Source organism: Thermodesulfovibrio aggregans, assembly GCF_001514535.1.
Lineage (GTDB): Bacteria > Nitrospirota > Thermodesulfovibrionia > Thermodesulfovibrionales > Thermodesulfovibrionaceae > Thermodesulfovibrio > Thermodesulfovibrio aggregans.
Genome location: NZ_BCNO01000001.1, coordinates 1 through 57,671, shown reverse-complemented (window position 1 = coordinate 57,671; position 57,671 = coordinate 1). Strand labels below are relative to the sequence as shown.

General features: G+C 34.7%; 59 protein-coding genes (1 of these 59 running past the window's edge). 17 read left to right on the top strand and 42 right to left on the bottom strand.

The window, feature by feature from the left end; genetic code table 11:
- The 7 genes in view from mraY to mraZ are tightly spaced (at most 3 nt apart) and all read right to left on the bottom strand, a layout consistent with a single transcriptional unit that may run on beyond the window.
- A protein-coding gene (gene mraY / locus TAGGR_RS00290; protein WP_059175385.1) for a phospho-N-acetylmuramoyl-pentapeptide-transferase crosses the window boundary here: on the bottom strand, window positions 1–854 show its 5' portion. Its footprint begins 232 nt before the window's first position; only the first 854 of its 1,086 coding nucleotides appear in the window; its start codon is at window positions 852–854; its stop codon lies off the left edge, out of view.
- The gene (locus TAGGR_RS00285) at window positions 844–2,193 is read right to left on the bottom strand and encodes a UDP-N-acetylmuramoyl-tripeptide--D-alanyl-D-alanine ligase (RefSeq protein WP_059175384.1); all 1,350 of its coding nucleotides are present in this window, start codon (window positions 2,191–2,193) and stop codon (window positions 844–846) included. Before TAGGR_RS00285 ends, mraY begins: the two co-directional genes overlap by 11 nt.
- 3 nt (window positions 2,194–2,196) lie before the next feature.
- Window positions 2,197–3,666, bottom strand: coding sequence for a UDP-N-acetylmuramoyl-L-alanyl-D-glutamate--2,6-diaminopimelate ligase (locus TAGGR_RS00280; RefSeq protein ID WP_059175383.1), 1,470 nt, complete (start codon window positions 3,664–3,666; stop codon window positions 2,197–2,199).
- Complete coding sequence (locus tag TAGGR_RS00275; protein ID WP_153000400.1) at window positions 3,663–5,393, bottom strand: peptidoglycan D,D-transpeptidase FtsI family protein; 1,731 nt, start codon at window positions 5,391–5,393, stop codon at window positions 3,663–3,665. Before TAGGR_RS00275 ends, TAGGR_RS00280 begins: the two co-directional genes overlap by 4 nt.
- Window positions 5,393–5,686: a hypothetical protein gene (locus TAGGR_RS00270; protein ID WP_059175381.1), complete on the bottom strand. Its 294-nt coding sequence runs from the start codon at window positions 5,684–5,686 to the stop codon at window positions 5,393–5,395. The genes TAGGR_RS00275 and TAGGR_RS00270 overlap by 1 nt, the downstream gene beginning before the upstream one ends.
- Window positions 5,683–6,576 carry a 16S rRNA (cytosine(1402)-N(4))-methyltransferase RsmH gene (gene rsmH, locus TAGGR_RS00265; protein WP_059175380.1) on the bottom strand — a complete coding sequence of 298 codons (894 nt, stop codon included), beginning with the start codon at window positions 6,574–6,576 and terminating at the stop codon, window positions 5,683–5,685. Before rsmH ends, TAGGR_RS00270 begins: the two co-directional genes overlap by 4 nt.
- Entirely contained in the window at window positions 6,551–7,033 is a 483-nt protein-coding gene (gene mraZ / locus TAGGR_RS00260) for a division/cell wall cluster transcriptional repressor MraZ (RefSeq protein WP_161936148.1), read from the bottom strand. The genes rsmH and mraZ overlap by 26 nt, the downstream gene beginning before the upstream one ends.
- A 43-nt stretch (window positions 7,034–7,076) precedes the next feature.
- Here mraZ and bioF point away from each other — a divergent pair, with 43 nt between their 5' ends.
- Window positions 7,077–8,252, top strand: coding sequence for an 8-amino-7-oxononanoate synthase (gene bioF / locus TAGGR_RS00255; protein ID WP_059175378.1), 1,176 nt, complete (start codon window positions 7,077–7,079; stop codon window positions 8,250–8,252).
- On the opposite strand, the gene TAGGR_RS00250 is transcribed toward bioF, so the two are convergent.
- From TAGGR_RS00250 to sdhA, 5 genes are read right to left on the bottom strand one after another with little or no spacing between them, the layout of a single operon-like run.
- Entirely contained in the window at window positions 8,218–9,429 is a 1,212-nt protein-coding gene (locus tag TAGGR_RS00250) for a type II secretion system F family protein (protein ID WP_059175377.1), read from the bottom strand. The two genes, bioF and TAGGR_RS00250, sit on opposite strands and share 35 nt — an antisense overlap.
- A 20-nt stretch (window positions 9,430–9,449) precedes the next feature.
- A complete protein-coding gene (sdhD, locus tag TAGGR_RS00245; protein ID WP_059175376.1) occupies window positions 9,450–9,767 on the bottom strand; it encodes a succinate dehydrogenase, hydrophobic membrane anchor protein in 318 nt (105 codons plus the stop codon).
- Window positions 9,767–10,111 carry a succinate dehydrogenase, cytochrome b556 subunit gene (gene sdhC, locus TAGGR_RS00240; RefSeq protein ID WP_059175375.1) on the bottom strand — a complete coding sequence of 115 codons (345 nt, stop codon included), beginning with the start codon at window positions 10,109–10,111 and terminating at the stop codon, window positions 9,767–9,769. The genes sdhD and sdhC overlap by 1 nt, the downstream gene beginning before the upstream one ends.
- Entirely contained in the window at window positions 10,108–10,827 is a 720-nt protein-coding gene (locus tag TAGGR_RS00235; RefSeq protein WP_059175374.1) for a succinate dehydrogenase iron-sulfur subunit, read from the bottom strand. The genes sdhC and TAGGR_RS00235 overlap by 4 nt, the downstream gene beginning before the upstream one ends.
- Entirely contained in the window at window positions 10,827–12,560 is a 1,734-nt protein-coding gene (gene sdhA / locus TAGGR_RS00230) for a succinate dehydrogenase flavoprotein subunit (protein ID WP_082673495.1), read from the bottom strand. Before sdhA ends, TAGGR_RS00235 begins: the two co-directional genes overlap by 1 nt.
- Window positions 12,561–12,637: 77 nt before the next feature.
- On the opposite strand from sdhA, the gene TAGGR_RS00225 reads away from it, so the two are divergent.
- The 6 genes from TAGGR_RS00225 to TAGGR_RS00200 are packed head-to-tail and all read left to right on the top strand — an operon-like array spanning window position 12,638 to window position 18,655.
- Window positions 12,638–14,041: an NAD-dependent malic enzyme gene (locus TAGGR_RS00225; protein WP_059175373.1), complete on the top strand. Its 1,404-nt coding sequence runs from the start codon at window positions 12,638–12,640 to the stop codon at window positions 14,039–14,041.
- A 59-nt stretch (window positions 14,042–14,100) separates the two neighbouring features.
- Entirely contained in the window at window positions 14,101–15,303 is a 1,203-nt protein-coding gene (locus TAGGR_RS00220) for an amino acid ABC transporter substrate-binding protein (protein ID WP_153000399.1), read from the top strand.
- Between the two features lie 56 nt (window positions 15,304–15,359).
- Window positions 15,360–16,238: a branched-chain amino acid ABC transporter permease gene (locus tag TAGGR_RS00215; RefSeq protein WP_059175372.1), complete on the top strand. Its 879-nt coding sequence runs from the start codon at window positions 15,360–15,362 to the stop codon at window positions 16,236–16,238.
- A gap of 1 nt (window position 16,239) precedes the next feature.
- Window positions 16,240–17,196: a branched-chain amino acid ABC transporter permease gene (locus TAGGR_RS00210; RefSeq protein ID WP_059175371.1), complete on the top strand. Its 957-nt coding sequence runs from the start codon at window positions 16,240–16,242 to the stop codon at window positions 17,194–17,196.
- An 11-nt stretch (window positions 17,197–17,207) separates the two neighbouring features.
- Complete coding sequence (locus TAGGR_RS00205; RefSeq protein WP_059175370.1) at window positions 17,208–17,951, top strand: ABC transporter ATP-binding protein; 744 nt, start codon at window positions 17,208–17,210, stop codon at window positions 17,949–17,951.
- Window positions 17,951–18,655, top strand: coding sequence for an ABC transporter ATP-binding protein (locus TAGGR_RS00200; RefSeq protein WP_059175369.1), 705 nt, complete (start codon window positions 17,951–17,953; stop codon window positions 18,653–18,655). Before TAGGR_RS00205 ends, TAGGR_RS00200 begins: the two co-directional genes overlap by 1 nt.
- Here TAGGR_RS00200 and TAGGR_RS00195 read toward each other — a convergent pair.
- The 5 genes from TAGGR_RS00195 to TAGGR_RS00175 form a co-directional block, all read right to left on the bottom strand.
- Entirely contained in the window at window positions 18,640–19,230 is a 591-nt protein-coding gene (locus TAGGR_RS00195; RefSeq protein WP_059175368.1) for a hypothetical protein, read from the bottom strand. The two genes, TAGGR_RS00200 and TAGGR_RS00195, sit on opposite strands and share 16 nt — an antisense overlap.
- Window positions 19,231–20,085, bottom strand: a complete 855-nt coding sequence (locus TAGGR_RS00190) for a universal stress protein (protein WP_059175367.1) — start codon at window positions 20,083–20,085, stop codon at window positions 19,231–19,233.
- A gap of 97 nt (window positions 20,086–20,182) precedes the next feature.
- The gene (locus TAGGR_RS00185) at window positions 20,183–21,268 is read right to left on the bottom strand and encodes a sulfite exporter TauE/SafE family protein (RefSeq protein ID WP_059175366.1); all 1,086 of its coding nucleotides are present in this window, start codon (window positions 21,266–21,268) and stop codon (window positions 20,183–20,185) included.
- 29 nt (window positions 21,269–21,297) lie between these two features.
- A complete protein-coding gene (locus tag TAGGR_RS00180) occupies window positions 21,298–21,591 on the bottom strand; it encodes a hypothetical protein (protein ID WP_059175365.1) in 294 nt (97 codons plus the stop codon).
- 1 nt (window position 21,592) lies between these two features.
- Window positions 21,593–22,024, bottom strand: a complete 432-nt coding sequence (locus tag TAGGR_RS00175; protein ID WP_059175364.1) for a hypothetical protein — start codon at window positions 22,022–22,024, stop codon at window positions 21,593–21,595.
- 153 nt (window positions 22,025–22,177) lie between these two features.
- On the opposite strand from TAGGR_RS00175, the gene lon reads away from it, so the two are divergent.
- Window positions 22,178–24,181 carry an endopeptidase La gene (gene lon, locus TAGGR_RS00170; protein ID WP_059175363.1) on the top strand — a complete coding sequence of 668 codons (2,004 nt, stop codon included), beginning with the start codon at window positions 22,178–22,180 and terminating at the stop codon, window positions 24,179–24,181.
- Window positions 24,182–24,216: 35 nt separating this feature from the next.
- Here the strand turns inward: lon and TAGGR_RS10360 are convergent, their stop codons facing one another.
- Window positions 24,217–24,384 carry a hypothetical protein gene (locus tag TAGGR_RS10360; protein WP_161936147.1) on the bottom strand — a complete coding sequence of 56 codons (168 nt, stop codon included), beginning with the start codon at window positions 24,382–24,384 and terminating at the stop codon, window positions 24,217–24,219.
- A gap of 250 nt (window positions 24,385–24,634) precedes the next feature.
- Between TAGGR_RS10360 and TAGGR_RS00165 the strand changes: the two genes are divergently transcribed.
- The 5 genes from TAGGR_RS00165 to TAGGR_RS00145 are packed head-to-tail and all read left to right on the top strand — an operon-like array spanning window position 24,635 to window position 30,106.
- The gene (locus tag TAGGR_RS00165; RefSeq protein ID WP_161936146.1) at window positions 24,635–26,011 is read left to right on the top strand and encodes a sensor histidine kinase; all 1,377 of its coding nucleotides are present in this window, start codon (window positions 24,635–24,637) and stop codon (window positions 26,009–26,011) included.
- Between the two features lie 4 nt (window positions 26,012–26,015).
- The gene (locus TAGGR_RS00160) at window positions 26,016–27,362 is read left to right on the top strand and encodes a sigma-54-dependent transcriptional regulator (protein WP_059175361.1); all 1,347 of its coding nucleotides are present in this window, start codon (window positions 26,016–26,018) and stop codon (window positions 27,360–27,362) included.
- A gap of 43 nt (window positions 27,363–27,405) precedes the next feature.
- The gene (locus TAGGR_RS00155) at window positions 27,406–29,106 is read left to right on the top strand and encodes a sensor histidine kinase (RefSeq protein ID WP_082673494.1); all 1,701 of its coding nucleotides are present in this window, start codon (window positions 27,406–27,408) and stop codon (window positions 29,104–29,106) included.
- Complete coding sequence (locus TAGGR_RS00150) at window positions 29,103–29,480, top strand: response regulator (RefSeq protein WP_059175359.1); 378 nt, start codon at window positions 29,103–29,105, stop codon at window positions 29,478–29,480. The genes TAGGR_RS00155 and TAGGR_RS00150 overlap by 4 nt, the downstream gene beginning before the upstream one ends.
- A complete protein-coding gene (locus TAGGR_RS00145; RefSeq protein WP_059175358.1) occupies window positions 29,477–30,106 on the top strand; it encodes a sensor histidine kinase in 630 nt (209 codons plus the stop codon). Before TAGGR_RS00150 ends, TAGGR_RS00145 begins: the two co-directional genes overlap by 4 nt.
- A 3-nt stretch (window positions 30,107–30,109) precedes the next feature.
- Here TAGGR_RS00145 and TAGGR_RS00140 read toward each other — a convergent pair whose 3' ends face one another.
- Entirely contained in the window at window positions 30,110–30,568 is a 459-nt protein-coding gene (locus TAGGR_RS00140; protein WP_059175357.1) for a response regulator, read from the bottom strand.
- Window positions 30,569–30,734: 166 nt separating this feature from the next.
- Between TAGGR_RS00140 and TAGGR_RS00135 the strand changes: the two genes are divergently transcribed.
- A complete protein-coding gene (locus TAGGR_RS00135; protein WP_059175356.1) occupies window positions 30,735–31,679 on the top strand; it encodes a sulfite exporter TauE/SafE family protein in 945 nt (314 codons plus the stop codon).
- A gap of 12 nt (window positions 31,680–31,691) precedes the next feature.
- Window positions 31,692–32,102, top strand: a complete 411-nt coding sequence (locus TAGGR_RS00130) for a hypothetical protein (protein WP_059175355.1) — start codon at window positions 31,692–31,694, stop codon at window positions 32,100–32,102.
- A gap of 33 nt (window positions 32,103–32,135) precedes the next feature.
- Here TAGGR_RS00130 and TAGGR_RS00125 read toward each other — a convergent pair whose 3' ends face one another.
- The 8 genes from TAGGR_RS00125 to TAGGR_RS00090 are packed head-to-tail and all read right to left on the bottom strand — an operon-like array spanning window position 32,136 to window position 39,194.
- Window positions 32,136–32,579 (bottom strand): response regulator, encoded by a 444-nt coding sequence (locus tag TAGGR_RS00125; RefSeq protein ID WP_059175354.1) that lies wholly within the window; start codon window positions 32,577–32,579, stop codon window positions 32,136–32,138.
- Complete coding sequence (locus TAGGR_RS00120; RefSeq protein WP_059175353.1) at window positions 32,569–32,967, bottom strand: response regulator; 399 nt, start codon at window positions 32,965–32,967, stop codon at window positions 32,569–32,571. Before TAGGR_RS00120 ends, TAGGR_RS00125 begins: the two co-directional genes overlap by 11 nt.
- A gap of 10 nt (window positions 32,968–32,977) precedes the next feature.
- Complete coding sequence (locus TAGGR_RS00115) at window positions 32,978–33,910, bottom strand: universal stress protein (RefSeq protein WP_059175352.1); 933 nt, start codon at window positions 33,908–33,910, stop codon at window positions 32,978–32,980.
- Window positions 33,911–33,927: 17 nt separating this feature from the next.
- Window positions 33,928–35,664, bottom strand: coding sequence for an ArsB/NhaD family transporter (locus TAGGR_RS00110; RefSeq protein ID WP_059175351.1), 1,737 nt, complete (start codon window positions 35,662–35,664; stop codon window positions 33,928–33,930).
- Between the two features lie 9 nt (window positions 35,665–35,673).
- Entirely contained in the window at window positions 35,674–36,384 is a 711-nt protein-coding gene (locus tag TAGGR_RS00105) for an LCIB family protein (protein ID WP_059175350.1), read from the bottom strand.
- Between the two features lie 9 nt (window positions 36,385–36,393).
- Entirely contained in the window at window positions 36,394–37,905 is a 1,512-nt protein-coding gene (locus TAGGR_RS00100; RefSeq protein WP_059175349.1) for an SLC13 family permease, read from the bottom strand.
- Window positions 37,906–37,914: 9 nt separating this feature from the next.
- The gene (locus tag TAGGR_RS00095) at window positions 37,915–38,436 is read right to left on the bottom strand and encodes a CBS domain-containing protein (RefSeq protein ID WP_059175348.1); all 522 of its coding nucleotides are present in this window, start codon (window positions 38,434–38,436) and stop codon (window positions 37,915–37,917) included.
- 17 nt (window positions 38,437–38,453) lie between these two features.
- Complete coding sequence (locus TAGGR_RS00090; protein ID WP_059175347.1) at window positions 38,454–39,194, bottom strand: GntR family transcriptional regulator; 741 nt, start codon at window positions 39,192–39,194, stop codon at window positions 38,454–38,456.
- Between the two features lie 139 nt (window positions 39,195–39,333).
- Here TAGGR_RS00090 and TAGGR_RS00085 point away from each other — a divergent pair, with 139 nt between their 5' ends.
- The gene (locus TAGGR_RS00085; RefSeq protein WP_059175346.1) at window positions 39,334–41,883 is read left to right on the top strand and encodes a PEP/pyruvate-binding domain-containing protein; all 2,550 of its coding nucleotides are present in this window, start codon (window positions 39,334–39,336) and stop codon (window positions 41,881–41,883) included.
- Between the two features lie 3 nt (window positions 41,884–41,886).
- Here TAGGR_RS00085 and TAGGR_RS00080 read toward each other — a convergent pair whose 3' ends face one another.
- From TAGGR_RS00080 to TAGGR_RS00010, 15 genes are all read right to left on the bottom strand, one after another.
- A complete protein-coding gene (locus TAGGR_RS00080) occupies window positions 41,887–42,306 on the bottom strand; it encodes a sigma-54-dependent transcriptional regulator (RefSeq protein WP_059175345.1) in 420 nt (139 codons plus the stop codon).
- Between the two features lie 11 nt (window positions 42,307–42,317).
- The gene (locus TAGGR_RS00075; protein ID WP_059175344.1) at window positions 42,318–44,537 is read right to left on the bottom strand and encodes a sensor histidine kinase; all 2,220 of its coding nucleotides are present in this window, start codon (window positions 44,535–44,537) and stop codon (window positions 42,318–42,320) included.
- A gap of 36 nt (window positions 44,538–44,573) precedes the next feature.
- On the bottom strand, window positions 44,574–45,497 hold the full coding sequence (locus tag TAGGR_RS00070; RefSeq protein WP_059175343.1) for an AEC family transporter: 924 nt from the start codon (window positions 45,495–45,497) through the stop codon (window positions 44,574–44,576).
- A 21-nt stretch (window positions 45,498–45,518) separates the two neighbouring features.
- Window positions 45,519–45,938: a type VII toxin-antitoxin system HepT family RNase toxin gene (hepT, locus tag TAGGR_RS00065; RefSeq protein WP_059175342.1), complete on the bottom strand. Its 420-nt coding sequence runs from the start codon at window positions 45,936–45,938 to the stop codon at window positions 45,519–45,521.
- Window positions 45,931–46,362, bottom strand: a complete 432-nt coding sequence (mntA, locus tag TAGGR_RS00060) for a type VII toxin-antitoxin system MntA family adenylyltransferase antitoxin (protein WP_059175341.1) — start codon at window positions 46,360–46,362, stop codon at window positions 45,931–45,933. Before mntA ends, hepT begins: the two co-directional genes overlap by 8 nt.
- 6 nt (window positions 46,363–46,368) lie before the next feature.
- The gene (gene hemG, locus TAGGR_RS00055) at window positions 46,369–47,721 is read right to left on the bottom strand and encodes a protoporphyrinogen oxidase (RefSeq protein WP_059175340.1); all 1,353 of its coding nucleotides are present in this window, start codon (window positions 47,719–47,721) and stop codon (window positions 46,369–46,371) included.
- Window positions 47,697–49,229, bottom strand: coding sequence for a uroporphyrinogen-III C-methyltransferase (gene cobA / locus TAGGR_RS00050; RefSeq protein ID WP_059175339.1), 1,533 nt, complete (start codon window positions 49,227–49,229; stop codon window positions 47,697–47,699). Before cobA ends, hemG begins: the two co-directional genes overlap by 25 nt.
- Before the next feature lie 28 nt (window positions 49,230–49,257).
- Window positions 49,258–49,719: a ribonuclease toxin HepT-like protein gene (locus tag TAGGR_RS00045; RefSeq protein ID WP_059175338.1), complete on the bottom strand. Its 462-nt coding sequence runs from the start codon at window positions 49,717–49,719 to the stop codon at window positions 49,258–49,260.
- Complete coding sequence (locus tag TAGGR_RS00040) at window positions 49,716–50,060, bottom strand: nucleotidyltransferase family protein (RefSeq protein ID WP_059175337.1); 345 nt, start codon at window positions 50,058–50,060, stop codon at window positions 49,716–49,718. The genes TAGGR_RS00045 and TAGGR_RS00040 overlap by 4 nt, the downstream gene beginning before the upstream one ends.
- A gap of 83 nt (window positions 50,061–50,143) precedes the next feature.
- Window positions 50,144–51,094, bottom strand: coding sequence for a hydroxymethylbilane synthase (hemC, locus tag TAGGR_RS00035; protein ID WP_059176514.1), 951 nt, complete (start codon window positions 51,092–51,094; stop codon window positions 50,144–50,146).
- Entirely contained in the window at window positions 51,081–52,355 is a 1,275-nt protein-coding gene (gene hemA, locus TAGGR_RS00030; RefSeq protein ID WP_059175336.1) for a glutamyl-tRNA reductase, read from the bottom strand. Before hemA ends, hemC begins: the two co-directional genes overlap by 14 nt.
- Window positions 52,352–53,158 (bottom strand): cytochrome C assembly family protein, encoded by an 807-nt coding sequence (locus TAGGR_RS00025; protein WP_059175335.1) that lies wholly within the window; start codon window positions 53,156–53,158, stop codon window positions 52,352–52,354. Before TAGGR_RS00025 ends, hemA begins: the two co-directional genes overlap by 4 nt.
- Complete coding sequence (locus tag TAGGR_RS10355) at window positions 53,158–53,853, bottom strand: molybdopterin-guanine dinucleotide biosynthesis protein MobB (protein WP_153000398.1); 696 nt, start codon at window positions 53,851–53,853, stop codon at window positions 53,158–53,160. Before TAGGR_RS10355 ends, TAGGR_RS00025 begins: the two co-directional genes overlap by 1 nt.
- Window positions 53,854–53,931: 78 nt before the next feature.
- On the bottom strand, window positions 53,932–54,285 hold the full coding sequence (locus TAGGR_RS00015) for a CCDC90 family protein (protein ID WP_059175334.1): 354 nt from the start codon (window positions 54,283–54,285) through the stop codon (window positions 53,932–53,934).
- Window positions 54,282–55,709: a PAS domain-containing sensor histidine kinase gene (locus tag TAGGR_RS00010; protein WP_059175333.1), complete on the bottom strand. Its 1,428-nt coding sequence runs from the start codon at window positions 55,707–55,709 to the stop codon at window positions 54,282–54,284. The genes TAGGR_RS00015 and TAGGR_RS00010 overlap by 4 nt, the downstream gene beginning before the upstream one ends.
- A 211-nt stretch (window positions 55,710–55,920) precedes the next feature.
- Here TAGGR_RS00010 and TAGGR_RS00005 point away from each other — a divergent pair, with 211 nt between their 5' ends.
- Window positions 55,921–57,492, top strand: a complete 1,572-nt coding sequence (locus tag TAGGR_RS00005; protein WP_059175332.1) for an IS1634 family transposase — start codon at window positions 55,921–55,923, stop codon at window positions 57,490–57,492.
- Window positions 57,493–57,671: the final 179 nt, after the last annotated feature.

Below are 57,671 nucleotides of genomic sequence, written 5' to 3'. Positions count from 1 at the left end.
TTTGTTATTACCGCCAGCGTTCCAAGAGCTCCTCCAAGACTTAAAGAACCTACATCACCCATGAAAACTTCAGCAGGATATGAATTATACCATAAAAATCCAAGACAGGCTCCAAGCATTGCACCGCAGAAAACAGATAGTTCTCCTGTACCTGGTATGTAAAGTACATAAAGATACTTGGCAAATACAGCATGACCTGATACATAAAGAAGAACAGCATTTACTATAGCGGCTATCCCGACAAGACCTGCAGCAAGTCCATCCATTCCATCAGTAAGATTAACGGCATTGGAAGTACCGACAATTACAAATATTGCAAAGGGTAGATAAAATAATCCAAGATCTATGAGCCACTGCTTAAAAAATGGAATACTCAAAACAGTTGTATATGGGTCTTTTGGATTTAGATACAGAAAAACAGTTACAGATGAAGCAATTAAAAACTGAGCAAGCAATTTATATCTACCTGGTAAACCTTTGTAGTTTTTCCTCGTAATTTTTAAATAATCATCTAAGAATCCTATCAATCCAAAACCCAGGAAACATATAATCATTATCCACATGTAGTGATTCCTTAAATTCCCCCATAAAAGTACTGAGACAAGAATTGATGCAATTATTATTATTCCACCCATTGTAGGAGTTCCTGCTTTTTTAAGATGTGTTTTTGGACCATCATCTCTAATGTGCTGAGTAAAACTCAAACTTTTAAGCCATCTTATGCATGAAGGAGCAATAATAAATGTGAAAAAGAAAGATGTAAGTATAGCAAGCATTGTACGGAAAGTAATATATTTAAATACATTAAATACTGAAATCTGGTCACTCAAACTGTATAAAATTTCATAAAGCATTGCGTTTCTCCTTCAGTAAAATATCGAGAATAATTTCCATCTTCATTGCTCTTGAGCCTTTTATCAAAATAATCTCATTACCCTTAAGTTGACTACTCAAAAACTCACCTGCTCTCTGGGGATTATCAAAAACCTCTCCATCAACATATCTTAAAGCATTCCTGATAAAACTGCCAACTCCAATGAAAACATCAATTCCCATCTCTTTAATCCATTTACCGACTTCTTCATGAGCTAATTGAGTGAACTCACCAAGTTCAAGCATATCACCAAGTACAGCAATAGCTTTTCGTTCCTTTTTTCTCCTTGCCAGTTCCTGTAAAGCTGCTTTCATAGAAGATGGATTGGCATTGTAAGCATCAAAAAATACTTCAATTCCGTTGATTTTTATTATTTCTCCACGCATCTTTACAGGACTGAAAAGTTCTGCAACATTCTTGATCATACACTTAGAAATACCTAAGAAAGTAGCAACAGCTATTGCTCCTGTTAAGTTATAAACATTGTAAAAACCTGTTAAAGAAGTTTTCACAGTAAAACTTGCAATGTCAGTACAAAAATCAAACTCTAAGTAATCATCATAAAAGTTAATATTTTCAGCTCTATAGTCACAATCACTGTTCAATCCGAATGTGAGAATCTCTCCTTTAAAATCTCTAAGTCCTTCAATAAGAAAACTGTCATCACCATTTGCAAAAACTTTTTTAACAAAGGGAAGTATCTCAAGTTCTCCTTTTCTTACTCCTTCAAGAGAGCCAAATCCTTCAATGTGCTCATATCCAATATTGGTTATTAATGCATAATCGGGATACACAATTTCACAAAGTTCTTTTATGTCTCCATACCTGTTTGTACCCAGCTCAAGAACCATTATTTCAGTGTCACTTTCAATTTTACTTAAACAAAGCGGTACTCCTATGTTATTATTGAAATTTCCCTCTGTCTTGAGAATCTTATATTTTGTCGCCAGAAAACTGGCAATTAATTCCTTTGTTGTTGTTTTTCCATTGCTTCCAATAACTGCAATAACTTTTCCTCTAAATTTTTTCCTTAAGTATCTTGCCAAATCCTGTAATGCTTTAAGTGTATCATCAACCATAACAACTGTTTTATCCTGAAAATTCAAATCTATTTTTTTAGAAATGACCGCACCACGAGCTTTTTGTAATGCTTCATTGAGAAAATCATGACCATCTCTTTTAGAGCCTTTCAAAGCAAAAAATAAATCATTCTCACTTATCGTTCTTGTATCAATTGATGCTGCCTGAAATATCTCTTCTTTCCCTCGGGAAATTAACTTACCTCCTGTAGCTTTTATTAAATCTTCAATCGTAAACATGGCTTATTTCAATCCTTTTAAAGCTTTTATTAAAACTTCTTTATCACTGAAATGATGTCTCTGTCCTTTTATTTCCTGATAGTCTTCATGACCTTTACCCGCTACAACTAAAATATCTCCTCTTTTGCATATTTTAGTTGCAATCCACAGGCTCATCTCTCTGTCAGGTACAACAATATAGTTATCTTTAACAATACCTTCCTCAATATCTTTAATAATCTCTCTTGGTTCTTCCCATCTTGGATTATCTGAAGTAAGAATAACCAGATCACTAAGCTCAGTGGCGATTCTTCCCATCTGAGGTCTTTTACCTCTATCTCTATTACCACCACAGCCAAAAACTGTTATTATTCTACCTGCCTTTGAAAGTTCCTCTTTTAGTTTTCTAACACTCAAAAGCAATCTTTCAAGAGCATCTGGAGTATGAGCATAATCGACAAAAACAAGAAAGTCCTGTCCTTCATCAATACATTCAAATCTTCCCTCTGGAGATTTTGCCTCTTGAATAGCAGAAACAATAGTATCAATGGGTACATTTAAAGCATATGCAACAGAAATAGCAGATGCGATGTTATAAATATTTGGAATGCCTAAAAGAGAAGTTTTTATGCAGATTTCATTCCCTTGAATAGAGAGAGTTATCTCAGTTCCCTTAAAGTTCAACCGGTACCCTTTTACATAAACATCTGCCTGAGGATTTTTCAGAGAATATGAAATTTTTTTATTGTTTACTTCCTGAGCAATTCTTCTTCCGTATTCATCATCTATGTTTATAACAGCTATCCCTTCTTTTTTAAGTAAATCTGTAAAAAGCCTTTTTTTGGCTTGAAAATAATCTTCCATGTTTTTATGAAAGTCAAGATGATCTCTTGAAAGATTTGTAAATACAGCCACATCAAATTCAGTATAGTCAACTCTTTTTAAGGAAAGGGCATGGGAAGAAACTTCTGAAATCACATATTCTACACCTTTTTGAAACATCTCATAGAGAAGTCCATGAAACTCAGGAGCTTCTGGAGTTGTATGAGGTGCTGCTTTTTCTTCATCTTCAATCAAATATTTGATTGTTCCTATAACTCCTGTTTTTTTACCATATTTTCTTAATATCTGCCTGATTAAATAGGAAGTTGTAGTTTTTCCATTTGTTCCTGTTATTCCAATAATTTTAAGTTTTCCACATACTCCATAAAATCTTGAACTGATCCAGGCAAGAGCATCTCTGCTGTCATTTACTCTTATCCATGTAACAGATTCATCATCAGATTTGAAGTCCTCTTTTTCATACACAACCGCAATGCTACCTTTTTTTATTGCTTCTTCAATAAATAAATGACCGTCAGTTTTTTCACCTGATATGGCTACAAAAAGACTTGCTTCTTTTATATCCTTTGAATTATAGCTTATGTGGGTAATTTCCTTGTCTATATTTCCAGTGACATGAAAATCTTCTCTTAAAAGTTCTCTCAATATCATTGTCTTGCTACCGTTAACCTTGTAGTTGTCTGCGTATCAAAGGTAACTACAAGCCCTTTTTGTTTTGCATCATCTCTTGGAACATTAAGATAAGATAATGCCTCATCAGCTATTGCTTTAAATACAGGAGCTGCTACAACACCTCCATAATGTGCACCTTTTGGATCATGAATTACAACTATCATGGCAATTCGTGGATTGTCTGCAGGAATAAAACCTACAAAGGAGCTTACAAATCTGTCTCTTGAGTATCTGCGAGTTTTAGGATCATATTTTTGAGCTGTTCCAGTCTTTCCTGCTACATCGTTACCATCAAGCTTTGCCTGGGTAGCAGTTCCGCCCTCTTGAGTAACTTTTTTGAGAATTTCTCTCATTATTTTAGCTGTTTTATCAGAGATAATTTTTTCTCTATGAATGACACTTTTATATAAAATATTTCCGTCAGGTGAGTGTACTTCAGAAACCACAAATGGTTTGACAAGATAACCTCCATTTGCAATTGCCGAATAGGCTCTAAGAATTTGCAATGCTGTAACCCCTACCTCCTGTCCAATTGGAATAGCTCCTATTGATGTACCAGACCATTTTTGAATGGGTCTTACATAACCAGAGATTTCTCCAGGAAGATCTATACCTGTTTTTTCTCCGAATCCAAATTTTTTTATAAACTGATAAAGTTTTTCCCTTCCAAGCATCATTGCTATCTTTATTGTTCCAACATTCGAAGACTTCTGAATAACTTCTTCAAAAGTAAGAACTCCGTTTCTATGAACATCTTTTATTTTTTTACCCCCTACTTCTATGTATCCCTGAGAACAATCAAACTTTGTATAGGGCTTTACAATACCTTCTTCAAGTGCTGCAGTTGCTGTAACTATCTTAAATGTTGAACCTGGTTCGTACAGGTCTGTTATGGCACGATTTCTTATTATACCAATATTTTTTATGGATTTTAAATTATTTGGATCATAAGTCGGTCTGTTTGCTAGAGCAAGAATCTCTCCTGTAAAGGGATCCATCATTATTACAGTAGCAGAGGAAGCCTGCCATTTTTTGACAGCCTCATCGATATGTTTTTCAACTATGTATTGCAGTCCTTCATCAATTGTTAAAAAGAGATCATTTCCTTTTACATCTCCAACACTTCCATCAGAGAGTTTCTTTCCCTTTGCATCTACTGAAACTGTTTTCAAAGTCCTTTCTGCTCTTAGATATTTATCATACTGCCTTTCCAATCCCTCCATACCCTGTTCATCAACATTCACAAAACCAAGCACATGAGAAGCTAAAAAACCTTTTGGATAAAATCTTGCTCCCTCTGTGATGACACCGACCCCTTCAACTTTCAAAGATTTTATCTTTTCCGACAGGTCAGAATCTATCTTTCTTTTAAGCCATAAAAATCTTATTCTCTTTTCTGCCAGCTTTTCTATCTGCTCTTCATCAACGTTCACATAGTGTTTTAAAAGATTAACTGTCTGAAAGGATTTTAAAGATACAGGATCAACAAATAATGAGTCCTTTTCAAGAGAAATTGCCAATTCCCTGCCCATCCTATCATATATGTTTCCTCTTTTTGGCATAATTTCTTCTTTTTTTATTTGCTGAATTTTTGCTTTTGCAAAATAAGCCTCATGTTCTACAAACATTATTAAACCAAGACGGAAAATGACAATAACAAAGCACATTGAAAGAATTATCTTTATGAAAAGAAGTCTTTTATTCATCATTGGTTCTTTTTAAAGCTTGCTGTCTTTATCAGAATTTCAGGTTTTCCATCGATATATACTACTTTTTTCCTGTCAGGGAGTACCAAAAAACAATCATCGGTCCTGCTAATTTTTGCAAAAGAAGTCAAACTTGCCTTTTGAGCAAGTAAATTTCTATTTTCTCTGAGCAATATCTTTTTTTTCTCTTCAAGATTACTTAATCTATACTCTAAGGCAATTATATTTGACCTCATCCACAAAATTGCAAAAACTGAAAATAACACTAAAATTATTGATACAACATATTTCATAGTTTTTCACCTCCTCTTAGCCTCGCACTTCTTGAGGATGGATTTCTAAAAACTTCTTCAAGAGATGGTAAAATGGGTTTTTTAGTAAAAACTCTAATTATCCCTTCTTTTTCCTTTTCTTTAAAAAAGTTCTTTACAATCCTGTCTTCACCTGAATGATAAGAGATAACACATATTCTTCCACCTTTTTTCAATAACTCAACTGCCTGAGAAAGTCCTGCTTTTAGTTCTTCAATTTCCTTATTTACTTCAATTCTTAATGCCTGAAAAACCTGAGTTGCAGGATGAAGTTTACCATGTCTTGGTACAACCCTCTTTACAAGTTCTGCCAGTTCCTTGCAGGTATCAATTGTTTTTTTGCTTCTCTGTCTTACAATTTCTTTTGTTATTCTTCTTGCAAATGGTTCATCACCGTACTCTCTTAGAATTCTCTCAAGCTCCTTTTCAGGGTATTTGTTGACAACATACCAGGCAGTTAAGGAATCAGTCTGGTCCATTCTCATATCAAGATTATTCTCAGAATAAAAACTGAAACCCCTTGAAAAATCCTTTAGCTGTAACATTGAAACTCCGAGATCAAAAATAATTCCATCAATTCTGTCAATATTTAATTCTTTTAAAACCTCCAACAATTGAGAGAATTTTGCCTTTTTCAAAATTACTCTTGAATCATTGAGCAAATCCTTTGATATCTCAATTGCGGTCTCATCTCTATCAATACCAATTAATCTTCCATTTAAACCAAGCTTTTTAAGTATTTCCATTGAATGACCTGCGCAACCTAAAGTAGCATCAACATAAACTCCATCAGGTGATGGATCAAGAAGTTCAATTACTTCTTTCACCATCACAGGAATGTGTAGTTTATAATCCGTACTTAGCAAGACCATCTTGTATCCTCTTTATATCTACTTTTGATGGATCTGTAACGCTATCCCATGTATCCTTATCCCATATTTCAACTCTATCAATTTGCCCAACAATGACCACCTCTGAATTAATTCCTGCATCCTTTCTGTATTCATAGGGGATTAGTATTCTTCCCTGTTTATCCATTTCACAGGGCGTTGCAGAGGCAATAACTCTTCTTAAAAAATAGATTACCGATTCATCCGACTTTGGAAGTTGTCTTATTTTGTCTTCAAGCTTTATCCACTCCTCAAGAGGATAAAGATGCAATGCCTTATCAAAAGGAGCAGTGGTAAGATAAAGCTTTCCAGATGAGTACTTGTTTGCCAGAACCTCTCTAATAGAGGATGGCAAGATCACTCTTCCTTTTTGATCAAGATTATGGTAATATTTTCCTATGAAAGATATCATGTTCCACTTTTTACCACTTTTTACCACCAATATTATACTAAGATGAAATTTTTGTCAAGAGGTAATTTATATGAGTGAAAAATTTTTTGAATTTTTGGAAGAAAAACTCAGAAGACTTAAAGAACAAAATCTCTATCGTTCTTTAAAAGATGTGAACTCAAGAGATGGGATGGAAATTACAATAAATGGAAAAAAATATATAAATTTCTCATCCAATGACTATCTTGGATTAAGCCAGCATCCATTGGTAAAAGAAGCAGCAATGCAAGCAATTAAAATTTTTGGCTGTGGCGGAGGAGCATCAAGACTTCTTGCTGGAGGTACTGTTCTTAATAAAGAGCTGGAAAAACTTTTAGCTCAACTAAAAGGAACAGAGAGTTCAATTGTTCTCAATTCTGGTTACACAGCTAATACATCATTAATACCAGTATTAGCTGAGGAAGAAGATATAATTTTCAGTGATGAACTTAATCACGCAAGCATTATTGATGGAATAAGACTCAGTAAAGCAAAAAAAATTATTTATAAACATGCCGATATAGATGACCTATCCCAAAAAATAAAAGAAACTTCATGCAAGGGAAAAAAAATAGTAATCACTGACACAGTATTTAGCATGGATGGAGACATCGCTCCACTTAAAGAACTCTATGAAATCTGCAAGTTTGAGGATGCAATTCTTTATATTGATGATGCCCACGGAACTGGTGTTCTTGGACAAGGACAGGGTGCATGGAAACATTTTAATCTTCCTCAAGAAAATTTCGTAGTTCAAATGGGAACTCTTTCAAAATCAGTAGGTTGCTTTGGTGCATTTGTATGCGGAACAAATAGTTTAATAGATTGGTTTATAAATTCAGCAAGAGGATTCATCTTTTCAACTGCTCTGCCACCAAGTGTTATTGCCTCTGCCATTGCTTCAATAAAAATTATTATAGAAGATAAAACTCTTATTGACACACTTTGGCATAATACTGAAAAAGTTATTGAAGCTATAAAAATTTTAGGTCTTAAGACAACAAATACGCAAACTCCTATTATTCCACTTCTTTTTGAAAGTATTGAAGATGCGATGAATGCTTCAAAAATATTTAATAGTTTGGGTATTTATGCACCTGTTATCAGACCACCAACAGTAAAAATTCCAAGAATAAGAATTACTATAAGTGCAGCACATACTCATGAAAACATTGAAAGACTTATAGAGGCTTTTAACCTCCTCTGCCAACAACCTCGCCGAGCTTAAATATAGGCAGATAAAGAGATACTACTATAAATCCAATTGTTACTCCAAGAAATATTATCAATGCTGGCTCAAGCATACTCATTAGATTTGCCACAGCATTGTCAACTTCTTCATCATAAAAATCCGCTACTTTATTGAGCATCTCATCAGTTTTACCTGTTGACTCTCCAACACCTACCATCTGAACAAAAATTGGTGGAAAAATTTCAGGCTTTGTTTTTAAAACTTCTGTAAGAGATTTACCACCGGTTATCTCCTCTTTCATATCTAAAACAATATCCTCTATCACTTTATTACCTGAAGCTCTTGCTGAAATTTCCATACTGTTAAGAATTGGGACACCACTGCCAAGAAGAGTTCCAAGTGTTCTTGAAAATCTTGAAAGAGAAGATTTAAGCAATATAACCCCTAAAAGAGGAATTCTTAATAGAATGTTATCTGTGATTTTTCTACCTTTAGCCGAAGCTCTCAGGAATTTTACAAATATAAAAAATCCAATAATTCCTAAAAATATAAAAATTCCTGAACTTGCCATAAAATTGCTCAAACCAATTGTTATTCTTGTAGGAAGAGGCAGATCAACTCCCATTTCAGAAAACAGTTTGGCAAATGTTGGGATGACAAATATCATTATAACTGCTACAACCAAAACAGCAATACCTATTACTAAACTAGGATAAATCATAGCGCCAATGATTTTTCTTCTCAGTTTTAACATTTTCTCAAAATAATCAGCCATTCTTTGAAGTACCTTATCAAGCATTCCACCTTCTTCACCAGCTCTTACCATATTTACAAAAAGTGAACTGAATACGCGTGGGTGCCTTTTCATAGCATCAGCCAAAGATGAACCTTTTTCTATATCATTTCTCATTTGAATGAGAACTTTTTTAAAAGTTTTATTCTTTATCTGTCCTATCAATGCATCAAAAGCTTGAACAACTGGTACACCTGAAGCAAATAGAGTTGCAAATTGACGGGTAAAAAAGAGAATATCTTTATTTGAAACTTTTCCTAAACTAAGAAATCTTTTTTCTTCTTTCTGTCTTACGTATCTTGGAATTATACCTTTTTTTCTTAATGCTAAAAGAAGTTCTCCTTCATTCTCAGCTTCAGTTTCGCCTGTTATTATAACTCCTTCTTCTGTTCTGCCTTTCCATATAAAGGTTGTAGGCATTTTAGCCCTCTCAAAATTATTTATAATAAAAATACAATCTTAACCCCCCAAAAAGCAAGTGCTACCGGAATAACAAATATCATAATCTTCAAAAACTTCTTTAATGAATCACTCTTTATATACTCTAAAACAAGACCATTCAATCCATAAAAGCCATGATATAGAGCTGAAATTAGAAATACAATATTAAAAATCTTCCATGACGGATCACTCAGTCTTTGCATGACTGCTTCATAAGAGTAGTTGTCATGACCCATAAAATGCATTAGAACAAAGTGATAAAGTAGTCCAACAACAAGAATCACACCGGTTATTCTATGTAAAAGCCAGCTCCACATTAAAACACCTCCTTTAAAAAGTAAATTGCACCAATAAACCATAACACTGCTACAACTGCTGCTCCAGCATAAGCCATCTGCTTTTGATACTTCGTAGATACTCCCATCTCAAGAAGTGTGATTCTTATTCCTGCAAAAACATGTTTTAAAACTATAGCGAAAAGTATTAATTCGCCGATCTTAATGATGGGATTTTTCATCAATGCCATCAATTTATCATATGACACAGGGTCTTTTAAATGGCTTAAAACATAAATATGGGCAATTAAGTAAAGTGCAAGAATGATTCCTGTAACTCTATGAACGAGCCAGGCAATTGAGCCAGTGTTCCAGCGATATCTCATCTTTCACCTCCAGTAAAGCCTTTCTTAACAGCCAGTCGCTTTAATTTTAAAATATGCTTTGTAATATCTATCTCCTTTGGACAGACCTCTACACAGTTAAAAATTGAGTGACATCTCCATACTCCATGTTCACCTGTAATTGCTTCAAGCCTTTGCTCTGTAGCTCTATCACGGGTATCAAAAAGAAATCTGTATGCTTTAAGCAAAGCAGATGGTCCAAGATATTCTTTGTCAGCCCAGAAAACAGGGCATGATGTTGTACAACTTCCACACATTATACATGTAATTGATTCAAGAATTTTATGCTGGTCTTCAGGAGACTGAATTCTTTCTCTTTCAGGTGGAGGCTCATCATTTATTAAATATGGTAGAACCTTATCATTTTTCTCAAAGAATAGGGACATATCAACAACAAGGTCTTTTATAACAGGCAAAGAAGGCAAAGGCTCAATCTCTATAATTTCAGGTAAATCTTTTACAAGAGTTTGACAGGCGAGCCTGTTTTTGCCGTTAATTTTCATTGCACAGGAACCACATACTCCATGAGCACATGATTTTCTGAATGTGAGAGTTCCATCTCTTGTCTCTTTAATTTTAATAAGTCCGTCTAAAACCCTTTCCATGCTATTAAGCTTAATTCTAAACTCGTCCCATCTTGTAGGTGGATTTTCATCGGGTAAATATCTTTTGATTCTAAAAGTGTAATATTTCTCCATCAGTATTTCCTCTCCTCCGGTTTAAATCTTGTTATTTTAACAGGTTTAAATTTGAAAGTGATACCTTTGTCTGTTTGAAAGGCAAAAGTATGCTTGAGCCAGTTTTCATCATCTCTTTTTGGATAGTCTTCCCTGTAGTGAGCACCCCTGCTTTCTGTTCTCTGTAATGCACTGGAAACTATTACTTCTGAAAGAGTAAGCATATGCCCAAGTTCTATAGCTTCAAGAAGTTCTGTATTAAATGTTGTTGATTTATCAGTTATGGATATCTCTTTATAGCGCTCTTTTAAGTTCTTTATTTCTTCAAGAACTTCCTTTAAACCTTCCTCAGTTCTGAATACTGAACATTTATCCATCATAGCTGCCTGTAAATCTTTTCTCACTGAAGCCACTGTTTCTCTACCTTTGCTATTTCTTATCATCTTTATACAATCTGCTATGAGAGATATTCTTTCCTTTTTAACCTTACCCTTTTGCGCAGTTTTAAGAGTGCTTGAAGCAGCTTTACCAGCCCTTCTACCAAATACTACTGTATCAAGCAGAGAATTGCATCCAAGCCTGTTTGCACCATGAACAGAAACACAGGCACACTCACCAGCTGCATAAAGTCCGTAAACAACTGAGCCATCAATATCTCTAAGTACTCTTCCATCTATGTCTGTTGGAATTCCACCCATTGCATAATGAGCAGTTGGAACAACAGGAATTGGAGCTTCCGATGGATCTATGCCCATGTAGATTTTGCAGAAGGTGGTTATCTCTGGAAGTCTTTCTTCAAGAATTTTTCTGTCTATATGTCTAAGGTCAAGATAAACATAGTCTTTTCCATCAATTCCTCTTCCTTCTCTTATCTCAGTGAGAATTGCTCTGGATACCATATCCCTGGGAGCAAGGTCTTTTATGGTTGGGGCATATCTTTCCATAAATCTCTCACCTTTTCCATTAATCAGTATTCCGCCTTCTCCCCTTGCACCTTCAGTAATCAGTATTCCAAGTCCATAAAGTCCTGTTGGATGGAACTGAAAGAACTCCATATCTTCAAGGGGTAGTCCCTGTCTGAAAAGCATGCTTAGACATTCACCGGTGCTTGCATAGGCATTTGATGTGACTTTAAAAATTTTTCCATAACCACCACTTGCTATTATAACTGCCTTTGATTCAAATACATGAATCGAACCATCCTTTATATTTACTGCAATAATCCCCTGAACAGCGTTATTCTCAACAACAATATCAAGAACCTGAAATTCCTGAAAAAATTTCACACCTTTAAGCTGACTCTGCTCATAAAGTGCAAAGAGCACCGCATGTCCTGTCCTGTCAGCAGAATAACAGGCTCTGCGAACAGGTGCTTTACCAAACTCCCTTGTATGTCCACCAAATCTTCTCTGGGCAATTTTTCCTTCTTTGGTACGAGAAAAAGGCACACCCATATGCTCAAGCTCAATGATTGTTGGTATAGCGTCATAGCACATAATTTCAATTGCATCCTGATCTCCAAGAAAATCACTTCCCTTTACAGTGTCATAAGTATGCCATTCAGGACTGTCTTCCTCTTCGTTTCCTAAAGCAGCACCAATGCCTCCCTGTGCTGCTGTTGAATGGGAACGGGTTGGATAAAGCTTACTAAGCACTCCCACTGTTCCATGGTTAATACATTCAATTGCAGCACGACAACCTGCCAATCCTGAACCAATAATAACTGTGTCAAAATAGTGTTTGTTAATCTCCACTTATACTCCTCCCTGTTTTCAAAAATTATTTTATTTTGTATAATTTATAGCACAATGTCAAGCATAGGAGGATAAAAATGGGATATGTACCAAGTCCAAGTTATAGTATAACGGTCCGTGTTGAGATTGAAAATCGTATCGGAATGTTTGCAAAAATTGCCTCAGCCATAAGTGGTGCAGGAGGGGACCTCGGTTCAATTGATATTGTAAAAGTTGAAAAAGGGAAAATCATTAGAGACATAACAGTAAATGCAAGAGATGAAGAGCATGAAAAGAAAATCATAAAAGCACTTAAACACATTGAAGGCGTCAAAATCCTCAGGGTAATGGATAAAACATTTCTTGTGCACGAAGGCGGCAAAATCGGAATATATAATAAAATTATTGTCAAAGGCAGAGAAGACCTATCCCGCGTTTATACTCCCGGAGTTGCAAGAGTTTGCAAGGATATTCATAAAAATCCAGACCATGTGTATCGCTACACAATTAAAGGGAATACTGTTGCAGTTATCACTGATGGGACAGCAGTGCTTGGACTTGGCAACATTGGACCAGATGCTGCAATGCCTGTGATGGAAGGTAAATGTATGCTTTTTAAGGAATTTGGAGGTGTAGATGCTTTTCCAATAGCCATAAGGACAACCGAGGTGGATGAGCTTGTAGATATAATAAAAAAAATATCAACGCCTTTTGGTGGAATAAATCTTGAAGACATTGCAGCACCCCGCTGTTTTGAAGTTGAAAGAAGACTCAGGCAGGAGCTTGATATTCCTGTTATTCATGATGACCAGCATGGAACTGCAATTGTTGTTTTAGCTGCATTGATAAATGTGGGAAGAATCTTTAAAAGGGATATTAGAGATTTTAAAGTTGTTATAGCTGGAGCAGGTGCTGCAGGAACTGCCACAGCCTATATGCTTCTTGACTATGGAATAAAAAACATAATTGTATGTGACAGAGCAGGCACTCTATATGAGGGAAGAACAGAGGACATGGATCCACATAAAGAGGAGCTTGCTAAAAGAACAAATCCAGAAAAAATCAAAGGAAATCTCTCAGATGCATTGCAAGGAGCGGATGTATTTATAGGGCTTTCTGCACCGAATATTTTAAAACCTGAAGACATAGAAAAAATGGCAAAAGACAGAGTAGTATTTGCCCTTGCCAATCCAGACCCTGAAATTGCACCAGAACTTGCCATGCCTCTTGTAAGAATAATGGCAACAGGAAGGTCTGATTATCCTAACCAGATAAACAATGTACTTGCATTTCCTGGATTATTTAAAGGATTACTTGAGGTGCGTGCAAGGGGAGTTGACAAAGAAATCTTCTTTGCAGCAGCCAATGCAATAGCAAACATAATAAAAGACGATGAATTAAACGAAGACTACATAATTCCAAGCATATTTAACAAAAAAGTTGCTCAGGCAGTATCCCATGCAGTTGCAGAAAAAGCTAAAAAACGGCAACTGGCAAGATAGGTGTTGACTTTTTTAAACATTTTTAATATTATCATTAAAAACTTTTAAGGAGGGGCAAGATGAAACGATTAAGTTTTATGATGGGAGTTTTTCTATTGAGTTTTTTTCTCATATCAGTCTCTTTTGCAGCAGATGTAATAAAATTTGGAGCTGCGATTTCACTTACTGGTAAACTTGCCAAGGAAGGAAACCTTGTAAAAAACGGTTATGAACTATGGAAAGAAACTGTAAACAAAAAAGGTGGAATCAAAATCGGCAACAGATACTACAAAGTTGAAATTAAATATTACGATGATGAAAGCGATCCAAACAGGGCAGCAAAGCTTGTAGAAAAACTTATCACTGAAGACGGCATCAAACTTATTCTGGGTCCTTATGGAAGTGAATCCGTATTTTCAACCTCTGCAATTACTGAGAAATACGGAGCCTTAATGGTTCAGGGTGGTGCTGGTGCAGATAAACTCTATACGAGAGGTTTCAAAAATCTTTTTGGAATTTATACTGTAGCAACTGAGTATATGGATGATACTTTAAAAATGTTAAGAAATAAAACTCCAAAGCCAAACACCGTTGCTATCGTTTACTCAAACGATCTTTTTTCAACTCAGGTTGCTCAAGGGGCACGGGCATCTGCACAAAAATACGGATATAAAGTAGTTTATTACAAGGATTATCCAAAAGGCACACAGGACCTCTCCACAGTTATTGTAGAAATTAAAGCAAAAAATCCTGATATTCTCATTGGATGTGGACATTTTCAAGATACTGTTGTAATAGTTAAACAGAGCAAAGACTATAAATTAAATCCTAAAGCCATTGCCTTTTCAGTTGGTCCAACTTTACCGGATTTTGTCACAGCCTTGAAAGGAGACGCTGAGTATATTTTTGGTTCAGCACAGTGGACACCAACTTTAAAATATAAAGATCCTGTTTTTGGCTCAAATGAAAACTTCGTAAAAGCATTTAAGGCAAAATTTGGCGTAGAACCTAACTATCACGCTGCGGGAGGAGCTGCAGCAGCGGTTATATTCCAGAGAGCTATTGAAAAAGCAGGCACTTTTACGGATATAAACAAAATAAGACAGGCACTTGCAAGCTTTAATGAAGAAACGCTTTTTGGAAAAATCAGATTTGACGCAACAGGAAAAGTTGTTGATAAAGGAATGCCTGTTATACAGATACAGAGAGGACAACAGAAAACAGTATATCCTGAAAATGCTGCTGAAGCAAAACCTGTATATCCAAAACCTGCATGGAGATAATTTTGAAAGCCCGGAGTTTATTCCGGGCTTTTTATTAAATTAATACGAGGGAGGATATGATAATATTACAAGTTCTTCTAAATGGTATTCTTCTTGGAGGATTTTATGCTCTTATTGGAGTTGGTTTTTCGCTTGTTTGGGGAGTAACAAACATAATTAATCTTGCTCATGGAGCAATAGCTCTTTTAGGAGCGTATATTACTTTATTTTTGTTTCAGTATTACGGAGTTGACCCTTTTTTAAGCCTTCCATTTAGTTTTATACCCCTTTTTATTTTCGGATATATTTTGCAAAGATATTTACTTAATTTAGTTGTTAAGGCACAGATTTTTATGCTTCTTATCCTAACTTTTGGTATAGAGATATTTCTCGTAAATTTTATGACAACCTTTTTCTCAGCTGACTTCAGGTCTGTTACTCCTGATTATGCTGGAGAAAGCTTAATAATCGGAGATATTGTTATACCTTATATAAGACTTGCTGTATTTGCTATATGTATCTTAATTACACTTCTTCTAAGTCTTTTCCTTAATAAAACATGGACAGGAAAAGCGATTAAAGCAACATCTCTTGATATTGATGCTGCAATGATGGTAGGAATAAATCCGGCAAAAATTTTTGCAATAACCTTCGCAATTGCTTCAGGATTGGCAGGAGTTGCTGGAAGTCTTTTCTCGTTAACACAGGCATTTTCTCCATCTATGGCAGGCTCTTTAACCTTAAGAGCGTTTATTGTAAGCATTCTTGGTGGACTTGGAAGAGTTGAAGGAGCTCTTCTGGGTGGAATTATTCTCGGTATTGTTGAAACATTGAGTTCTTACATAATCGGAGAAAGTTATAAAAATGCCATTACTCTTGCAATAATGGTTTTAGTTTTAGTAATAAAGCCAACAGGAATCCTCGGGAAAAAATACTTTGCGGAGGTCAAGCATTGATATGAAAAAAAGTGTAATTTTATTTTTTATATTTATTGCTATATTAGTAATACTCCCATTTTTAGTGTCAGGATACTGGCTCAGAGTTCTTACTCAAACATTTATGTTTGCAGCAATTGCGACCGGAAGTAACATAATCATAGGATTTACAGGATATCCAGCCTTTGGAAATATAGCCTTTTTTGGGATAGGAGCATATGTAACTGGAGTATTAATGACAAAATATAATTTCTCCTTTTTATTGACGCTTCCTTTGTGTGCATTGTCAGGATTTCTGATTGCTACACTTTTAGGACTACCTCTTTTAAGACTAAAAGGGCATTATTTCGCAATTGCTACAATAGGAGTAATGGAAGCTATAAAAGAAATTGTTGACAACATGACTGAAATAACTGGCGGAGGTATGGGTCTTACTTTGCCTATTATGGAAGGTGAACCTGCCTATATTTACAAGTTTTTTTATTATGCTATTCTTTTGATAATGCTGCTTACCATTGCAGTAGCTTTTTTAATCTTTCGTTCAAAATTTGGATATGCTTTGAGAGCAATAAGAATTGATGAAGACGCAGCAAGTGTAATGGGAATAAATACATCATTGTTTAAAACAATATCCTGGGCTATAAGTGGAGCTCTGGTTGGAATAGCTGGTGGAGCCTACGCTTACTGGTTAACATATATTGACCCTTCTACAGTTTTTGAAACTTCCTATTCAGTAAAAATGTTTGCTATGATTTTGCTTGGAGGTGGAACAACTGTATTGGGTCCCATGATAGGTGCATTTATTCTTGAGCTTGTATCAGAATTCGTATGGAGCAAATTTATAGAAATTCATGGAATGATACTTGGAATGTTGATTATATTAATCGTAATCTTTATTCCTAAGGGGCTATTTGAAACATTTAAAGGCGGATTTTCTTTTAGAAAAATTATTATTAATCTGAGAGAAAATAAACTTTGAGGTGCTGAGATATGATAATGCTTGAAACAAAAAATCTCGCAAAAAAATATGGAGGACTTGAGGTTTTAAATAATGTAAATCTCAAAGTATACAAAGGAGAAATTCTTGGCTTAATAGGTCCCAATGGTGCAGGGAAAACAACTTTAATGAATCTTATATGCCGCCTAACTGACATAACACGGGGTGAAATTTATTACAAAGGAGAGTTAATAAATAACAAAAAACCATATGAAATCTCAAAAATGGGAATAGCAAGAACATTTCAAGTTGTCAAGCCCTTTAAAGGTCTTACAGTTTTGGAAAATGTTATGGTTGGAGCATTTTATGGCAGAAAAAATGCTAAAAACAGGGCAGAAGCAAAAGATATAGCAATGGATGCATTAAAAATAGTTGGGCTTTTAAATGAAAAGGACAGAGAACCGAGCATCTTACCAATTGCTCAGCGTAAAAAACTTGAACTTGCAAGAGCATTAGCAATGGATCCTGAACTTTTAATTCTTGATGAAGTTATGGCAGGACTCAATCCGAAAGAGCTTGATGACATAATGAAAGAGATTTTGCTTTTAAAAGAAAGGGGAATAACAATAATAGCCATTGAACATGTTATGAAAGTAATAATGGGGATATCAGATAGAGTTGTTGTTCTCCACTTGGGGGAGCTTATATGTGAAGGGAAACCTCATGAAGTTTGTAATCATCCTCAAGTAATTGAGGCTTATTTAGGAAGTAAATTCGCACAAAGAGGGGTGGCATAATGAAATTTTTTGAAGTAAGAAATCTCAACACTGGCTACGGTGATTTGCAGATATTGAGAAATGTTTCCCTTGAAATCAATAAAGGAGAAATAGTTGCTCTTCTTGGCTCTAATGGTGCAGGGAAAAGCACCTTAATGAGAGCAATTGTAGGACGACTAAGAATATGGAGTGGAGAAATCATTTTTAATGAGCAAAACATTACCAACCTTTCACCAGATAAGATTGTAAAATTGGGAATAAGTCTTTGTCCAGAAAGAAGAAGAATATTTTCAGGCATGACCGTGAAAGAAAATCTGGAAATAGGAGCATATCAAAGAAGAAATGGATTAAAAGAAAGAATGGAAAAAGTTTTCTCTATTTTACCAAGACTTTATGAAAGAAAAAATCATCTTGGAGGAGACCTTTCAGGTGGAGAACAGCAAATGCTTGCAATAGGAAGAGCTCTTATGAATGAGCCTGAACTTCTTTTAATAGATGAATTTACATTAGGACTTGCTCCGACAATAGTAGAAATACTCGTTGATGTAGTAAAAAAGATTAACGAATCTGGAGTTAGTATTTTATTAGTAGAACAGGATGTTCATATGGCATTAGAGATAAGTAACAGAGCATATGTTATGGAAGTTGGAGAAATAACAATATCGGGGAATTCAAAAGAACTTCTTGAAAATCCACAAATAAAGGAATCTTATCTGGGTATGTAAGTATTTAAGATTTTAAAAGGAATCCAGTGAAAGCCTGATATAAGATGCGTTTCAGCAGAGGGATATAATTTTTTTAAATCACTTAACGCTCTGAAGGGTAAAATCTTATCCATACTTCCATGTATAAAAATCGGCTTATTCTTTAAAGAACTGATAGAATTAAAGTCAGAATTAAGTAAAAATCTTAAACCCTCAATGAGTGCCTGCTTATCAATACTTTCAGGAATATAGGGATTTAAGCCTGCATTGATATGGAATTGTTTTATAACTTCCTCTGGTTCAAGCTCCATTTTATTAATCATTTTTTTAATTATTCTTGGATTTACATAGTCGGTAAATTTCCTAAATCCTGCCACAACGATTATCTCATCAAATCGTGATGTAAAAAAATTAAAATTCTTAAGTATAATATGCCCGCCTGTTGACCAGCCAATAAGCGTTTTCCCTGATTTGTTCTTAAAAAAATCTAAAATCCCTGCTTCATCTAAATCAATGAATGGAACTATAAAATGCCACTCCTCTGGCACATCCAGTGCTTCTCTAAAACCTGCCCAACCTGATATGAAATATTTCATTTATGATTTAACGACCAGGACAGGCACCTTTGAAAGGCCAATTACTCTCTGGCAGGTGCTTCCCATAAGAAGCCTTTTAAGCCCAGTTCTTCCGTGAGAACCAACAACAATAATATCAGCCTGAATCTGATCTGCTTTCTCAAGAATCTTTTTGTAAGGCTCTCCTTCTTCTATAAAAATTCTGGGAGATATATTTTCACCATGAAATTTAAGCTCAAGCTCTTTTAAGTATTTTTTTGTTTTATTCACCTGTTCATCATAAAGTTCAGGCTTAACTGCAAAAACTGCCAGAGGGACTTCTACTGCAGAAATCAGGTTTATCTCTGATTGAAAATCTCTTGCAATATCTATTGCTTTACTGCAAACTTTTTCACCATACTTTGACACATCAACAGCTACAAGGCATTTATTCCATTTGATCGTTGAATTCTTTGGAACAACTAAAACATCTGTATTACTATAACCAATTACTCTCTCTGTCACACTTCCCATCAAAACCTGCTGAAGAGCGCTTATCCCTTTTTTACCCATAACTATTAAGTCTGATGAGATTTCCTCGCTTACATCAATAATTTTTTCAAAGGGTTCTCCTTCTTCATAAAGAGTTTTCACGAGAACTTGATGTTTCTCAGCTATATCTTTAGCTTTTGAAAGCGTTTCCTTATATGGTTTACTTATTTCTTCAATAGAAACTCCGATGCCTACAAGACTTAAATCTCCATGATAGGATGGAGCAACAGTCAAAGCAAATACTGTAATATCTCTTTCTTTTGCAAATCTAACAGCCTCTTCAAAAGTATGAAAACTCTCATCTGATCCGTCAATACATGCTAATATTCTTTTATAAATAGCCATCTATGCCTCCTACGAATAATTTTAAAAAACTATAATAAAAAATTTCTCAAAAAAGCAGGGTAGAAATTTTATCCACCCTGCGAATTAAGTTTAAATTTTATTTAACAGTAACTGAAGAGGTTGCGATAATCTTCTGTAGTTTTCTTTCTGCACTTAAACCTTTAAATAGAGCTACACATATAATTAATGCTCCAGTTAAAAGAGCTATCAGCATTATAGCAAAGCTTACAGTTTTAAGTATAGTTACTGTAGCGTCTGATAAAGGAGTTATTACGCCCAGTTGACCGAGATAAACTGGAATCATTAAGCCTCTGCTGACAAGCACTATCAACATTATAACACCCATTACAATTTTTATCATATAATCCTTTACATAAGTTGTTCCAATTGCTCCAAGCTGAACACCAAAAAGAGAACCTGCCAGAATTATCATCGCAAGTCTTATATCAACAAATTCGCTCATTGCATATTTAAATGTACCGCCCATTCCCATTACAAATGCAATGACAAGTTCAGTTGCAGATGACATTATTGCGGGAGCACCGAGAATATACATCATTGAAGGAACACCTAAAAATCCTCCAACAGCTATTGTAGCAGCAAGCATGCCTGTTGCGAAACCAAGCGGGATTGTAAATAAAACTGAAACTTTTGTTCCAAGACTCTTGAAGTACACCATTGTTCCTGGAATATTAACCGATTGAACCCATTTTGCAATCTTTGTAATTTCTTCATTTTTATTTTCTCTTTCATTATCTTTTGTTTTCATAGCATCCAGCAAGACATATGTTCCCACGATACCAAGAACTATAACAAATGCCACGCTTACATAAAGATTTGAGCCTACATCACCAAAACTCTTTTTAATATACTCTTGAATATGAGCACCCAATAAAACTCCTGCCTCAGCTGAAACTCCCATAACAAGTCCGAGTTTAACATCAACCTGACCGAATTTAGCTCTTTTAATAGCTCCTACAAGTGCCTTAGGAAACTTATGGCACATATTTGATGCAACTGCCACAAGCCCTGGAACTCCCATACTCATCATTCCTGGTGTAAGGACAAATGCCCCACCAGAACCTATGAATCCACTTACAAGTCCTCCTACAAGTCCAACAAAGAACAAGTACATAACATTCATCCAGTTTAAATCAACAAAATTTGATGTAAGTTCTATCATTTTTGTCCTCCTTATTATATTTTTTTATGTTATGCACGCAACTGAGTTCTTACTTCTTTTCTCTCAACAGGTCTGTCATATGTTGTCAATTCAGTTGTCTTTTTCTTTGCTTCAATACCGAGAGTCTGCCAGAAGTAGTTTGTAAAGTTACCATGGGCAAATGAAAAAACAAATGCAGTCAGTACAGGGAACAAAGCATAAAGTCCTCCTCTTGCGCACAGAGTCTTAACAATTGGTTCATTAATAAAAAGTCCAGCATACAATGTTGCTGTAACCACTCCAAAGAATAAAAGCTTAACCAATGTTTTTTTCTTTCTTGCCATTTCATCCTCCTACTAAATTTTTATTTTGTTGAACAAATACTAAAGGAATATTTCCGGATTTAATTTCTTTATATAATCTTTCATCAGCAATGACTATCAAATCAGCTTTATCAAGGTATTTTCTTACACTAACTTCCGATAAATTTCTAAACTCTGAAATTTCATAGTCAACATCTGCTTCAGCCAATTCTTTTATTTGTTTTTTTAATCCATCATGTTTTAAAAAAATTCGTAATATACCATTAACTCTTTTTGTTAAATTCAAAGAATACTTTATTGCGTATATATCTTCTTCTGAACCTGAAAGAACTACTACAACAACTATTTTCTTTCTTATAATCTGCTTAGCAGTTCCAAAATCGCCTGCTTCAGCAAAAGTTATTGCAGACATGTAGTCATCAAATTTGGTTATAAAATCTCTCATCCTTTTCATAAATTTCCTCCTACTTAATTTTTAAAATCAATTAATATGCCATTAAATTAAAAGTGGAAAATCCTTTGAATTTATTGGAATTTTTTAATTAGTTAAAAAATTTTATGTTGCAAATTGCATCGTCATATTTGTAAAATGCAATAAAGGAGAAAAATGAAATTTTTCAGAAGAAATAATCAGATTGACGAAACTCAAATAACTATAATTGAGGAATTGAGAAAAAAAATTTCTCAATCTGGAATGCCTCCTCATGTACAGGAGATTGCCTTAAAAGAGCTTGACCTCTTTTCAAAAATGAATCCTTCTTCTGCAGAGTATACCATTACACTGACATACATTGAATATCTTGTGAGTTTGCCATGGAATAAAAAAACTTCTGATAACCTTAACCTTGAAAGAGCTGAAAGGATTTTAAATGAAAGACATTATGGACTTTATGAGGTAAAAAATAGAATTCTTGAACATCTTGCTGTGAAAATCCTCTCATCAAATAAAAATCCAAGAATACTGATAGTTGACGATGAAGAAATAACAAGGAAAAACCTTGAGCATGTTTTAAAGAAAGAAAATTATGATGTGGTTACAGCTAAAAATGGAGTTGAGGCTCTAAGACTTCTTGATGAACAAAAATTTGAGATAGTTCTCACTGATATAAAAATGGAAGGAGTAGACGGTTTTGCAATACTTGAAAAAGTAAAAGCAAAATATTCAAATACAAAAGTTATAATGATAACAGCTTATGCAGCCGTTGATAGCGCTGTTGAAGCGATAAAAAGAGGAGCATTTCATTACATTGCCAAACCTTTCAAAATAGAAGAGGTAAAACTATCAATAAAACAAGCGGTAGAAGACAGACTCTCAACTATTTCAACAAAGGGCTCCATACTATGTTTTGCAGGTCCTCCTGGCACAGGAAAAACATCCATTGGCAAATCAATTGCAGATGCTCTGGGAAGAAAATTTGCGAGAATCTCACTCGGTGGAATAAAAGATGAGGCAGAAATAAGAGGACACAGAAGAACCTATGCAGGTGCAAAACCTGGCAGAATCATAGAAGAAATTCGTAGAACAGGAGTTGCCAATCCTGTGCTGATGCTTGATGAAATTGACAAAATCTGTCAGGACTTTAAAGGAGACCCTGCTTCAGCTCTTCTTGAAGCTCTTGACCCCGAGCAGAACTATGCATTTATTGATCATTATCTTGATGTTCCCTTTGATCTTTCTGGAGTTATGTTTATAGTAACTGCAAATATACCTGATAATATTCAACATGCTTTACTTGATAGAATGGAAATCATAGAATTTTCAGGATACACAGAAGAAGAGAAGAAAAATATAGCATTGAAACATTTAATTCCTAAACAAATAGCTGAACAGGGACTCACAGAGTTTCCTCCTGAGTTTACTGACGAGGCTATTTTAAAAATTATTCAGGAGTACACAAGAGAAGCAGGAATAAGAAATCTTGAAAGAATGATTGCAACAATATGCAGAAAAATCGCTACCGAGGTTGTTAAAGGAAATAAAGCCAGAAATTCAGTAAAAATAACACCTGAAGTGGTAGAATTCTATCTCGGACCAAGAAGATTCTATTTTGAAGTAGCTGATGCAAAAAACAGAGTCGGGGTTGTGACTGGACTTGTATGGACAGAAACAGGCGGTGACATAATATTTGTTGAAGCAGCTAAAATGAAAGGCAAAGGAGAACTAATTCTCACAGGTTCACTTGGTAACATAATGAAAGAGTCCGCACAGGCAGCATTAAGCTATGTAAAAAGCAATTCTTCCATGTTCGGCATTTCTGAGGATACTTTTGAAAATTATGATATACACATACATGTTCCCCAGGGAGCCATACCAAAAGACGGACCATCAGCTGGTGCAACAATAGCGATGGCTTTGATTTCTCTTTTTACAAACAGACTTGCAAGAAGAGACGTAGCTATCACAGGAGAACTTACCCTTAGCGGTAGAATACTTCCTGTAGGAGGCATTAAAGAAAAGATTCTTGCTGCGAAAAGAGCAGGAGTAAAAACAGTTATAATCCCTCACAGAAACAGAGTTGATATAGATAGCCTGCCAGAAAATTTTAAAAATGGGGTAGAAATTATATTTATGGAAAAAATTGGAGATATTGTTGATAAAATCTTGATTTGAAGCTTATTATAAGAAGGAAGCACAAAGCTCCCTTCTTATGCTCTCAACTGTGCTCTTTTTATTTTGTTAGGTTTTATTCTTTTTGTCTGCCTGTCTTCGCTTTTTCCCCGTAAAATTTCTCTTGCTGTATCAAACTCGGCTGATTCGGCAAAAGCTATAGCTACAAAAACTTTTTCAAAAAATCTCGTAAAATTTTTAAACATTTTTTAACCTCCTCAAATTTTTTTCATTATATATAATTATAAGCATTTTTTATGCCAATATAAAAATCTATCTAAATTTGAATTTATAACTATATCATCTTTAACTGAATGTTTCAAAGATAAACTTGCTGTTGCATTTTGCAATTAATATATTTTAAATTAGACTATGTTTCCAAAAAGTATTGCTAAAAAAATAATGTTTTTCTATATTGCCGGGATATTGGTAACTATTATTATATCAGGAGTTTTTTTGTCAGAAATCAGGTTAATTGCTCAAAAAATAGAACTTCAAGAAAGCATCTCAAATTTGTATGAGGCTGTTCTGGAAATAAGAAGAACAGAAAAAAACTTCTTTCTGTATCGCAATGAAAAAGACTATAAGGAAAACTTAACCTATATTAAGTTCATAAAAGAAAGTATAACAAAAGAAAAGTTTGAAGGTTTGAAAATCCATAGAGAAGTAGAAAATCTTTACAATACCTTACAAGAGTATGAAAATATGATGCTCAAATTAAAAGAAAAAATCCATTCGTCTCAGGCTATCACACTTGAACAGGGAATAAGAGAAAAAGGCAAACTTCTTATAAACATCGCAGAAAATATAAAAAATACCGAACAGAAAATAATTAAAAAAAATCTTGACAATATTATCAAATACAGTTTTTTACTGATATACATCTTTTTTGTCATACCTTTTATTTCTTTTGGTTTAACCCTCACAAGAATAATTATAAAACCTCTAAAAGAGCTTGAATCACAAATAAAAGAAATTGCAGAAGGGAAGATGAATCCTATTCAGATTAAGTCTTCTGATAAAGAAATTAAGTCTCTGGTTGAAACCTTTAATAAAATGTTTCATGAATTACAGATCAAACAAAAACAACTGATTCAGGCAGAGAAACTCTCCTCCCTCGGAACACTTCTTTCTGGAATTGCCCACGAATTAAATAATCCTCTGTCAAATATATCAACTTCCTGCCAAATACTGATTGAAGAAATTGAAGAGGCTGATACTAAATATAAAAAAGAACTTCTTCAGGCAATTGAATCACAAACAGAAAGGGCAAAAAATATTATCAGAACAATACTCGATTTCTCAAGAAGAAAGGAACTGAAAAAAGAAACTATTTCAGTCCGGAATTTAATTGATGAAACAATAATTTTAATCAAAGGTGAAATTCCAACAAAAATTAACTTAAGTATTGAGGTAGAAAATAATCTTTTAATTTATGCAGACAAGCAGAGAATACAGCAGGCACTTTTAAATCTTATTAAAAATGCTATTCAGGCATCTGGAAGCGAAGCAGAGGTAAAAATAAAGGCTTACTCATACAGAGATGAAATTTTTGATAGATATCTCTCTCTAAAAAATGAAGGTAAATGCGTGGGAGGGCTCACATGCAATAAAGAATTTATTTCTATTGAAGTTAAAGATACTGGACAGGGTATCCCTCCTGAAATTTTACCAAAAATATTTGAACCTTTTTTTACTACGAAGGAAGGTAAAGGTTCAGGCTTAGGACTTTTTATAACTCAGGAACTGATTAAAGAACATGATGGATGTATATGTGTTGATAGTGAAATCGGCAAAGGAACAACATTTATAGTAATGCTGCCAAAGGAATAAAAAAATGACAAACATTCTTGTAGTGGATGATGAAAAAATAACCTTAAAAAATCTTGAGCATGTCTTAAAAAAAGAAGGTTATGAAGTAACTGCTACCGATAATGGAGTAGAAGCTTTAAAACTCATTGAAAAACAACAGTTTGATATAGTTTTAACAGATATAAAAATGGAAAAAGTTGATGGATTTGAAATATTAAGAAAGTGTAAAAGTCTCTATCCAGATGTAGAAGTAATAATGATAACAGGTTATGCCACTGTTGAAAATGCTGTTGAAGCAATGAGGCAGGGAGCTTTTTATTATATTGCAAAGCCTTTCAAATTAGATATTATAAGAAAGATTATAAAAGAAGCTTCTGAAAAAACAAACCTTAAAAAGGAAGTAAAAAAACTAAAAGAACAACTTGATTTACACGAAAAAGTCACCATAATCACTCAAAACAGCAAAATGTTAAATCTTTTAAAAACAGCACGACAGATAGCTCCTTCAGATTGTAATGTTCTTATAACAGGTGAGTCTGGCACAGGTAAAGAGCTTATTGCAAGATATATCCATTTAAACTCTTTAAGAAAAAATAGCCCTTTTATTGCGATAAACTGCGGAGCTTTTACTGAGGAACTTCTTTCCAATGAGCTTTTTGGACATGAAAAAGGAGCATTTACAGGAGCTACAACATTGAAAAAAGGATTGATTGAAATAGCATCCTCAGGCACTCTATTCCTTGATGAAATAACAGAGATGTCTCCAACAATGCAGGCAAAACTTCTCAGGGTTATTCAGGAAAAAGAGTTTTTCAGACTTGGAGGCATAGAACCAATCAAAGTAGATGTGAGATTCATAGCAGCTACAAACAGGGATATTCGTGAAGAGGTTAAAAAAGGGAACTTTAGAGAAGACCTTTATTACAGATTAAATGTGGTCAACTTTGAAATTCCATCTTTAAGAGAAAGAAAAGATGATATTCCTCTGCTGGTTTCGTATTTTGTGAAAAAATACTCTCTTATTATGAAAAAGGACGTAATGAAGATTTCAGATGAAGCAATGAATCTTCTTATAAACTATGAATATCCGGGGAATGTAAGAGAGCTTGAAAATATTATTGAAAGAGCTGTTGTTCTTTGTAATTCCTCTCAAATTGAGATTGAACATCTTCCAGATGACTTAAAAGACTTAAAAATCCAGATACTTACAAAAAAAGAAGGAAAATTTATGACACTTGATGAACTGGAAAAGGAATATATAATGTGGGTTTTAAAGGAAGTTGGCAACAACAAAACACTTGCAGCACAGATACTTGGAATTGACAGGGTCTCTCTCTGGAGAAAATTGAAAAATTATGGTATAGAAGATTAATCGAAATTTGTTCTACTCATTGAAATCTGCTATAATTTAAAAAATGTTTAATTTTATCAAACAATTTATTACAAAGCTCACCGAAGATAGATACTTTTATCTTAAATTCAGACTAATTCTTTTTAACACATTCTTTGCCATAATTCCTCTTATGATTGTAGTAACCATTACTTATTTTTGGATTTACGAAATAGTTCATGACGAATTCAAAAACAATCTCAGGTGGCAGATGGAGGAAACAAGGCATTCTCTTGAATTTTTTATTTCTGAACGGAAATCTGCTCTTAAATTTATCGTAAGTTCATATCCTCAGGAGTATTTCTCAGATGAGAAGAAATTTTTCCAATTATTTTCAAATTTTAAAAGAGAATTTGAGGGAATTATTGATATGGGAATCATAAACAGTAATGGTATACAGACTCTTTATGTAGGACCTTATCAACTTAAAGGAAAAGACTATTCACAAACAGAGTGGTTTAAAGAGATGACGCTGAAAAGTGATTATGTTACAGATGTTTTTCTTGGTTACAGAAAAATTCCGCATTTTTCAATAATAATAAAAAAAGAAATGCCTTCCGGTGGTGATTTTTGGCTTTTGAGAGTTTCCATAAATATGGATATTCTACAGAAACTTATTTCAAATCTTGAAATCGGCTCACAGGATGATGTATTTCTTATAAATAAACAACTTATACTTCAAACTAACTCCAAGTATTTCGGAAATGCTCTTGAACCACTAAAACTTAATATTATCATAGAAAGAGAATCAGACAGGATAAAAATTTATGATGTTGAACTGAATAAAAAACAGGCTTACATTGCCTATACTTCCATTAGAGAAACTCCATGGATACTTTTAACAACAATATGTTCCAAACCCTATGCTAAAATTCCTACTTTCTTTACAAAAGAAGTAACAATGATAAGTCTTCTGAGTATTGCTATAATTTTCTTTGTTATAACAACTTCAATAAATAATTTAGTAAACAGGGTTCGAAAAGCTGATCATGAAAGGGAAATCGCAATCGCAAATGCAGAGCATGCTGATAAACTCGCATCTATTGGTAGACTTGCAGCAGGTGTTGCTCATGAAATTAACAATCCTCTTGCAATAATAAATGAAAAGGCAGGATTAATGAAAGATCTACTTGAGTATGGAGACCCTTCGCAGAATAAAGAAAAGTTCCTACAGCTTGTAAGTTCTATACAGGATAGTGTAACAAGGTGTAAAACCATAACACATAGACTTTTAAGTTTTTCAAAAAGAATTGACAAAGCAAGAGAGGAATTTAATATTAACGAAGCCATACAGGAAGTTGTCGGATTCATAGAAAAAGAAATTCATAACAAAGGGATTAATATAGTTTATGAATTTCAGGAAGACTTACCCAAAATTACAACAGACAAAGGACAGCTACAGCAAGTTTTATTGAATATAATCAATAATGCTGTTGATGCTGTTGATATAGGTGGAACAATAGAAATTATGACAAGATTAAGCGATAAAAACCATATAAAAATCTCTATCAAAGACAATGGACATGGCATTCCAAAAGATAAACTGAAACATATATTTGAGCCTTTTTATACTACAAAGAAAAAAGGTACAGGATTGGGGCTGTATATTTCCTATGGAATAATAAAAAAACTCGGAGGTGATATTACTGTACAGAGCGAAGAGGGAAAAGGAACTATTTTTACAATAGAAATACCTGTATATCCTGAAGTGGAGGAAATAAAATGAGTAAAGCAAAGGTATTGATTATTGATGACGAATTTGAGCTGGTATCAACATTAACAGAAAGACTAAATTTGAGAGGATATGATGCAACTGGAGTAACCAAATATTCAGATGCTGTTAAATTTTTAAATGAAATACCAGATGTTGTTATTTTGGATATTGGATTGCCTGATATGGATGGATTGGAAGTTTTGAAAAAAATAAAAGAAATAAATTCATCTATTCAGGTAATAATGCTTTCAGGCTATGGAGATAATGAAAAAATAAATAAAAGCCTCATGCATGGAGCATTTGATTATCTGATAAAGCCTGTAGATATTGAAGATTTGGTCTCAAAAATTGAAAGTGCAAAAATTAAAAAGGAGGACATAAAATGATAGAAAAACCTATTGCTTTTATAGGTAAGATTATTGCTGATTTTACTCATGAAATCAATAACCATCTTGCATTAATAAAAGAGTCTGCAGGACTTATAAGTGATATATGCAAAGGCAAAAAATCAATTGATAAAAAGGAAATGCCCTATGTTCTGGAAAGTATTGAGGCAATTGAAAACCAGATAAATAGAAGTGTTAGTTTCATTAATTATTTCAATAGATTTGCGCACAGAATGGATAGTTTAAAAACCAGCTTTAAATTAAACTCAATTATTGAAGAGCTTTTTGAACTTCTAAGAAGATACTCAAACAGAAAAAAAGTTGCTCTCAAATATGATTTACCTTCAAATCTTCCTGATATAAATAATTCACCCTTTTTGTTGCAGTTTGTAATATTCTATGCTATTGACACTTTTTTGAAAAAATCCAGACCTGATACAAATATTACGGTCACAGCTTCATCAGAGAATAATTTAATAAAATTGAAAATACAATACACTGGAGAATTCAACGAAACTTTTACAAACGAAATCTGGTCAATCTCAACAGTTCAGGAGATTGCATCAGTTACCAGTATAAAAATATCTGCCAATGAGAAAACAATTATAATTGAGATACCGATTTAACTTTTATTTTTCCTCTTTGTTTTCCATAATTTTTCTTGCTGTGTCAAACTCTCCTTCTTCGGCAAAGGCAATAGCAGACATGGTAAGTTCAAGTTTTCTCTGATAGGCACCTTTGATTTTATCCATCAGAGTTTCAATATCAACTGGTTTTCTTAAAAATTCATAAGCACCAAGTTTTTGAGCTTCTTCCTGATCTTTTTCGGTTCCATGAGCTGTAAGAATTATAACCTGAGTTGTAGGATATGCCTGTCTTATCTGTCTAAGAACCTCTATTCCATCCATGCCGGGCATTCTGAGGTCAAGAACTATAACATCTGGCTCCTGTTCTTCTGCATATTTTATTGCTTCTTCACCGCTGTATACAGTGTCCGGTTTAAGCTCTCTCATCTCAAGTCTTTTTGCAAGAGTTTTAACAAACTCAACTTCGTCATCTACCAGCAAAACTCTCATCTGTCTTCCCATTTTTTACCTCCTGATAATTTTTGGGTCTTTTAAAAATATTAAAAAAAATTCAGAAAAATGTAAAGAAATTATAAATTATCCCATTATAAAAAATTATAATAACATTTTTTTAGATCATTTATGTAATAATTTTATAATCTTATATTTAAAAAGTCAGGAGGTTAGAATGAAAATAAGAACTCTCGGGATTGTTGTTCTTCTTCTATTTTCCATTTTAATTATCAACCCGGTCTATGCAGAAACATCAACTCCAACAGACAGTTCAATGCCGTGGTGGGCATGGCCCTTGATTTTATTTATTGTAACATTCATACTTGGAGTTTTAGCTGTATTGGGAGGAGTTGGTGGTGGTGTTTTATTTGTTCCAATAGTGGGAGGATTTTTCCCATTTAATATGGACTTTGTAAGAGGTGCCGGGCTTTTTGTGGCTCTGGCAGGAGCTCTTGCAGCAGGTCCTGGACTTTTAAAAAGAGGGTTTGCAGATTTAAGGCTTGCAATTCCTCTTGCTTTAATAGCTTCAGCTTCTGCAATTGTAGGTGCTATGATAGGACTGGCTTTGCCTCCTCATATTGTAAATATTGCACTTGGTGCAACGATTCTTATGATTGTAGCAATTATGCTCCTTGCAAAAAAATCTGAATACCCTGAAGTGCAAAAAGCAGATGCTCTATCACAGGCATTAAAAATAAACGGTATCTATCATGAGATATCAACAGGTAAGGAAATTGAATGGAAGGTTCACAGAACACCACAGGCTCTTTTACTTTTCATAGCCATAGGAATAATGGCAGGCATGTTTGGTCTTGGTGCAGGCTGGGCAAATGTTCCTGTTTTAAATCTCCTGATGGGTGCTCCTCTTAAAGTTTCAGTTGCTACAAGTAAGTTTCTTCTTTCTATAACAGACACATCCGCAGCATGGATTTATCTTAACAATGGTGCAGTCTTACCGATGATGGTTGCTCCAAGTATTGTGGGAATTATGCTTGGTTCCGTGGTGGGCGTGAGAATCCTCGCTGTTGCAAAACCAAAAGTAGTCAGATACATTGTTATCGCCATGCTTCTTTTTGCAGGTGTAAGAGCCCTGCTTAAAGGACTTGGAGTATGGAAATAAGGAGGTTAACAGATGACAAAACATGTTAAAGAAGAACAGATTGCCTATGCAAAACTGCTTGACTGGGGAATGAAAATAGGACTGCTTTTACTTATTGTTACATTCATAATTTATTTAACAGGTATACTTCCTCCTCAGATACCTATATCTGAACTGCCAAAATACTGGAAGCTAAAAGCCCATGAATACCTGGCTTCTGCAGGAATCAGTCCTGGCTGGGCATGGTTAAACATGGTTACAAAAGGAGATTTTTTAAACTTTGTTCCTGTAGCATTTCTTGGTGCTATAACAATTATCTGTTATATAAGAATTCTCCCTATTTTTCTCAAAAATAAGGATATAGCTTACTTTATTTTTGCCCTTGTTGAGTGTATGATTTTACTACTTGCTGCATCAGGACTTTTACATGTAGGAGGACATTAAAAGGAGGAGGCTTAATAAGCCTCCTCTCTCAATTTACCAGGGCTTGCTTTGAAGAATCTCCTTTAAATGTTCTTCATGCTTTTTCTCAATCAGAAGAAATCTCTTATTTTTAGCCTCAGAAATCTTCTGAAGAAGTTTTTCAAAATCAACAGGTTTCTGTAAGAAGTCAATTGCTCCTTCTTTTATTGCTTCAACTCCTGCTTCAACTGTTCCATGTCCTGTAAGAATAATAATCTGTAAATCAGGATGTTTTTGCTTAATCTCCTTTAAAACTTCTATTCCACTTTTACCTGGCATTACAAGGTCAACAACAATGGCATCAAAATCTTTCTGATCAGCCTTTTTAATTGCTTCATCGCCACTTGTTGCAGATTCTACTTTAAGTCCTCTCATGCCAAGCCTTTGTGAGACAACTTTCAGAAACTGTTCCTCATCATCAACAAGTAAAACATTGGCTTTAAGTTCCTCATTTGACATCTGATATTCCCCCCTTTTGTTGAATTTTTTCTCTTATTCTTTCAATCTTTATTATAAGCTCTCTTATATCAATTGGTTTAATTATATACTCAACTGCTCCGCTTTTCATAGCCTCTTCAACAAAATTCATGTTCCCATAAGCTGTGAGCATTATAACCTCTGTTGAAGGATTGAGCTTTTTTACTAATTTAAGAAACTCTATTCCGTTCATCTCGGGCATCCTTATATCAAGTATAACAAGATGAGGTTTAAAACTATAAAGCAAAGGCATTGCCTGAGCAGCTGAATTTACAGTCCTTACATTATATTTCCTAAGAGATAGTCTCTCAGAAAGTGTCTCTACAAAATCAACTTCATCATCAACAAGAAGAATTCTGAAATCCTCCACTTTTCCTGCCCTACTGATTAATTATTGCCACTGTTGATTCAAAACATTTATTTACTACTGCAGAGCTTACCCCACCAAGAACAAGGTCTTTTAAGGCAGAGCGTCCCTTCCTTCCCATAATTACAAGATTATAGTCACCTTCTTCAATTTCCTTTAAAATCTCATCAGCAGGAAATCCTACCCTGCTTTTTGTAATTACTAAGTTTTCAGAAATGCCTTCTTCAGAAAATTTTCTTTTTGCTTTATTAAGAGTTTCCTCTGCTTCTTTTTCAGGGTCAATTCCCTGCCTTACTCTTTCAAGATAAAGAGAAACATTTATTACCCTTAGAACTGTGATATTTTCTATTCCTTTAACAGTTTTTGCAAGGCAAACTGCATGTTCAACAGCTTTCATTGAGTATTCAGAGCCATCAACAGGAACTAAAATTCGGGGAATAGGGCTTTCTTCTGAAATCTTCTGCCCAACAAGATAAATATTCTGATTAAGCAAACCATGAACAACTTTATTTGACACACTTCCAATAATAAAGCTCTTCAGTTCTGACATGCCTCTTCTTGAAAGCATTACTGTCTGAAAACCCTCTTTAGTTGCAATTTCAATTATCTTATTTCCCGGGTCACCTTCTTCTATTCTCTTTGCTATCTCCCCCTTTACGCCTGCTTTTTTAAGAATGCTCTCATATTCATTTAAAAAAGGAGTAATATTTTCTTCAATATGTTTTGCCTTGATCTTTTTAAAAACTTCTGTGCCTTTTAGAAGTTCTGCCCTGAAATCAATATTTTTCATGTGTTCACTGAGATATCCACCAGCCATTACATAAAGAATTGTAATACCAGAACCCTCAATTGTTGAAAGAACTGCTCCTGCAAATTTTATAGCTCTCTTTGAATTCTCACTTCTATCAACAGGCAGTAAAACCTTTTCAAAGGGACACTTTATCATATTTTAACCTCCTCAATTTAGTAAAAAAGCAGTAGCCATACATTACATATTGCTACACTTATTAGCATATACAAAAAGGCATACTTAAAGAAACCGAAAAAGCTTATCCTGTATCCAGCTGCCTCTGCAATTCCCACTGTTACAACATTTGCAGAAGCACCAATCATTGTTCCATTTCCACCAAGACAGGCACCAAGTGCCAGTGCCCACCATAAAACATTGCTCTCTGCTCCCGGAATTACTTTTGTTAGATAGGCAACAATTGGAAGCATTGTTGCAGTGAATGGAATGTTGTCAACAAAGGCACTCATTATTGCAGAAACCCACAAAATCAAGCATATTGCAATTGTGAGATTTCCAGCTGAAAGTTGATGAACCCAGTCTGCAATTACAGCAAGAAGTCCTGCTTCCTCAACAGCACCGACTATAATGAAAAGGAAGATAAAGAATAAAAGTGTTGTCCATTCAATGTCTTTTTCAATTAATTCAAGCATTTTCACTTTCTTTGTTAAAACAGCATATGTGAAAAGAAGTCCTGCACCAAAAAGTGCTGGAATGCTGACTTCCATGTGCCATATTCCATGAGTTGCAAAGAAGGATACAACAAGTGCCATTATAAACAATCCATAACCAAGAAGTGTTTTATCAGTGATTTTGTATTCCTCTCTGAGATAGCTAATAAATGCGTTAACATCATCAACTTTACCCTTTTTGTATTCCTTTGAGTAGAAAAATTTATTGTATATGACAAGGGCAATCATACTTATAATTACAACAGGTGTGAGGGCATATACAAACTGCATAAATGTAAGTCCCGTATAGGAGCCAATCATTATGTTTGGTGGATCACCGATAAGAGTTGCTGTTCCACCGACATTTGATGCCATTATTCCTGGAATTAAAAGAGAAAGAGGATTAATTTTCAATGCAATTGCAATCTCTATCAAAACAGGGGTGTAAAGAAGCATTGTTGTAACATTATCAAGAAAAGCAGAGGTGAATGCAATAAAAAAGCATGATATTACAGCAAGAGTCATTACATTTCCTCTTGCAATTTTATAGGACATATAGGCACACCACTGGAAAACGCCTGTGTGTTTGAGAACTCCTATAATTATCATCATTCCCATAAGAAGAAAGATAACATTCATATCAATTGCTTCAATTGCTCTCTCAAAAGAGATAATGTGAAACTCTGGATTAAAAGTTCCAAGTGTGTATGTGAGTATCAGCATTGTTGCTGCACCAATCATTGCAGCAACTGTTCTGTGAAGAAGCTCAAAGGAAATCAAAGCATAGGCAATCAAAAATACAGCAGTTGCAATCCAGAAAGCAGGTCCCAGATGACGCTGAATCATAATATCCCTGCTTATATAAAACTCATTTCCTTTGACTGCAAAATCCTCTTTTTTGAAATCAACTGTTGTTCTCTTATAGGAACTTTTTACAATCTCAATCTGAATTTTTGCTGTATCAATTTCACCTTTTGGAAGCTGAAATTTAAGTTGAAATGTTCCATGACTGGATGTGACAGTTTTTTCAGTCTCCTTATGGTCTGTGATTATCTTATGTGGTTTTCCATTAACAAAAAGAGTAATTTCTGCTTCTTTTACAGGCTCTTTATGGGAATCAAGAATTGTTCCTGAAATATAGAATACATCCATATTTTCTTTTGAATTTTCTGCTTCAGTGGCAAAGGCAGAAACATTAAAAAGCAAAAGACAGAAGAAAAACAGAAAAATTAATCTTTTCATGGGTCCTCCTTAGATCTCTAATTTTTTCCTCTCTCCATCAATAATCACATAGGATTCATCTGGAACAATGTAGTTTTCCTCTGGTCCGTGAATCTGAATTCCCGAGATAACAGCATAGTCAGCTTTTTTTGGGTCAACAACCTTTTGTATTATATTTTCAAGGTCTTCAACAATTGCTTTGAGGGTAATTTTTGTAAGGGTTAAAAGGTCTGGCACCTCTCCGTATTTGAGTTCTCTTAATAACCTTCTTTTAAGAAGACTTTCCTCAATGTCTTCTTCATCAAGTCTTATATTGATTTTCCCACTAGCAAGCTCATTTAAAAAGAGACATAATGCACCACAGGCATGGGATTTTTCAAGTCCCTTTCTTTTGCATACACCCATATTTTCATTTTCATCAATGGCAATATGGGAAAAGGCATAAAATACATATCTTTCTTTTCCACCAACCTTTGGGGCATGACTTATAAAGGCTTTCATGCCAGTCTTACCGGCTGTAAACAAGCCGGCAAGACTGGAAAAATTAAATGCCTCACCCCACATTCTTTTTACATGACTTCTTATGGTCTGAGAAATCTCGTCTCTACAGACACAAACTGATGCTATTGCATTGTCATCGGTAAATCCATAACCCTTTAATACATCATAGGACCTTTTAATAAAGTCATACTCTTTATAAAATCTGCCAAAAATCTTTTCCAAAATTGGCTTAATAACCATAAAATACTCCTATTTTAAAAGTATTGGCATCCCCAGAAGGGGCCAGACTGTAACAAGAAATACTGCAAGCACTAAAATCAAAATAATGCTCATTGGAATACCGTGCTTGAAAAACTCACCTGGTGTAAACTGACCTGACTGATAGGCAATTGCATTGGGTGCTGCACCAATGAGGAGAAGAAAAGGCATTCCTGCTGTAACAAGAGATGCATAAAGTATAACATCGGGTGCTACACCAAGATAGTTTGCAATAACAAGGGAAACAGGCAGTGAAATAGCAATTGCAGCCACATTCATTATGAAGTTTGTCATTATGAGAACAAAGGTTGCAATTGCAAGGACAAATACAATCCATGGTGCCTGCTGGAACATGACAAGCCAGTTTACAGCAAGCCACTGGGCAGCACCTGTTTTCCACAGACAGAAACCTATGCTCATCGCACCGCTGAAAAGTAAGATTATATTCCATGGAATCTCTTCAAGCTCTTTTATTGTAAGAACTCCTGTCAGGAAGAAAAGAAGCGTTGAACAGAGCATTATTGCAGAACGGTCAAGAGGCTTGAGAGCAGGAACAAAGGACTGAAGGGACATCACACATATAACTGCCAGAACGCAGATTATTACAAACTTTTCCTGCCCTGTCATTGGTCCCAGTTCTTTCATCATTGTTTTTACTTTGTCCTTTAAACCATGAATTGCTTTCTTTTCAGGTTTGAGAAATACCATGAGATAAACCCATATAAGAAATACCATTATCCATCCAACTAAGAACATGTATTTTGTAAGTTCAAAAAATCCTATGTCTCTTCCTGTGAACTCTTTAAACATGCCTGCTGCTGCTGGACCACGAGCTGCACCGAGAAATGTAACAATACTTCCTGCACCTGCAGCATAAGCCATACCTATGAAAAGAGACTTACCAAAATTTGTTGGTTTGTCTCCTTCTCCATAAAGAGCATTTATGGCAAGAAGGATTGGAAATACAGTAGCTGCTGCTGCAGTATGTGCCATCAGGTGAGCCAGCCCTGCTGTGACAACAAGTGCACCAAGAACAATCATGCTTGTCCTTTCGCCAACAACATTGAGCATGTTGTAAGCAAGTCTCTTTGTAAGTCCTGTTTTTGTAAAGGCAAGTCCAACAACAACAGAACCGAATATAAACATAACAGATGGATCCATAAAATCACGGAAAGCATCCTTTGCTGAACGAATTGCGAATATTGCCTGAAAAACTCCTATAGCAATACTTGTAACACCTATTGGAACAACCTCAAAAACCCACCATATACCAGCCATCATAAATAATGCAATTGCTCCTTTTGCTTCTTTTGAAAGTGGAAAATGTTTTCCCATCGGGTCTACAGCATCGGGCCAAGCAGGTGAGAAATAGATTCCAAAGAAAAAGGCAAGTCCTAAAAAGATAAAAAATATTCTTTTCCAGTTAATCTTTCTTTTTTCCTTTGCCACATAGATTTCAGGTGGTGGTTCAGGTAAACCTTCTGGTCTTTTTTTCTCAGCCATTTGTTCCTCCTATTCTTTTATGATTTCTTCTGAAATTGCATCAAATACTTCAACCATTCTTACAATGCCAACAAACTTCTTCTTGTCCTCAATAACAGGCAACACTGGAAGGTCAAAATGAATCATCAGATATGCAGCCTTTGTAACAGGGTCACCTGGGTCAACAAAATGCTTTGCAGGAACCATTATCTCGCTAACTGGTTTCTGAGCAAGCTTTTTTGACTCCTCTTTAAAAAGACTATCCCAGACAACTGCAAGCCCTGTTTTTTCTTCCTCTAAAACCTGTGCCTTTGCTGGTTGTTTAAGAAATGTAGGTTCAAGCCCTCTTAAAATATCCTTTAATGTTACAGTTCCAAGAAGATTATACTTTTCATCAAAAACAAGCACAGCAAGCGGATCCATGTGTTTTTCAGGCTGAATAAAAGAAGCCTTCACAACCTTGATTGCCTGTTCAATACTGAACCAGTAGGGAATATGAGGATACTCAAATATTCCCAGCATCACATCCTTTACTAATTTTCCATCTGACATACCCCACCTCCTAAGGTTTATAATGCTTTTCTCTGAAAAGCAATAAATAATTTATTCCCGTCATTTCTTTTGTAAAATCTGTTAAGAAGAATAACCGTATCTCCTGAGAAAACCTTCTGAGTCATCAAAATAGCAGGAGAGTTTTCGGATATTCCGAAAGACTGTGCCAGTTCTTTATTTAAAAAAATTAATTCAAAGTAATTGTTAACCTTCGTTGTTTTTATGCTATATTTTTTCTCAAAAAGGTCAATTATTGACTGAGTCTCAATGTCTTCTTCAAGCAGATGAGGACATATATTAAATGGAATGAAGGATTCCTGTAAAATAGAGGGCTCATCCTGAACAAGCCATAGAATTTTTACATATATTACATGCCTGTTTTCAGGAATATTCAGCTCTTTGCTTAAATCACCTACAGGCATCATTACTGTTTTTGCAAGAACATTCTTTCTAAAAACTGAATCATCCTCAACCCATAGTTTTTTGAATACCGTTGTCATTATCAATCCTTCTGAGATATAGTTGGTGCTTACAAATGTCCCCTTGCCCTGCTGCCTTGTTAGATAACCCTGCCTTACAAGTTCTAAAACAGCATTTCTTACAGTAGCCCTGCTTACATTAAACATTTTACAGAGTTGCTCCTCAGTGGGAATCTGCATGCCCGCAGTCCATTCTTTGTTTTCAATTTTTTTCTTGAGAATATCAAATAACTGCAAATACAACTTCTCATGCTCATCCCTGCTTATTAACTCTACCATTTTTACCTCTTGTTATATTGTAATAACATTATTATATTGTTATAATGTAACATTGTAATTTTATATATCATACTTGAGGTTGAAAATTTTGTCAAAAAAAATTATGTTATAAAGGGATTAAAATCGTTTATAATGAAACATGGTAGATTTTTGGGGTTTTTTTAAGTCTAAAACTAAAAAAACAGAGGAGAAAGAAAAACTGAAAGCACTTTTAAAAGAAAAATACTCCTATTTTCAGAAAGTCCTTAATGAAAATAATCATGTTCTAAGCATAATGGCTGACCTTGAGGAAAAACTCTCCGGTGAGTATCTCTTTGATATGCATTACATAAAAACAAGTGTTACTGCTATATCTGATGGGGTTAGAGATATAATTGAAAACCTTAATGCTCTTTCTGAAGGAAAGTATAAAGCATTAGAAAAAGTTTATAGTGAAATAAAAGAAAAAATTGAAAAAATTCTCGCATCAAAAATAGAAATACCTGTTACAGATTTCACAATTTCTCTTGACAAACTTGATAAGGACTCTGTAACCATTGCTGGTGGCAAAATAGCCCATCTTGCAGAACTCAAAAATATCCTTAAGCTACCAACACCTGAAGGATTTTCAGTAACTTCCTATGCTTTTTTGAAGTTTCTTGAATTAACAGGAATTAAAGAAAAAATTTCTGAAATTTTAAATAGTGTTGAAATAACAAAAATTGATGAATTAACCAGAGCAAGTGAAAAAATTCAGCAATTAATCATAAATGCCAAAGTTCCTGATGAGATTGCAAATTCCATAAAAAAATCCTACGAAGAACTCTGTAAAAAAATCAATAAAAAATGCGCTGTTTCAGTAAGAAGCAGTGCTATTCATGAGGACTCTGACTTTAGTTTTGCCGGTCAGTACTCATCTTTTCTTAATGTTCCCGAGGATTTAATAGTAGAAACTTACAAGAAAGTTATAGCAAGTCTTTTCAATACAAGGGCGATATTTTATTTCAAAACAAAGGGATTTTCTGAAACAGAGATGGTAATGGCTGCGGGTGTTCTTTCAATGGTAAATGCAAAGGCTGGTGGTGTTATGTATTCTAAAAATCCAAATAATCCTGAAAGTGAAAACATAATAATAAATGCAGTTAAGGGGCTTGGCAAATTAGTTGTTGATGGTGCTGTCACAGCTGAAACCTATATAGTTAGCAGAAAACCTGACATATCAATACTGGAAAAAATTCCAGGTAAACAAAACAAAATGCTTTTATGTAAAGAAGAAGGAGACATAGAAGAAATTCCTCTACCAGACAGCCATGCTACGCTTTCTTTAAGTGATGAACAGATTGTTGAGTTGTCAAAAATGGCTTTGAAAATTGAAGAGTATTACGGATGTCCACAGGATATTGAATGGGCAGTTGATGAGAACGACAATATCTTTATCCTTCAGGCAAGACCCCTGAGAATTATAGAAAAGAAAGAAAGTAAAGTACTTTTACCTACAAGAATTAAAGACTACAATATTTTAGTTGAAAAAGGCATTACTGCATGTAAAGGTGTGGGATATGGAAAAGCCTTTGTTTTAAAATCTGAAGAGGAATTAAAAGACTTTTCAGAAGGAGATGTTCTTGTTGCAAAGCATACAAATCCAAAGTATGTGGTCATAATGAATAAAGCTTCTGCAATTGTTACTGATGTGGGAAGCCCAACAGGACATATGGCATCTCTGTCAAGAGAATATAATGTGCCTACTTTGATTAATACTGAAAATGCTACAAAAATGATAAAACATGGACAGGAAATAACTGTAGATGCAACAAACTGTGTAATTTATGAAGGGAAAGTTGAAGAACTCATTGAAGCATATAAAAGTATTAAGGAACCTTTTAAAGAGACAACCTTGTTCAAAACCCTTCAAAAAGTTTTAAAACTTATTGTTCCTCTCTATCTTGTTGATCCCTTAGCAGAGGAGTTCAAACCTGAAAACTGTAAAACATTTCATGATATTACAAGATTCTGTCACGAGATGGTCATGTATGAAATGTTTACCATGTGGGATAAATATGACAGCGAACACCATGCTGTTCCTTTGATTGCAGAAATTCCTATTGGTGTACTTGTTCTTGATATAGAAGGTGGACTTAAGGAGGATGTAAGAAAGGCTACTCCAGAAAATATTATTTCAATCCCTCTTCAAGCCATCTTAAGAGGGATGAGAAGTATGCAGTGGCCCGGTCCTCCACCTGTTGATGCTAAAGGATTTCTTGAGATGGTTGCCCATACTGTTTCAATACCTGAAGAACAGTTGAGAGAGACAGCTAAAAAGAGTTTCTGCATAATAACAAAAAACTATATGAACTTTAGCATCCGTCTTGGTTATCATTTTTCAATGATTGAAGCATACACAGGAGAAAATATAAATGACAACTACATTAAATTTTTCTTCAAAGGTGGTGGTGCAGCACTTGATAGAAGATTAAGAAGAGTAAAACTCATAACTGAAATTTTAAAAAAGATGAACTTTAGAGTCTCAGTAAAAGAAGATGTTATAGATGCGATTTTAACAAAATATACAATACCGGAAATAGAAAAAAGACTTGAAATTCTTGGAAAACTTACAGCCTATACAAAACAGCTTGATATGGTATTATTTAATGACATGGTTGCCCAGATGTATACAGAGGACTTTATAAAAAAGCATATAAAAGATATTTAGCCTTCAGGAATTGCCTTTAAGTTTTTCCCTGAGCATTTTGTTTTCCCTCTGAACTCTCAACCATTTCAAAGCTTTTTCTATTGTAAATAGAATCTGCTCTTTTTTAAAGGGTTTGGTGATAAAGTCAAATCCTCCTTTTTCTATTGCCTCCTGAGCAGCATCAATGGTTCCGTAGGCAGTGATTATTATAACTGGAACATCTTCATCACGCTTTTTAACCTCTTCAAGAAGTTGAAGTCCGTCAAGTCCTGGCATCTTAAGGTCTGTTATGACAAGGTCATAATCACCCTTTTTTGCTAACTCAACTGCTTCAACAGGATTGTTTGTAGTTGTAACTTCATAAGGTGTTTTTTCCCGTAAAATCATTGAAAGCAATTTAAGCATATCTGGTTCATCATCAACAATTAAAATTTTCTCTGGCATAAATCCTCCTTCTATTCTTTTGATGCTGGTAGTTTTATTATAAATTTTGTTCCTGTTGTCTCTGATTCTTCCTTTGTTTTGGTTTCAAATGTAATTATACCATTGTGTTTTTTAATAATGTTATAAGATACCCATAATCCAAGACCCGTGCCTTTTCCAACTTCTTTGGTTGTAAAGAAAGGATCAAAAATTCTATGCCTGTGTTCTTTCGGAATTCCGCAACCTGTATCAGAGATGCAAACTTCAATCCATTGTCCATCATATCCTGTGGATATAGTTAATACACCACCGCCTTTCATAACATGAATAGCATTATTAATTATATTGAAGAATACCTGCTGAAGTTCTCCTGCATTGCCTTTTACATGAGGTAAATTCTTTTGTAACTCTTTTTTTATCTCAATGTTGTTAATGGTTATTGTATTGTTCATTACATCAACAACACTTTCTATACATTCATTAATATCAACAGGCTGTTCCTTCTGTTCCCTGTGTCTTACAAAACTAAGAAGATTTTCAACTATTCTTTTAGCATTTGTTGCTTGTTTTTCAATAGTTTTTAAAATATCGTACTGCTCAGACTGAGGAGGTGTCTTTTCAATTAATAGATCTGTAAAACCTAAAATTATTGCAAGAGGATTATTTATCTCATGAGCAACTCCTGCTGCAAGAGTTCCTAAAGAAGCCAACTTCTCAGTGTAGTAACTCTGTTCTTCCATTTTCTTTCTATCAGTTATATCACGGGCAATTCCAAGTATGGAATAGATGTTTCCTTTTTCATCCTTTAAAGCTCTTAAATTGGTATTGAACCAATAATCCCTCCCATCTGAAAATACTCTGTGCGTAATCTGACTACTTTGCCCTGTTTTAAAGATTTGCTTTATTTTTATCGCAAGGATTACTCCATCAGGTAAAAAAACTTCAGAGATGGGCTGTCCAAATATCTGGGTGTCCTGTTTTTTAAAGAACTCAAGACCGAATTTATTCATTGAAACTATTTTACCATCACTGTCAACGGTAAATATAATGTCTTCTGCATTCTCTATTAGGGATTTATATTTTTCTTCTGATTTCTTTAATTCATCAGTTTTTTTCGTAACCTCTCTTTCAAGTATATTTGACCATGTAACAAGTATAAAGTTTATAAAAAGTCCACCAAGTAAAATTATAATTACTATAATTCCCTGAAGAATCATCTGCTGGGTGTGAACTGTTTGTATTGCACCTTCAACTTCACTTATGGGAGCAACAACTGCAATAGACCACATTATTGAATTTGGGGGTTCTTTTAATTTTATAGGGGCAAAGGCAATAAGTTTCTTTATTTCACCTTCCATACCTCTATGCCATCCTGAAATATACCAGCTTGTTCCTTCTTCTCCTTTAAGCATCTTTTCTCTCTGAATTTCATTAATTCTTGTGAATGATATGGTGGGCTTTTTACCTTTTCTTGCTTCAAAAGCATTCTGTCCTATAAAACTTTGTTCTTCGTGATAAAGGAATATACCCCTTTTATCTATAACCCATGCATATCCTGTCTTTCCTGACCTGATTTTTTTTGTAACCTTACTTACCAGATAGGTAACGTCAACAGTAAAAATCAGAGCACCTGAAAACTTATTTGTAGGAACGGGATGTGACTCATCTATTGATATCTGCCATACGGGAATAATCATTTTCATTATAAGAGTTTTTGAATTTTCTTCATCTGGACAGGGTGTTATTTCAGTAAAAAATATTTGACCTTTGTTTTTTTCTTCAGATGCCCACTTTAAAAATCTTTTTTCATCCTGATTAATTGATTCTATCAAACATTTTTTTCCTTCAATAATTCTATATGCCTTCTGAGTTTTAGCCTCAATTAATTTAATCTCTCTAACTCCCTCATATTTTACACTTGAAAAGGTAATGTTCATTCTATTTATAAGTGCAGGCTTTTCTGAATACTGAATTGCTGGAGAAAGACTAAGAAGAGTTATTTCTCTTTTGAGTAACTCAATTGAGTTTTCTATCTGACTTGCTGCATGCTTTGCAAGCATGAGCTGTTGCTGGTTAAAATCTTCTGTGACGATTTCTGTGATTTTTTTTGTAGATAGCACTCCAAGAAATAAAACCATTCCAAGAAGAATTATCATAACTACAGTGATGAGCAATTTAAAGTACCTGAAGTTAAAGGGATGATATTTTTCAATAAGAGCCAGCAATTTATTTACAATTTTCTGTAAAAACATTTTCTCTCTGTTAATTATAGAATAAATAGAAAAAAATTAAAATAATAACATAAAACTAACTATAGACAAGGAAGCTAAGGTTGTAAGAAAAATCATCTCAATAGCTGTTCTCATATCTACTCCAAAGGCTGAAGCAAAAATCATGCTCAACAACATTGAAGGCATGGCTGCCTCAATTATGCATACATTGAGAGGAATACCTGAAAGCCCAAGCAAACTACCAAACACAAAAGCTAAAAAAGGAGATATCAGAATTTTTACCACTATTGCTGGCATGACAATGGAAAGCCTTTCGGGAGTTACAGCTTTTACAGAAACACCTACAATTACAAGCATAAGAGAAGTCACATAAACTGAAACTAAATTAAGGACATTTATAATTTCAAAAGGAAGAATAAAACCAGATTCTCTTAAAATAATTCCTGTTATTAATCCCCAGATTGGCGGAATTTTGATAATAGTGACAATTGAATCTTTCAGTTTGAAACTTTTTGCCTTCCCATATTTCATGCACACTGCTACTGCTACTGTCCATGTAAGAGGTGTGCTTGCCAGAAAGTCATAGGTAAAGGCATAGCTCATACCTTCTGTTCCATAAAGCTTTGTCAAAAGTGGTAATCCAATGTAAAGAACATTGCCAAAGGCAGAACACATTATAAGCGAGCCTGTGACTTCAGGTTTTATATTTTTTATCAAAGCGATTTTCCTATAAATCAGCAATGATAAAGCAACACAACTTAATATGGTAAGATTTGCAACTAGTGAAATCTTTAAATGACTTAGACTGAATGGCATTGTGTATGTGGTTTTAAAGCAAACAAATGGAATGATGTAGTAAAAAACAAAGTAGTTAATTCTATCACGGATTGAATCAATCTTTTCAGGAGAAATACCCGAAATTGTAAGCAAAAATCTCAGGGCTAAACCTGTAATAATAAACAGAAAAATATCAGAAAGCATATTTTTTAGTTGTTTGGTATTTCAAATTTTTTCCTGAAGTAGTTTCAGAATTTTTCTAATGTCTTTCAAATTTTTCTTTAATATCACATATACTAAAGAGTCATCCACTTTATCATAACTGTGAACAATTATATTTCTCACACCTATCATTTTATAAATCAATTCAAGATACTCTGTTGGAAACAGGTTATTCTCAGCAAGCACCAAAAATACTTCTCTATTACTCTCAGGAATTTTGAGTTTTTTATCTGATACAAGAATTTTACCTATGTCTATAAGAGCTTCAATGGCACGATATAAATTTCTCTCTGCAGCGTCATTAATGATCCATAATTTGACATACTCGTCATAGGTAGAAGCTTTTTTGATTATTTCTGATAGTTTTCGGAGAGAACTCTCTATTGTTTCAATCTTTGAAAAGTATTCAATTTTTCTATGCATGCTTATATCTTTTCCTCATCTCACTCAAGTAGTATGGAACAAAATCATAATATTCTCTGAGTATCATATTTTGAAATTCTATCCTGTATGGTCTGAATCTTTCTGAATCATAGATTAAAATACCTTGGGATACAACTGAAAAAAGAAGCAAGATTGAAGTAAATCTATCAACCATGTTGATAATACTGATATCTTTTTTAATGCCCGATTTGGATAGTTTCTTAGCTATTATATCTTCTACATGAGAAATTAAGATTAAAACTTCATCCTTACTTATACCCGGAACAGGAAGTATAGCAATGTCTATGTCGCTGTCTTGTCTTAATTTGCCTGTAGTAGCAGAACCGAAAAGATAAGCTGCTGCTAAATTAGGAATTTTCTCGTCTTTTAAAGCTTTTTTCAACTCCTCTATAATGTTTTGCATAGTTAATTATAACAATATTCTCTCGGCAAGCTTCATGGAGTTTTCAATGCAGTCATTTACACTCACACCTCTGTAAGCATTGCCTGTAAGATAAAGCCCGGAAAATTTTGAAATTCTCTGCTCAATCTTCCGGAGTTTTTCTTCATGTCCCAGTTCATACTGGGGGATTGCCTTTTCCCATCGGAATATCTTTATAAATTCGGGTGCTCCCTTTATATGTAAAATATCCCTTAACTCTGAAATGGCTGTATCAATAAGCTTTTCATCGGGAAGCATTGCAAGTTCCGGAGCTCTTCTGCCTCCTATCATGGTTCTCAGTAGAACATAACCTTCAGGTGCTCTATTGGGGAAAATGCTTGAATCAAAAAGTGTACCGAGAATCTTTCTTTTTTCTCTGTGAGGAATTAAAAATCCGTAAAGGGATGTGCCAAAACCTATCTGTTCCTTTTTAAAACCAAAGGCAACAACACTTAAAGGTGGATACGGAATTGTTTTAAGTATGTCTGAAACTTCTCTATCAAGTTCTTTTAATATCTCTGATGCTTCATGGGCAGGACATGCGAGGATAACCTTTTCAGCTTCAATACTGTCACCGTCTTCAAAATAAACTGTGTAAAAGCCGTTATTTTTAACTATGCTTACAACCTTTTTACCCTTTACAACTCTTGATGAAAGAGCATTTTCAAGCACCTTTATCAACTCTGACATCCCGCCTTTGAAGGACATTAAAACAGTCTCTGGCTGTGCCTTTACATCTTTTTTCTCCTTTTTTAATGCAAGCAAGCCTTTAATCAATCCACCATATTTCTTTTCAAGAAAGTAAACCTTTGGAAAGCAGCTTTTCATACTCATCTTTGAAGGGTCCCCTGCATATATTCCCGTTGACATGGCATCAATGAGTTTCTCATAAAACTCCCTTCCAACTCTTCGGGATACAAAGCTTTCAACTGTTTCGTCAACCTCTTCTTTCATAGCTGGAATAAAATACTCTCCTATCATTCTTAATTTTCCTGAAAGAGAAATAAGTGAAGACAGGAAAAACTTAACAGGACTGTCAGGAACTTTTGTAAGTTTGCCATTTATCAAAATATACCTGATTTTTGAATCCTCACTTCCTTTTATTGGTTCAATGTTTAGCTCACCTGCAAGTGCAATTGTTGAAGGCTTATTACTCAGGAATCCATTTACACCACCTTCGCATAAGAAACCAGATACATTTTCAGTAACTATTTTTCCACCTGCTCTTTTTTCTGCTTCAATGATTTTTATGTCAAACTCAGGCTTTTTTTTAAGCAGAAAGTATGCAAGGCTTAATCCTGAAATACCTCCACCAACTATGACTGCTTCTGCTTTACCCATTTAATAATTGCCTCCACCATATCTTTTATTGTTGATTTTTCAGGTATTATGCTAACTTTGTACCCGGCATCCTCAATTGCCTTTGCTGTGGTTTTCCCAATTGCAGCAATTGTAACCTCCTTAAGCAACTCCTTAACTTCATCTTTGAGAATATCAATCAGGTTCAGAAAGCTTGAAGGAGATGTAAAGGTTGCAATTGTTATTTTGCCTTCTCTTAAAAATCTTGCAAGTCTTTTGCCATGCTCTGTGGGCTTTACTGTTCTGTACGTAACAGGTGCGTCAATTTCAATACCAGATGCTTGCATTTCATCAACAAAGCCTTTAATTGCAATATCAGAGCGGGGATAAAGAATTCTTATCTTGTCAGCATGAGCAAAGCGAAGAATCTCCTCTTTGAACATCTTTGTAAGACTTTCAGAGTTAAACTCCTCAGGAACTATGTCAGCATTTATACCGAAATCTCTTAAACTCCTTGCAGTTTCCCTGCCGATTGCGCAGACTGAAACTCCCTTTAAATCCCTCATATCCCTGCCAAGAGTCAAAAATCTCTCAAAGAAAAACTTAACTGCCCTTGGAGATGGAAAAACTATAAAGTTATAAAGCTCTATTTCATTTATTGCCCTGTCAAGTTCTGTAAAATCCTGGGGAGGTAAAAAATCAATTGTTGGAAAAACAAAAAGTTCTGCTCCGAAGTCTTCAAGCTTTAAATACTCATCAGTCAACTGCCTTGTGATGAGAATTCTCTGACCGTGAAGAGGCTTTTTTTCATACCAGTTTAACTTTTCCCTTAATTTTACAACATCACCGATAACAAGAATTGCAGGTGGTGAAATTTTATGCTCCCTTGCAAGTGAAGCAATCTCTTTGATTGTTCCTGTAATTACTTTTTGCTCAGGTCTTGTTCCCCAGCGAATAATGGCTGATGGTGTCTGTGGAGACAATCCTTCATCAATGAGTTTGTTCGTGATTATATCAAGATTTCTCACACACATAAGAAAAATCATGGTTTCAGCCTGATTTGATGCTCTTATGTGCGTGAAAATCCTTTCCTGCTTTGAGAGATCTTCATTACCTGTGATGACTGTAAAGGCTGATGCCACTTTGCGATGGGTAACTGGGATTCCTGCATAGGCAGGCACTGCTATAACAGAGCTTATTCCTGGAACTATCTCAAAATCAATCCCTTCTTCTACGAGAACCTCTACCTCTTCACCACCTCTTCCGAAAACAAAGGGATCACCACCTTTGAGTCTGCATACAGTTTTACCTTCCTTTGCCTTTTCAACAAGAACCCTGTTTATCTCATCCTGAGTCATCTCATGATGTCCGCCTCTTTTACCGGCATAGATGAATTCAGCATCTTTCCTTGCATAGGTTAAAAGTCTTGGATTTACATGAAAATCATAAACAATGCAGTCTGCCTCCTTTATTGCTCTTATTCCCTTCAGAGTAATCAATCCTGCATCTCCCGGTCCTGCACCTACAAGAAATACCTTACCTTTATTCATTTTTTTCTCCCTGAAAGTTTTTGTAAAACTACAAAAGACTCTTCAAAAAGTTTTGAAATCTCTCTAAATCTTCTTCAACTTTATTCCAGTTTGATAAAATCTTGTTTCTCAATATAGTTACTTTTTCCTTATCCAGGTCGTACCCATATGAATGCCTGAATATATGTCTGAACCCTCGCATTTCATCAAGCAATTTGAAAGTTTCCTCACTCCAAAGGGCTGGTCTTATTCTGTAAACATTGATTAACATCCTTTTTAAAAGTTCTCTGTGATATTTAGCTATGTCCTCTACTGTATTTTCAAATGTTTTTGCAACTTCCTCCATTAGTTCTTCAAGCGCAGAATAGAGATTGTGCATTAGAAAACCTGCATATACAGTATCCTTTTTGTTATCAAACTGAGCTTCCTGTAACTCTTTATAAAGATTGTCTATTATTCTTTTTTGTTCTTCAAAATAGCCTAAAAGAAGCGCAACTTTCTCTTTTTTCATAGTATTTTTATACTATCCTGTAACAGTTTCTCTCTGAAAGGACACTTTTCAACTTCAATTAAATCAACTTTATACGGAAGAATTTCATCGAGTTCACAAACTGTTCTGAAATAGTCTTCTTTAAACTCCTCCACTGCAATATCTATGTCAGAAAATTCGTAAAAAAAACCTTCTTTAAGTATAGAACCTGTCAGATATAGAGAACCAAGCTTTTTGTCCTTAAAGTATTCCTTAAGTATTTTAATTGTTGACTCAAGAACTCTAAGTCTTGTTTTTTCTCTTTCCAGATACTTTTCCTGTAAAAGTTTTTCCCAGAGTTCAACAGAGTATTTAAATTTCATAATTCATTATAACAGTAACACCGATTTCAAGTTAATTCTAAGTTTCAAATTATGTCTTGAGTATCTGAAAAATACATAAATTTTTATTTAGTCTCTGAATAGACCTTTTCAACTATTTTATTCCCACCTCTTTCAAGTAGCTCTTCTGCAAGTTCTGCACCAAGCATTTGAGCCTGAGATATGCTTCCTTCACGGAAACCTCGTATTGCAGGAATTTTACCTTCAGGGTCTCCTATCATGGCTAATATTTTTATAAAACTTGCTCCGTCACTTTTTATAATCTTTGCATGACAGGCAAGAGGAACCTGACATCCTCCGCCCATTACCGATAAAAAAGCCCTTTCTGATAAAACACAGATGGCTGTTTCCTCATGGTTCAATGGTTTTATTATTTCGTTTATAAAGTCATCATCAACTCTTGTTTCAATACCGATTGCTCCCTGACCTATTGCCGGAATCATTAAATCCTCGGGCATGAGTTCTGTAACCATGTTTTCAAAACCCATCCTTTTTAAACCAGCCATTGCAAGGACAATTGCATGAAACTGCCCTTCTTTAAGCTTTCTTAGTCGGGTATCAACATTTCCTCTAAGAGGTTTAATCTCCAGATCATCTCTTAATGCTTTAAGCTGAATCATTCTTCTTAAGCTACTTGTTCCAACAGAAGCTCCATGGGGAAGCTCTTTTAAAGACTTTCCATCAATGCTTATAAAGGCATCTCTTGGGTCTTCTCTTTCACATATTGCTGAAATGTGTAATCCCGCAGGAATCTCAGTGGGAACATCTTTCATGCTGTGAACTGCAAGGTCAACTCTTTCTGAAAGCAATGCCTCTTCAATCTCCTTTACAAACAAACCCTTACCACCAATCTTTGCCAGTGGTGCATCAATAATTTTGTCTCCTGTTGTTTTAATTTTTTCTATCTCAATCTTTAACTCTGGATAAAGAGTTTCAAGCTTTTGTTTGACCCAGTTTGCCTGCCATAGTGCAAGTTTGCTTCCTCTTGTTCCGATAACTATCTTATTCCTCTTCACTGTCAATTCCAAACAACCTCCTTGCTGCAAAAATAAGGATTTCTTTGTTGTCACAGTTATTCTTCAAAGCTATTGTTGGAGAATGCATTATCTTATTTATGATGCTTTGAGTGAGATAATCTACAGAAGCTATAACCTCTGGTGGAAGTTCTTTGAAACGGGATTTGAATTTTTCAAGCTCTTCCTGCCTTACCTGTTCAGCCTTATTTCTAATTGAAACAATAACAGGCACACTTTGAAGTGAATTAAGCCACTGAAAGAATTTTTCCGTTTCTTCCTCTATGATATTTAAAGCCTTCTCAGCCTCCTTTTTTCTTTCAAGAATGTTAGAGTCCACCACATCCTGAAGGTCATCTATGTTATAGAGATAGACATTGTCAAGCTCATTACACAGTGGATCAATATTTCTTGGCACTGATATGTCAATCAAGAATAAAGGTTTATGTTTCCTTAAAGGCATAACCTCTTTAACCATCTGCTCTGTTATTACATAGTTGGGAGCACCTGTTGAACATATGACAATATCAGATTTTGCAATCTGTTCTTTGAGATTTTCAAAGGAGACTGCTATGCCATTAAACTCTTTTGCAAGCTCTTTTGCACGCTCATATGTTCTGTTTGTAACATAGACATTCTTTATTCCACTTCCTATGAGATGACGCATTGCAAGCTCTGCCATCTCACCTGCACCAACAAGAAGAATTGATTTCTTTGAAAGATCGTCAAAAACCTTTTTAATAAGTCCTACTGCTGCATAACTAACAGATACAGGGTTTTCACCAATGCGGGTTTCATTTCTCACTCTTTTAGCTGTAAAGAGAGCTCTGTTCATGAGATGATTAAGTATAAGTGAGGTTGCTCTCTCAGAAAGGGCTATTTCAAAGGAATCTTTAACCTGTCCTGTAATCTGAGGTTCTCCTATAATCATTGAGTCAAGGCTTGATGCAACCTTAAAAAGATGGATTACCGCATCTTTATTATTGAAAATATAAAGATGGTTTTCAAAATCTTTTATTGGTATATTGTGGAATTCTGAAAGAAATTGTTTTAAACTTTTTATAATTTTTTCATTTTCTCCGTTTGTGCAAACATAAACTTCAACTCTATTACATGTTGACACAATCACAGCTTCCTTAATCCCTTCAGTTTGGGTTAATTTTTTCAAACCTTCTCTGATACTTTCCTGGGTATCAAATGCAAGTTTCTCTCTAATCTCAACTGGCGCTGTTTTATGATTTAGTCCTAAAACTATAAGGTTCATAGCGGTTTATGAAAACTCTCTGTTAAAAGATTTATACCAAAAAATCCGAATATAATGAGAAGAAACCCTATAATTGTAAGATAGGCTGCTTTTTTCTTTCTCCAGTCACCTTTTACCCTGAGATAAAAAATTGCTAAATAGACAATCCATGTAAGAAAACTCCATATCTCCTTAGGATCAAGTAAAAATCCAAGCAGACTCAAGTATTTAACAAATCCCACAACAAGAGCAACGGTATAAATGGGAAAACCCCAGAATATGAGACGGTAGTTTATTCTGTCAAGAATTTCAAGATTTGGCAAGATTCTTTCAATACCGCCGAATTTTTTAAATTTAATTGCCCTTTCCTGAATAAGATAAAGAACGCTAAAAACAAAAGCAATGCTAAACAGGGCTATACCAAAAACAGCCATTAGAGCATGAATGTCAATCCACAGGCTTCTTAACTCAGGTTTTATAAAAGGAATAGTTCTTGGGAAAAAAGCACTGATAAACATAAAGATAAAACTGAGTATTACGCCAAAGTTCAGAACTTTTGCTCTGTAACAAAAACTCATGCACAGAGATATGAAAAGAATGCTCCAAGCAAAAAAAGAGGTTGCTTCATGCATTGAAAAAACAGGTGCCTGTCCTGATTTTATGTATCTTATAACGAGATAAATTGTATGAAGTATAAAACCTGCCAGAGCTAATAAAAAAACTGCTTTATCAAGGTCATCCTTTTTCCTTACAATACCAGCAAGACTTAAAAGAAATCCTGCAAAATAAAGTGTTAGAGCAAGCTCAAAAAAAATAGTTCCCATTAGAAGCAGCCAAGCTCACATTTACGAATCTTTATCTTAAGCTCATTTGCTACTCTTCCAACTTCAAGGTAAGGAACTCCTATTTCTTCAGCAATCTTTCTTGCCTCTGCACATGTAATCTTTCCTTCATTGCTTCTTTCTTTAAGAAGTCTTTCAATAAGTTTTCTCTGCTGAGTCTTTTCAATCTCTGTCATAACTTCCTCCATAGAATATTGTCCTTCAATAACTATATCTGCTAATTTTAAAACAGCCTCTCCAGAAGATTTTATGTACTCTGTTTCACAACCTTTAAGAAATATTATAACATCAGGTTGCATAACTGTTACCATAGAATTACCTTCAATAATCAAAATAGTTTTCTGAGTATTAATGTGAACTGAAGACAAGAGGACTCGTAAAATTTCTTCTTTTAATTTTGCCACAACATCGGATAAATCAGGCTCAGTTGCCTTAACCCAGTAAACTAAATCAGCCCCTGCTTTTTTCAGTCTTTCTGTATCTTTACCGGATCTGTTAATTATTGATGGGTCTGAAATAATAGAGGAATAAAGGGATGATTTTGTATATTTTACAGCGATAATATTTACTTTATCTTCAAATTCTTTCTTAATCTTCTGTATAAGTTTTTCAATAAATGCAGTTTTGCCAACTCCGCTTTTACTGCCTCCTACTCCAATGCTCAAAGGAAAATACATGAATTTATAATAATCAAATCAAGGAATTTTTACTACTGTCTTTGAGTAAATTGAGTTAAATCCTCTGAAAAATTAAAGTTATTTAAAGAAAAGTGAGAGAATTGCTATAAGAGCACCAATCTGACCTGCCCAAAATATGAACATCCATCTGATAAGATCTGCGCGAACTTTTTCTATCTTTACTTCTAAATCCGCTCGTAGATTGGCTATTTCCTGACTCGTATCCGCTCGTAGATCGGCTATCTCCTGCTTCATTTCCGCTCGAAGATTGGTTATCTCCTGCTTCGTATCAGAACGAAGTCCCTCTATATCCTGCCTCGTGGCACTTTTCAGCTCAGCAATGTCTTCTTTAGTAGCAAGAATGTCCTTTTTTCTTTCGAACTCTTTCTCTACTCTTAAATCAATAAATTCAAGAAGAGTTTTTGCAGTCATTGCTTTAAAGGAATATAAATTTCAAATTTTGTACCCTTACCTGGCTCACTCTCAACAAAAATAAATCCATTGAGCATCTGAACGATATGATAAACAGTTGTTAACCCAAGACCTGAGCCTTTCTCTCCCTTTGTTGTAAAAAATGGTTCAAATATTTTCTCCTTTGTTTCTTCGTCAATTCCTGTTCCTGTGTCTTCTACGGATAAACATATGTAATTCTTTGCAAATTCTTTTTTCCCGGTGAGGCTTACAAATTTATCAGGTATGTTTTTTAATTTTGCCTCTATCCTTATATCACCACCCTCAGGCATTGCATCCTGTGCATTTAAAACAAGATTTGTAATTATTTTTTCTATGTCTGTCCTGTCAGCAAATACTGTGAGAGGTCTTTCTTCAAATTCTAAAACTAAATTAATTTTTTCTTTTAAGGAAGCCTTAAGTAATATAACTATGTTTTTTATTACTTCTTTTAAATCTAAAATCTCAGGATTTTTCCCGATTTCTCTACCAAATCCAAGTATCTCTTTTATGTTCATTAAAACAGATTCAACTATTGAGAGAAGTTTCTCCATATAGGATTTTGCCTGCTCAGTGTTTTCTGTCTGAAGAGCAAGCTGTGCAAAACCTTTTATTCCTGTTAGCATATTTTTTATTTCATGGGCATAGCTTGATGTAAGCCTTCTTACAGACTCCATCTTGTGAGAGATTATTATTTGTTCCTCGTATTTTCTCAGTTCTGTTATATCTGTTAAGAATATGGCATATCCATTTTCTTCTTCAAGTCTTATTCCTCTTAAACGAAAAATTTTTCCTCCAAATTTAATCTCTTTTAAATAGCTATTGTGAATTTCGTATAGGGATATCTGTGGAAATATCTCAAAGATGTTTTTATCTACTGCCCTTTGATATCCAGTATATTTTAAAAAAGATTCATTGCAGTAAGTGATTTTTCCTGAAAACTCTAAAATTGCAACACCTACAGGAGAATATTCAATAACATTAAAAAGCTTTTTTAACTCAATTTCAGCCTTTTTCCGTGGAGTAATGTCTCTTACAATCTGAACAGCACCAATTATGTCACAGGCTTCATCAACTACACAGAAAGCGGACATTCTTACCCATGCACCTCTGCCTCCGTAAAGCTCTGGAAGAAAGGTCTCTATTTCAATCAAGCCTTCTTTCTTGTTCAAAGGCTCTGGATAGCTCATCTGAGGATTTAAAATATAATCAACTAGCATGGGTCTCCGAAATCCATAAAAAGGGTTTGCATACTCAAAATTGCCCTTTCCGAGCATGTCTTTTTCATCAATACCTGTCATCTCCTCAATAGCTCTGTTCCAGACAACTACCTTTCCAGATAAATCAATGGCAAAAACTCCATCAGGCATAAGTCTTACTATTCTTTTTAAAATGTTTTCTCTCACACTTTAACTCCTTTAATTGCTTCATTAAGCCTAGTGATTATATTATACCTGACTTTGTCAGTTGGAGGCTAATTTTTGCGATTTTATCGCTGTAAACCGTTGAAAAATCTACATTCTAATTTTTTACTTTCAAAAAGTGTAGTGGCAACTTTTTTATAAATTTGTTCAATTTTATCTTGACAAATTCATTTAACAGTGGTATTATATCTCCATGTTCATCAAAATAACAGGTTCAAAAAATCGCCAGTATGTCCAGATAGTCCGCTCATACAGGGAAGCTGGCAAAGTAAAACACGAAGTATTATTCAACATGGGAAGACTTGATGTATTAAGAGGCTCAGCTGGAATGAAAAGATTTGTAAGAAGGCTCAATGAAATATTAAATGCTGACATGGTAGAGGTTGAAAAACTAAAAGATGCAGAAATTCTTAACTGGGGCTGGAGGATATACAAAAAGTTGTGGGATAGGTATGGACTGAGTGAAATACTTGGGAGGATAAAACCAGAGAAAGCAAGCTATGATTTTGTAGGAAGCTGTTTTCTGATGAGCATTGAGCATCTGCTTTCACCAAAGAGCAAGCATTCTATGTATTTTCATCAGGCAAGATATATGGGACTTTGCGAGGTGCATCTCAATCATCTTTATCGGAGTCTTGATGTATTAAGTGAGAATAAAGAGACCATAGAGATAGAGTTATTCAATCGTAGCAGGGATTTATTTAATTCAAAGGTTGATGTAGTGTTTTATGATTGCACGACCTTTTACTTTGAGACAGAACGAAGGGATGGATTCAGGGAATTTGGATATAGCAAAGAAGGAAAAATAAATCATGTTCAGGTAGTATTTGGATTACTTATAGACATGGAAGGAAGACCAGTGGGATATGAAATATTTCCTGGCAACACCTTTGAAGGAAAGACCCTTGAAGTGATGCTTGACAAACTCAGCAAAAAATTTGGGATAAGGAAAGTAGTTATAGTAGCTGACAAAGCATTGATGAGCAAAATAAACATAGAGGCAATAAAAAACAGAGGCTACGGTTACATCATAGCATCAAGAATAAAGAGTCTGCCTGAGAAAATAAAGAGGGAAATACTAAACGAACAGGGCTACATAGAAATCAATGACGACATAAGATACAAAGAGATAAAGCAAAGTGAAGACAGTCGATTGATAGTTTTTCATTCAAAACAGAGGCAGGCAAAAGACAGAGCAGAAAGGCAAAGGCTCATACAGAAAGCGGAAGAACTTTTAAGCAAGCCCTCATTAATCACAGCCTTCATCAAGAGAGGTGGCAGGAAATACATAAAGACACTGAACACCGTGGAGTATCAGATAGACCAGGAAGCTATAAAGCAGGATGAAGTCTTTGATGGATATTTTGGGATACAGACCTCTGAAGAAGGATTCACAGCCACAGAGGTACTTAACAGTTATCATGAGCTATGGAGAATAGAGGAAAGTTTCAGGTGTATGAAGAGCAATCTTGAAGTTAGACCAATATTTCACTGGACAGAGCGAAGAATAAGGGGGCACTTTGTGATGTGTTTCATAGCCTTTTTACTTGAGCGAGCCCTTGAGATAGAGATAAAGAAAGCTGGAGAGAGCATCTCTCAGGAAAAAATCAGAGAAGCTATAAACAGGATGAACTATGTAGAGATTGAAGTAGATGGTAGAAAAGTGTATATAAAGACCAAACTTACCTCAGAAGGGAGAAAAATCCTTAAAGCAGTAGGGATGAAAGCACCCTCCAACATAGTTTCAGAAGAAGAACAAGCTTAAGCAAACCATTGTAAAAATCTTTTATTTTCAATAATTTTCAAAATTTAACTGACAAAGTCAGGAGGAAGAATTACAAAGAAAAGTTAATACCCTTGAAGAAGTTTTAAAAGCAAAAAATCAAGAGATTGAAAATTTAGTGTCTGAAAGAGAAGCAATAAAAAGACAGATAGAAGAGCTTC

Bases quoted from the DNA above. Each gene is read 5' to 3' on its own strand.
- bioF (WP_059175378.1), top strand. From the start codon at position 7,077: ATGAGTGAAAAATTTTTTGAATTTTTGGAAGAAAAACTCAGAAGACTT.
- TAGGR_RS00275 (WP_153000400.1), bottom strand. From the start codon at position 5,393: ATGAATAAAAGACTTCTTTTCATAAAGATAATTCTTTCAATGTGCTTT.
- TAGGR_RS00235 (WP_059175374.1), bottom strand. From the start codon at position 10,827: ATGGAGAAATATTACACTTTTAGAATCAAAAGATATTTACCCGATGAA.
- TAGGR_RS00105 (WP_059175350.1), bottom strand. From the start codon at position 36,384: ATGGTTATTAAGCCAATTTTGGAAAAGATTTTTGGCAGATTTTATAAA.
- TAGGR_RS00270 (WP_059175381.1), bottom strand. From the start codon at position 5,686: ATGAAATATGTTGTATCAATAATTTTAGTGTTATTTTCAGTTTTTGCA.
- TAGGR_RS00145 (WP_059175358.1), top strand. From the start codon at position 29,477: ATGATAGAAAAACCTATTGCTTTTATAGGTAAGATTATTGCTGATTTT.
- TAGGR_RS00220 (WP_153000399.1), top strand. From the start codon at position 14,101: ATGAAACGATTAAGTTTTATGATGGGAGTTTTTCTATTGAGTTTTTTT.
- TAGGR_RS00090 (WP_059175347.1), bottom strand. From the start codon at position 39,194: ATGGTAGAGTTAATAAGCAGGGATGAGCATGAGAAGTTGTATTTGCAG.
- TAGGR_RS00225 (WP_059175373.1), top strand. From the start codon at position 12,638: ATGGGATATGTACCAAGTCCAAGTTATAGTATAACGGTCCGTGTTGAG.
- TAGGR_RS00215 (WP_059175372.1), top strand. From the start codon at position 15,360: ATGATAATATTACAAGTTCTTCTAAATGGTATTCTTCTTGGAGGATTT.
- TAGGR_RS00070 (WP_059175343.1), bottom strand. From the start codon at position 45,497: ATGCTTTCTGATATTTTTCTGTTTATTATTACAGGTTTAGCCCTGAGA.
- TAGGR_RS10355 (WP_153000398.1), bottom strand. From the start codon at position 53,853: ATGTATTTTCCTTTGAGCATTGGAGTAGGAGGCAGTAAAAGCGGAGTT.
- TAGGR_RS00040 (WP_059175337.1), bottom strand. From the start codon at position 50,060: ATGAAATTTAAATACTCTGTTGAACTCTGGGAAAAACTTTTACAGGAA.
- TAGGR_RS00100 (WP_059175349.1), bottom strand. From the start codon at position 37,905: ATGGCTGAGAAAAAAAGACCAGAAGGTTTACCTGAACCACCACCTGAA.
- hemA (WP_059175336.1), bottom strand. From the start codon at position 52,355: ATGAACCTTATAGTTTTAGGACTAAATCATAAAACAGCGCCAGTTGAG.
- TAGGR_RS00180 (WP_059175365.1), bottom strand. From the start codon at position 21,591: ATGGCAAGAAAGAAAAAAACATTGGTTAAGCTTTTATTCTTTGGAGTG.
- TAGGR_RS00155 (WP_082673494.1), top strand. From the start codon at position 27,406: ATGTTTAATTTTATCAAACAATTTATTACAAAGCTCACCGAAGATAGA.
- lon (WP_059175363.1), top strand. From the start codon at position 22,178: ATGAAATTTTTCAGAAGAAATAATCAGATTGACGAAACTCAAATAACT.
- TAGGR_RS00110 (WP_059175351.1), bottom strand. From the start codon at position 35,664: ATGAAAAGATTAATTTTTCTGTTTTTCTTCTGTCTTTTGCTTTTTAAT.
- TAGGR_RS00250 (WP_059175377.1), bottom strand. From the start codon at position 9,429: ATGCCTACAACCTTTATATGGAAAGGCAGAACAGAAGAAGGAGTTATA.
- TAGGR_RS00280 (WP_059175383.1), bottom strand. From the start codon at position 3,666: ATGATATTGAGAGAACTTTTAAGAGAAGATTTTCATGTCACTGGAAAT.
- TAGGR_RS00185 (WP_059175366.1), bottom strand. From the start codon at position 21,268: ATGATAGAACTTACATCAAATTTTGTTGATTTAAACTGGATGAATGTT.
- TAGGR_RS00085 (WP_059175346.1), top strand. From the start codon at position 39,334: ATGGTAGATTTTTGGGGTTTTTTTAAGTCTAAAACTAAAAAAACAGAG.
- TAGGR_RS00140 (WP_059175357.1), bottom strand. From the start codon at position 30,568: ATGGGAAGACAGATGAGAGTTTTGCTGGTAGATGACGAAGTTGAGTTT.
- TAGGR_RS10360 (WP_161936147.1), bottom strand. From the start codon at position 24,384: ATGTTTAAAAATTTTACGAGATTTTTTGAAAAAGTTTTTGTAGCTATA.
- TAGGR_RS00200 (WP_059175369.1), top strand. From the start codon at position 17,951: ATGAAATTTTTTGAAGTAAGAAATCTCAACACTGGCTACGGTGATTTG.
- TAGGR_RS00195 (WP_059175368.1), bottom strand. From the start codon at position 19,230: ATGAAATATTTCATATCAGGTTGGGCAGGTTTTAGAGAAGCACTGGAT.
- TAGGR_RS00130 (WP_059175355.1), top strand. From the start codon at position 31,692: ATGACAAAACATGTTAAAGAAGAACAGATTGCCTATGCAAAACTGCTT.
- rsmH (WP_059175380.1), bottom strand. From the start codon at position 6,576: ATGGTCTTGCTAAGTACGGATTATAAACTACACATTCCTGTGATGGTG.
- TAGGR_RS00045 (WP_059175338.1), bottom strand. From the start codon at position 49,719: ATGAAAAAAGAGAAAGTTGCGCTTCTTTTAGGCTATTTTGAAGAACAA.
- sdhD (WP_059175376.1), bottom strand. From the start codon at position 9,767: ATGTGGAGCTGGCTTTTACATAGAATAACCGGTGTGATTCTTGTTGTT.
- cobA (WP_059175339.1), bottom strand. From the start codon at position 49,229: ATGAATAAAGGTAAGGTATTTCTTGTAGGTGCAGGACCGGGAGATGCA.
- mntA (WP_059175341.1), bottom strand. From the start codon at position 46,362: ATGCAAAACATTATAGAGGAGTTGAAAAAAGCTTTAAAAGACGAGAAA.
- sdhC (WP_059175375.1), bottom strand. From the start codon at position 10,111: ATGAGATATCGCTGGAACACTGGCTCAATTGCCTGGCTCGTTCATAGA.
- TAGGR_RS00150 (WP_059175359.1), top strand. From the start codon at position 29,103: ATGAGTAAAGCAAAGGTATTGATTATTGATGACGAATTTGAGCTGGTA.
- hepT (WP_059175342.1), bottom strand. From the start codon at position 45,938: ATGCATAGAAAAATTGAATACTTTTCAAAGATTGAAACAATAGAGAGT.
- TAGGR_RS00160 (WP_059175361.1), top strand. From the start codon at position 26,016: ATGACAAACATTCTTGTAGTGGATGATGAAAAAATAACCTTAAAAAAT.
- TAGGR_RS00005 (WP_059175332.1), top strand. From the start codon at position 55,921: ATGTTCATCAAAATAACAGGTTCAAAAAATCGCCAGTATGTCCAGATA.
- TAGGR_RS00210 (WP_059175371.1), top strand. From the start codon at position 16,240: ATGAAAAAAAGTGTAATTTTATTTTTTATATTTATTGCTATATTAGTA.
- TAGGR_RS00080 (WP_059175345.1), bottom strand. From the start codon at position 42,306: ATGCCAGAGAAAATTTTAATTGTTGATGATGAACCAGATATGCTTAAA.
- TAGGR_RS00075 (WP_059175344.1), bottom strand. From the start codon at position 44,537: ATGTTTTTACAGAAAATTGTAAATAAATTGCTGGCTCTTATTGAAAAA.
- TAGGR_RS00190 (WP_059175367.1), bottom strand. From the start codon at position 20,085: ATGGCTATTTATAAAAGAATATTAGCATGTATTGACGGATCAGATGAG.
- TAGGR_RS00285 (WP_059175384.1), bottom strand. From the start codon at position 2,193: ATGTTTACGATTGAAGATTTAATAAAAGCTACAGGAGGTAAGTTAATT.
- TAGGR_RS00205 (WP_059175370.1), top strand. From the start codon at position 17,208: ATGATAATGCTTGAAACAAAAAATCTCGCAAAAAAATATGGAGGACTT.
- TAGGR_RS00015 (WP_059175334.1), bottom strand. From the start codon at position 54,285: ATGACTGCAAAAACTCTTCTTGAATTTATTGATTTAAGAGTAGAGAAA.
- TAGGR_RS00025 (WP_059175335.1), bottom strand. From the start codon at position 53,158: ATGGGAACTATTTTTTTTGAGCTTGCTCTAACACTTTATTTTGCAGGA.
- hemG (WP_059175340.1), bottom strand. From the start codon at position 47,721: ATGGGTAAAGCAGAAGCAGTCATAGTTGGTGGAGGTATTTCAGGATTA.
- TAGGR_RS00175 (WP_059175364.1), bottom strand. From the start codon at position 22,024: ATGAAAAGGATGAGAGATTTTATAACCAAATTTGATGACTACATGTCT.
- TAGGR_RS00135 (WP_059175356.1), top strand. From the start codon at position 30,735: ATGAAAATAAGAACTCTCGGGATTGTTGTTCTTCTTCTATTTTCCATT.
- TAGGR_RS00095 (WP_059175348.1), bottom strand. From the start codon at position 38,436: ATGTCAGATGGAAAATTAGTAAAGGATGTGATGCTGGGAATATTTGAG.
- TAGGR_RS00115 (WP_059175352.1), bottom strand. From the start codon at position 33,910: ATGATAAAGTGTCCCTTTGAAAAGGTTTTACTGCCTGTTGATAGAAGT.
- TAGGR_RS00125 (WP_059175354.1), bottom strand. From the start codon at position 32,579: ATGTCAAATGAGGAACTTAAAGCCAATGTTTTACTTGTTGATGATGAG.